We start from the raw sequence: 55,813 nt of genomic DNA on the forward strand, positions 1-55,813 counted from the left end.
CAGTACCGGCTGCAGCACCAGGGCAAGGACCGGCGCATCACCATCGGGCCCGTCGACCTCTGGCCGCTCGCCTGGGCCCGCTCGACCGGGGGTCAGATCCGGTGGCACGTGACCTCGAACCATGGCGTGCCCGACCCCTACTGGATCAAGTCCGAGCGCGACCATCACGTCTGGGCCGAGCGGGTCAAGCGCAAGGGGCCAGCCGCGAAGGCGGCCGATCCGGAGCCGAGGGGTCCCATTGTCATGGCGCGCACGGAGCGGGTGACGACATGGACCTACCGCAGGGCCCGCGAGGAATGGGGCCAGCACCTCAGGGTCGAATGCGCCGCCGGGCACCTCGTCGAGGAGACGGTGACGAACTACCTCGGCATCGTCGGGTCCCCGGCCATGCGTACGCTCGACGACCTGCCGGTGGCGCGCATCAACGCGGCAGACGTCGCCAAGGTCGTGAAGGGCCTGGTGGCGGCCGGGAAGCGAAGCCAGGGTAATGACGTCGTCCGGGTCGGGAAGCGCATGTTCGGCTGGCTGGCCCAACCCGACCAGGAAGTGGAATCAGGGGTTGCACCCGGCGTCCTCGACCGGCTCAAGGCGCCGCGTCTCGGCAACGTAAAGGCGCGGCAGACCTTTCCGGATCTCGACCGTCTCGGCATCGTCGTGGCCACCTGCCGGAGCGGCGTGATGAAGCCGGTCGTCGGGACCGCCATCGAGCTCCTGGCTTGGACGTCGCAGCGCCGGCTCGCCATTGTCCGGGCCCGCCGCGAGGAGTTCGAGCCCTGGCCGCTGCATCCTGGCTGGGGCCTATGGCGCTGCGGCCACCGGAAGACCCCGGGCGCCAAGGCGACCGGCATGCCGCACACCATCCCCCTGCCCCCGACGGCGTGGACCCGGATGCAGGCCCACCTCGCCTGGCTGGACGAGCACGAGCCGGAGACGGAGTGGATGTTCCCGAACCGCCGGGCCCGCCGCGCCGGGCAGCCGACGAAGAACGGTCACGTCGGCAAGGACACGATCACCCATGGCGTGCCCGTCATCCCCGGCGCCGACATGACCCCGCACGCCATGCGCCGCTGCTTCTCCTCAGCGCTCGCCGATTCCGGAATCCACCTGGCGTTCATCGGCTACATCCTCGACCACGCCAGCAGGGGCTCGGACTCGACCCAGGACGAGAACCGTATGACCCGGCGCTACACCGAGGCGGACCTCTTGGTGTTCAAGCAGCCTGTGATGGCGCGGTGGGAGGAGCTCCTTAAGCCGGCTGCGGCAGCCGCCGTCCTGCTCCCCCCGAAGGAGCTCAAGGCCGAGCTCGTCCGGCTGCGCGCCCTGCGCAAGGGCGTCGACCTGACGAAGGAGAAGGTCCGGATGAAGGGGATCAACGCGAAGATGTGGGCCGAGGGGAAGACGACGAAGCAGCGCGCCCGGGCAGCGAAGGCGTCCTGACGCGACCGCGCCGGAGCAGGACGGCGACGTCCCTCGGGCGCACCACCGGACGGGATAGCTCATAGTCCTCGGCCAGCGACCGCCACAGGGCGTCCCGTTCCTCGCCGGCGGCTGCGGCCGCGATGTCCTCATAGCTCAGCATTGATTTGACGCCTCCATCTATGAGAACAGATAGGGAACGTACGGTGCGGGTCAACGGCTGGGACAGGATGGACGAACCTCGGACGCTGATCGAATTCCCGTACCGGCGCATCCGCGTCGCATGTCGATGGTGCCCCCACCGGCGCGGGGATTACGACACAGAACGGATGCTGGCCCGGATCGGGCCCCGTGTCAGCCTCGACGTGCTGCTGGCGGCCATCTCGGCGTCATGCCCGCGCCCGAAGCCCTGGGGACGTCGGGGGCCATCGCAGTATCTCCCGTGGTGCCGGGCGTTCTATGACGACCTTCACAACAACAGGCCGCCGGATAAAGGTCTGTGACCATGAAATTCCGCGATAGGGCTCCGTATGCGCAGTATTTCTACGATATCCAAGAAAATGGGCTCGCTTATGTTCAATGATGACAATTTGATGCATTAGTAGTCCATTAACTTTGGAGTTAACCAATCTAGTTTAACTCACTGATATGCGGGGTAATTTCGATCCTTGAAAGTAAACACTCCGATTTATACCTACTGGGCAATTTTTCGAGAAAAATACCGACTTGGGTATAGCCGCTTCCCTATCTGCCCAGGGAATCCGTAACCCTGCCCGAAGGCTCCGCTTGCCCCCGGTTCGGCGAGCTGCGATCCCGTCGATTCCCCACCGCCCCATGAGGCATTCCGTGAAACGAATATCGCGCCCCCAGACCGAGAGACCCATCCCCGGGGCGTGACGCCGTGTGCGCAGCTCCATCACGGAGGCTGCCCCGATGCATACCTTTTTCACCGCCGACACCCATTTTGGACACAAGGGCGTCCTCGCGATGTCCGCGCGCCCCTTCGCCTCCATCGAGGAGCACGACGAGGCTCTGATCGCGGCCTGGAACGCCGTCGTCGGTCCCAAGGACGAGGTCTGGCACCTTGGCGATTTCGCCATGGGGTCCACGCCAGAGCGGTGTGCGCAGATTTTTAAGCGCTTGCGCGGCCGAAAGTGCCTTGTCCGGGGCAATCACGACAAGAAGCGCGTCCTCGATTTGCCGTGGCACGAGCAGCACGACATCCTCAGCCGGAAGATTGAGGGCCAGCGAGTCATCGCCTGCCACTACCCGATGAGAGCCTGGCCTGGCGCCTGGAGGGGGGCCGTCCACTTGTTCGGGCACTGCCACGGCAAGCTGCCGGACACCGCGCAGTCCTGCGACGCCGGCGTCGACCGTTGGTCGTACAGGCCCGTGACGCTGGGCGAGATCCGCGAGAGGCTGGCCGCGACGCTGGAGGTCCCGGAGGAGCTACGCCTCGGGCAAGCGGGCGAGGACGAAGCCGACACTGGGGAGATCTGAAACGATGACGGCCCCGGGGTGATCCGGGGCCGTCATTCGAAGTAGGGGTCGAGCCTTAGGCGGACCGGACGATTCCCATAACCCGATTCATGATCAGGCCCAGGGTGTCCGACGCTTCCTTCATCCCGTTCCAATCCCGAACGGTAGCGCCCGGGCCGGTCAGGAGGCGGCCGCCGGGGGTCATGCACTCCCAGAAAGCGGTGATCTGGGGGCTGACCTTCCCCTGAGTGCGGATTTCGGTCTGGCGCCATCCGTAGATCTCGGCGAACGCCTGGGCCTCGGCGGCGTTCGCCACGCTGAACGCCGTCGCCCGGACGCGACTAGCGTCGAAGTTCTTCCGCCCCTGCAGTTCCGAGTAGCTCCCCTTCACGTAGGAGAGTTCAACGGACCTGACGATTCCCATGTGGGTGTGGGTGGCGAACACCAGGTCGTGAGTGTCGAAGATCTTCGCCATCTCGACACCCTGCTTCTTGAGCGGGTAGGTGAGCAGAAGCTGGCTGTTCCTGTTGGCCTTCTCGGCCATGTCAAACGCGAGCTCTTCCGGACCAGCGTACTTCATGTCGTGTCACCTCCTGCAGGGGAAATCCCTCGCTGGCAGGACAGAAACACATGCGACCATGACTCCGCGAGTCATAGATTGCGCTGAGGTTAACAACACTCAGTGGACTAATTTGCACCCAGCGATGGTTAAAGACAAGCGGCGATGGCTGGCTTGGTTAATTCTGAGTTAATCTGTGTGCTAAGCGATACGACGGAGGCGTTCCATTGCCCCGGGCGTGATCGCCTCGACAGACATGGCCAACATCAGGGCCTGCGCCCGGAGGACCTCTACGAGGGCGAGTTCCTCGCCAGGCGGGGGGCCGGCCTCGGGCAGCGGAACTACAGTGTGAACGGCCCGACATGCGCCGACGACGACGGCCGGCAGGCGGCGGGGGATGAACGGGCTCATCGCTATCTCGGAGGTTAGGCGGTCGGCCTGGTTGATGAGGCAACGCCAGCGTGAGTGCGGGGGTGCCAGTCGGAGAAGAAGGCGGCGAGTAGATCCGCTGCGGCTCTGCGTCCCGGATCGGCCCCGATCAGGGCCCTGACGGCGCTCGGAGAACCGAGGCACACCGTTTCGAATCCGGCCTCGTCGAGCTCGCCCAAGGCGGCCTCGGCCTGCCCGAGGCGGTGCTCGAACTCACGGGGGACCACGTACTCGAAGGACGGGGATTCCCCGGCGTCCTCGGCCACGACCCCGAATGCCCTGTGCACGTGGGGATGCGAAAGGACGGTCACCCGCGTAGCCGGCGCCGCCTTTCCCCGGGCAAGGGCTGCGTTGGCGCTGGAGAGGGGCACGACCATGTGCTTGGCCGCCCACGCCGTCAGGACGATGCGGCCGCCCTGACGCACGGTCCCGTGTCCACGCCATGCCTTCTTGGCGAGGATCAAGAACCGGTGCCTGGAGACGATCAGGCCCGTCCCCCGGTCGACGATGGCGTGCGTCAGCGCCATCAGGCCGCCTCGAGGACCGGCTCGGGCAGGTTGCGCATCAGCGTGTCGACCGCCTCGTGCCCGAGCGTCGCGACCGCCATCCCCAGGAGCCTGTTCGCCTCTATCGTATCGCGCACCGCCAGGGCGCGCGGATCGACTGCATGGTCCCGTCCGGAGACGTCGCGGAGGTATCGATCAGGGTCCGCCTCGATCCGGCGCTCCAGATCGGCACCGCCGGCTGAGACGGCATCCTGGGTGAGATCGACCGCATCGACGAACCGTCGGATCGCGTCCTCGCCGGCGGGCGTCAGGGCAACGACGTTACCCATGGCGGCCTTCGGCACGACCTCGTAGCCCGACTTGTCGAGGGCCCGGACGAACGTGTCGGCGCTGTCCTTGAACGTGCGGCCATGCTCGCCGACCGCATGGAGGATCGCACTGGCAATCGCGGTCGCGCGATTGATGTCTTCGATGTCGCTGACGCTGAGCTGGCGCACGGGGCGCTCTCCTTCATGCTGGGGATGCTTAATTGTGGCGCCCCTGCCGCCGGGCGCGTCGACGTCGACCTTCAGCAGCCTGGCGGCGGAGCCTCGCTGCGCCGGCCGAACGCGCCAGAGACGAATCCGGACCTGCTCGGCCTGACGGGCGTGATCGGGTCGTCGTCACGGTCGAGGGCGGCCACGACGGCGGCGTGGGCCTCCGCCAGCGTCTCCTGCCGGGCAGGTGCGGAGCGGGACGCCAGCAGGGCATCGTCGAGGCGTTTGATTGCCCAGCGCGCGCTTTCGAGCAGGACCGAATCGACGTGCCGGATGGCCTCGGCGATGCCGTCGCCGCTCTGACCCGCGGTCCACTGAGCGTGGAGGCGCGCCTCGGCCAACGCCGCGGCAAGGCGCTTGCGCGTCTGGGAAGCGTCCAGGGCCACGAGCCCGTCCACGAACGAGGGTGCATTGACGGGCATCGGGGATTCCTGCTGCTCGGACCGAAGGCGGTCGAGGTGCTTCTTGTGGAAGGGGGCCGCGGCGGCCCCGATGACGAGGGCGCGGACGCTCCACGCCCGCCCGGTCCCGCCGGAGACGGCGTACGCCCGGGCCGGCGCCTCGGCGTCGATTAGGGGCGCGATCTCGGCAGCCACCGGGCGCGGAAGGTGGCCGAGGCGGCAGGAATTCTTCCACCACACCTCGATGGCGTTCGAGTCGTACGGGTTGGTCGGCTCCCGGACGAGGTGGAGCCGGTCGCCGGCCTCGGGGCGGAGGCGGGCGCCGGTCAGGTCGTCGACGACGTCGTAGGAGTGAAACTGGAGCCCGGCGATCTGACACTCGAACCAGGCCTCCCCCTTTGCGAGGGAGGCCTGCTCGATGGCGATGTCGGTGCCAGCCAGCGTGCTGAGGTTGGGGATGGCGCCGTCGGTCATGGATGCCTCCTCAGGCGGCCAGGGCCTGGGGAGCCGGTTCGACCCCGGCAGCGCCGGGACCGGCGTAGCCGGGGTGCCGGAGCTCGGCCGGGAGCCAGCCGAGCGGCAGGACCGAGGCGACGGCGAACTCAACGAGCTCCTTCTTCTTCTTGTCCTTGACGCGCCTGGCCTCAGCGTCGCCGAGGATCTCCGCGACGATCTGCAGGGTGATGGCCTTGGGGGCCGACTTGAAGAAGGCCTCACCATCGAACTTGAAAATCAGCGCGTCCTGCATCGCCATCGGGTCCGGTAGCCCCATCAGCGCCTGAACGCTCGCACGCTCCGACGGGGCGAGGGGCCGGGTCCCGTGCTCGCGGTGCAGCGTCTGGACGCCCCGGGCGGCGACACCGGCCGCGACCACGAGAAGCTCGTCGACCGTCATCGTGGACAGCCGGGCGACGAGGTCCTGGAACGATTCCTTGTCGTGGAGCGATGAGGCCTGCCCCCCGACGCCGTCGAGCCGAACCTTCATCGGGGCCGACCAATGGCCCGCGCACATCGCCCCGGCCAGCAGCGCTACCAGTCCAGCGGTCGGAGACGATCCGAGCGCCGCCTGCACGGCTTCGGTCGCAGTCCCGCAAAGGGTCTCGACCAAGGAAATCGGCAAGCCCTTCTCCTCGGGCTCGGCCGGCTTTTCGTCCTTCGGCGCGGCCGCGGGGACGTCCTCGGGACGGATGACGTACTCGGTGACGTCGATCTTGCCGTCGCGACCGAGCAGGATCACACTCCCGGAGCGGGCACGATCGGCGGCACCAGGCTGGATGAAGCCCTTGGCCCGAAGCGCATCGGCCTCGGCGTGCGCGGCATGGATCTCCTCGTCGGTCGCCTCGTCGTCGGAATCCAGCCACGCATCGATCTCGTCGAGACGGGCCTGATCCTCGTCCGACAGCGGACGCTCCGCCGGCTCCACCTTGGCCCACGACCAGCGCCAGCTCGTCGGCAAGTCCGACGCCTTGGCCACCCACGCCCAACCCTCGCGGCGCCGGCGCTCGCACTCGGCCTCCAGGCGCTCATCCGCGAGGCGCGCGAGCAGGACCGGGTCGGACACCGCGTTGCTTCCGCCGAACAGGTCCTCGACGACATGGCCGCCGGCGGCCTTGAACGCCTTGGGCCCGACGTAGGCGAGCAGCCCCGAGACATCCTGATCGAGCCCGAGCTCGCGGCGGACGAAATGGGGATAGACGCAGTGTTCCTGGAGGACCTTCGCAAGGACCCTTTCTTGATCGGCGTGAGGCGCCATCGTGAAGACCCGTGCCACATCCTCGCTGATCTTACCGGCGCGCCATGCATCGAGAACCCCGGGGGACACGCCACCAAGGGCGAGCAGCTTCCGGACATGTGCGAGCGGCTGTCCGAACCGGGCGGCGATGTCCTTCTCTTTGGCGCCTGAGCGCCTCAACTCGGCGAACGCCTGCACCCGGTCAGCATCGTGCATCGGGGCCTGCATCACGTTGGCGGCGAGGCCGGCCTCACGGGCGGTGTCCGCGTCGCGCACCGTGACGGGGACCAGATCGTCGGGCTGGAACTTCCCGTCGGCGACAAGGGCCCGCACCGCCGCAAGACGACGATTGCCATCGACGACGTAGGCGAGGTCGCCCTCGCCGGGGACGACGACAAGCGCGTGGAGCAGGCCCAGCGACTGGATCGACGCGGCGAGCGCATCGAGCCCGGCCTCGCGGCCGGAGACGCGGACGTTGACCACGCCCTCGGGCGCACCGGGCTCATGGCCGAAACGGAGATTCTGGATCGAGACTTCTTTCACGGTGCACCTCTGCTGATCTGGTCGGTGTGGGGAGTTCAGTCGAAGACGCGCTGGGCGATCACGAGCGTCAGGCCGTCGGCGTCGTAAAGAGTGACGTCCTCCGGCCCCCTGGGGACGTACATCGGCTCCGCACGCTGCAGCCCGAGTCCCCGGAGGATGGCATTCGCAGGCGGACGACGACCGTGGAGGACGTCACTTACGTACTGCGCGCTGATACCCTGTGACTTTGCCCAGTTAGTCTGCCCACCCGCATCCGCACATGCCGTCCTCAGCTTGAGGATAACTTCGCCAGTGCGTAGGACGTCGTGCTTCATGGCGTGACCGGAAGATGCGGTGGGGGACGAATCAGATGTTAGACCTGACCCGCTGATCCGCAAGGCCCATACCGATGTTGAGTTGCAATTTTTTCTGATGAAGGCGAGGTCTGTCAATTTGACATGTCAATTTGACATCATGGCAATCCGACATGGTATCGAGATGGCATCTTAAAAAATACTTCAGTAGACCCCTTACTTCTTGCTGGGCCGAGTGGGAGAATCCGTCAATCAGCGGATATGACGGAGCGCTCCCGACGATGACCACGTTCAACACCCCCAATTTCGTCACCCTCCACCCCGTCGCCCTCAGGAACGGCCGGCTCGACGTCGGGCAGGCGTTCCCGACCGTGGAGATCACACGGACGGAGGACGAGCGCTCGATCACGTACCGCCGAATCACCTCGGTCGACGCGGTCGATGGCAGCTTCATTTTCATGCGCGACCCCGTCTGCCACGGGGGCTCCCATCACCGCCTCGTAGGCGGCGAGCTCGTGCCTGACGTACGCCGAGGCCCTGGACGAGCTCGATCCGGAGGGCGTCCCGCGACGCAGATACGAGGCGCGCTTGGGCACCCTCCCGCGCAAGCCGAAGCGCATGATCCTGCCCGTAGACAGCGACGACGAGTGGGTGGCGGGCGACACGTATCCGGACGTCCTCTGGGAGGGCGCGTTCGTCACGTGCACCGCCAGGAAGGGCCGCCAAGTCTGGTTCAGGGCGACGACCTACGAGGAAATCGTCGCCCTCGGCGTCAGCCCCTGATCGCGCTGGTCGTTTTCGTCCCCGTCCCGAAAATCGAACTCCACCTCCCGAGAGCAGGATCACCCACCCCTCATGATCAGAGCATCCATCCGTTATTTCGCCCTCGTCATGGCCATGCTGGCCGCCGTCACCGTCAAGGCCGTCTGGGAGGGCGGCAAGTGGGTCCTCCGGAGTGTCCGGGACAGCCTCCGCCCGCCCGTCGGCGCCGGCGCGGACATCGAGGGCGCATTCGACACCATCGCCGCCAAGGCCGAAGCCGCCACCGCCGCCGTCCCGGTCCCCGCAGCGGAATCCCCCGTCGCCGCGAAGCCTGTGCCGGCGCCGATTCCCCTCGACCCGATTTTGGCCCGGGGTCGCATCGCCGAGAAGTTCGCCCACGACATGATGACCATCGACGACGAGCCGTCGACTGAAGGTCTCGACGAGGCAGCGGCCGCCTGGCTGAACAGCCTCAACGCGGCCGAGCTTCTCAAGCTGGACCAGCATGGGGCTCACCGCATCGGCAGCCACATGGCCGGCCTCCGTCTGATCGAGGGCTTGCCGCTCACGCCGACGATGACGGAGTACCGGTCCGCCCTGTGCGCGGCTGCTCAGGTCACCCCCGAGCAGCGGGCCAGCGTGAAGGAACACGAGGAAACCCTGAGGAGGGTCATCGACGAACTCCTTGAGGAGGACCCGATGCGGTACGCCCCGGCGATGTGATTCAGCCCACTCAGTAAACAGGCCCGCCCGGGTGACCGGAGCGGGCCTTTTTCACGCCTGGATGCCCGGGTGCGACATGTTGTCCAAGGCATCCGATTTTCGTTGCGCCTTTCCCAGTGCACACACGGAAGCATGACGTGCGCACACCGAATACCGCGTCAGGCGGCCCGCATGTGGCGGACCAAAAGGCCCTTCGCGCGGAGGGTTTCCGCCTTTGAGGACGCGAGCTCGCGCTGGAGGCGCGCGTTCTCAGCGACGAGGGCGACGTTCTCGGCCTGGGTCGCAAAGAGCACCTGACGCAGGGCTTCGACTGCCCGGGCGGCACGCTGGGATGCTGTGATGTTCCGGTTTGCCTGCACGGCATCGGCGTGGGCCTGAGCGGCGACGCGATCCTGACGGGCCCTGTGAAGGACGCCGGCAAGACCGAGGCCCGCTGCGTCAAAACCCGAGCTGATGTTGTGGGCTGAAATGGACATCGGGGGGTCTCCTCGGGCTCGCTTGCTGGGGTGACGATCTCAGCTCGCGGACTCGACGTCGAGGGGGAGTCAACACCTGTTCCTGGCCCGTACACCAAAACAGGTCGACGATTTCGAGGGCGGTTAGCGACCCGTTACTCCTATTGTAAGAATCGAATTATCCGCTGGATGGCGTCACCGGCTTCGGGCCCCATGTGTGGGCGGATGCACCATGGCGGCGCACGCTCGCGGGCATGCCTTTCACACTCGATTTCGACAGCGCGGAGTTCACGCGGCAGGCCAAGGCCTACGTAGCGAAAACCGTGCGACCTGCCCTCGACGAGGCGGTTCTCTACATCGCGGCGTCAGCCCGGAAACGCCTGTCCGAGGCGACCCCGATATATTTCGACCGCCCCATCGAGTGGACGGTCGACGGCTTCGCTTACAAGAAGGTCGAGGGCGCCACGGCGGCGGAGGCCTTCGTCTACGTCCTGCCAGGACGCGCCCGGTACCTCGGCCTGGAAGTGTATGGCGGCGAGCGCGTCGCGGGCGATTTCGCGACGACGGATCAGGGCCCCCTCGTCCCCGGGCGTGACGCCGTCCTCGACGAGCACGGCAACCTTCCCCGGGGCTATATCTCCGACGCCGTGTCACGCGGCGCCCGGTGGATCGAGGCGAAACCCGGCCGCCCGCCCATCCTGGTGCTGCCCGGGCGCGACCGAGTGGAGGTCCTCGCGGTCATCACCGAGAAGACCACCTACAAGGCGCGATTCCCGTTCCACGACCTCGTCGAGAAGGTCGTCTTCGAGAAAGGCGCGGCCGCCGTGGCCAAGTACCTGAAGTGACGCGGACGGAGCACGCCGCGTCACGCTAGCTCGGGCACAGGGGCAGCAGCGCGTAGTCCGAGACGTTGTCCTGCTGGGCTGTCGGGAACTGGGGCGAGGCCTTGAATGTCTTGATCGGGCCCCGCCACGAGGCCCCGCCGTCGAACGACGCGTAGGCCTGCCCGAACCGAGTCGCGGAACCGTCGACGTAAGTGGGAACGACGATGGCTCCGAGGCCGGGCATCGGGAACGCTCGCGAGAACGCGTTGGCGACGACGGCCGGCGGGGCCAGGACGTAGGCGCCCGTGCCGTCCGCGTGGATGATCTGCGCGCTGGGGTTGCTCGCCACGAGGCCGTCGGGTGTCATCCGCAATTAAGCGTCCAAATCATATTGCGGTTTCTGATCACGACTTTGGCCCATGAGGCGGCATGGCACCAAGCTTCAGGGTCCGTCCGGATAGTAATGCGGCTCGACCGTGCCCTCGGACGGGGATCATGACGGCAGCGGCGTTGAAGAAGGCCTGGAAAATCCGATCCCGGGCGATGTCACCGGCCCACTTCCGCAACGCTTTGGCCCCCGGGCGCTATCAATGTCGCGAACCGCTGTACAGCTTCGCGTAGGTTCTCAGGTGGGAACCCGCCAAACCCGAGCATTAGGCCGGGACGGCCGGGCAGAGCGGCGTACATGGTCGAGATTGGGCGGGCCACAAGCCTCGCCGAAAGCATCCGACGGGCAAGCTCCACGTCATCGGTCCCATCCGGCAGCCACAGGACGATATGCATCCCTTGGTCGCTGGCCTGGACGCGGAAGCCTGCCGGCAACTCTCGCGTAAGTGCATCCATCAGAATGGAGCGTCGTTCGGCGTAGATGCCTCGTATGCGTCGGATGTGCGCTTCGAAGAATCCTTCCCGCATGTAGGCCGCGAGCACGTGCTGTTCGGTGGTGGGCGAGTGCCGGTCGAGGATGGCCCTGGCCCCTGCGAAAGCTTCTGTCAGGGGTTCGGGTGCGATGACATAGCCGAGACGCAGTGAAGGGAACAGGACCTTGCTGAGCGTGCCGAGATAGACAACTCGTGATGGATCGAGTCCCTGCATCGAGGGGAAGGGGTGGCCGGCATAGCGAAGCTCGCTGTCGTAATCGTCCTCGACGATCCAGGCGTCGTGCTGACGGGCCCAGGCGATAAGAGCCATCCGCCGGGCCATGCTGAGAGGCATCCCAAGCGGATACTGGTGCGACGGCGTCACGAAAGCTGCGCGGGCTCCACCGTAGGGCGGACGGACGGGTCCCGACCCAACTTGGTCGTACAGACGGTTCTCCCATCTACTCTGAAGCGGACATGCAACGTCATGCTGTTCTGGCGATGACGGCAAGCCACCGTGTTACCAGCCTTGTAATCCGTTCAAGGAAACCGGCATCCCAAACCGAGTTCGCAAGTCGTCGAGAAGCCAACGACCCGCCCGGCCGAGCGGGCGTGCGCGCATGTGTGCAGCGTACACCGTCAACGTGCCGGTGGAAGCAGAGGGCTCCTCATCAACACGAAGTGTCACGAGGCGACCGTTCTTCAGGAACGGCGCGACGAGATCTTCCGGCATCCGACACCAGCCCAGCCCGGCAAGGAGGAAGTCCAGCCGGCGACCAAGGTCGACGAAGCGCCAAACCCTTGTTCCGATGATGCCGTAGCTCGCCCCGTCCGGCGTGGCCGGATCGGACAGGACCAACTGGATGTGCTCCTCGATGTCCGCCCACGTCGCCGCACGACCGAGCTGCGCCAGGGTGTGTGTCGGTGCGACCACCGGAATAAGTCGCGCCTCGACCAGCGGTAGGGCGACAATGTCTTCCGGTACGCTCGGGAGCAGTAGGCAGAAAGCAAGTGCAGCCTCGCCCCGACGCAGGCGTCGCTCGGCCCCGCGCAATCCCTCCGTCGAGAAGCTGACCGGCAGATGGGGAAAAGCGTCACGGAGCGCGCGCAGGCTCTCGATAAGAGGAGCCGTGGGCACCAGTGGGTCGATTGCGACCGCGAGTTCGGGCTCGATCCCCTCGCGGGCCCCCGCCGCCACCGCTTCGAAGCGGCTGGCGCTTGCCAGTATGAAGCGTGCCTGCACCACGAGCGCTCGGCCGACGTCCGTCAACCGTGGGCGATGGCCGGAGCGGTCAAATAGCGTGACGCCCTGTACGCCCTCCAGCGTCGCCACGGTCTGACTGATCGCCGACTGAGCGCGCTTCAAACGCCGACCGGCAGCCGAGAAGCTTCCGAGCTCGGCGATGGTCACCAGCACACGAAGCTGATCAAGGGTAAGGCTGCCGATCATCCATCACCTGGGCTGATAGAAAGTATCGTCTTTTAATCGCTTCCGAGCGGGACATCCAACGGGCAAATACGTGTCACTCGACCCGTTCAAACGGCACCGATTCCCATCCCAGGCACCCATCGTGGAGACTTACATGCGCCGCCTCCTCATCGTAGAGGCTAGCCCCCGCGGCGACCACTCGATCTCGCGCAATCTCACCAGTCGCTTCGTCGCCCGGTGGCAATCCGCTCACCCGAACGGAGAGATCGTCGAACGCGACCTGATGCAGACGGATCTGCCTTTCGTAACCGCACCCTGGCTCCAGGCCTACTTCACCCCGCCGGAACGCCATTCGGCGGAGATGAAGTCGGTGCTGCGCCTCTCAGATGAGTTGGTCGCTGAGCTGTTGGCGGCTGATCATCTCGTCATCGCGACGCCTGTCTACAACTACAACGTCCCAGCAGTGCTGAAGGCTTGGATCGATCACATCGTCCGCAAGGGCATGACGCTTGGGATGGATGGCAAGGGTCTTGTCACCGGTAGGAAGGCGACCGTCTTGCTCGCCTCCGGCGGAGTCTACGCAGAAGGCTCGCCAATCCGGGACCGGGACATCGCTACCCAGTACCTGCGCCTGATCTTGAACGTGATCGGCATCACTGACGTGACGTTCGTGGCTGCAGGAAACGCCAAGTCCGTCGACATGGGCGAAACTGTGATGGATTCGTTCATCGACCGCTTTCAGGCCGAAATCGACGCTGAAGCGGCTTGAACGGCACGATGCTGCAGCGGCCTAAGAGGGATGAAAAATAGCGCGGCGACCGTCCGTCAGTTCGCCCCGCACGCTTTGGGAAGCTCATGGCCGAAAACGCCGCCTTGCAGTTACACGCTGCGGCAGAGTGTAAGGGTGAACCCCTCCGGATCATGCCGACGAAGGTTGTGAACTCACTCGACCTTTGTGAAGCCCGAACGAACGAGAAGGCCTGTCTTCGTCGAATGGACGGATTGCCGCCGCAGGGATAGCTTCGTCTCATGCTTAGGTCGCTCGACCTCCTCAGACAAACGGCACAGCCTTCGTGCGTCATCGCCGACGGCGACGAACACATCATCCTCTTCGACGGGGGCGTCGGCTACGCCAAGCCTTGGCACTGGCACGATGGCCTCATGCTGTTGCTGCCCTGGGTCGGTATCCTCAAGCTCAAGCACGAGGGTCAGCGTGACGGCGCCTGGCTCACCGACGACCGCTTTGCCGTCGTCCCCGCCTCGCACGCTCACGACACGAGTGCTTTCCGGTCCGACCAGACACACATCGCCGTCTACGTCAGGGATGCGGCGTTACGGCGTATCGAGGCGCAGCTTGGCTCGCTCAATCGTTTCCGAGCCGCGATCCGCACGAGCGCCATGTTCTCGGTCTCCCCGGAGATCCGCACCCTGCATGCCTTATGTCGCGAGGGCAGCGGGGACCCTGTGGGCCGAGACGCTGTTCGCGCCCATCTCTCCGCGGCGCTTCTCATCCGGTGCCTTGGTGCCATCGAGAGAGGCGCGCCCCTCCCGACTGCCTCACGTCACGGACATGGCGCTGCGCTGATCCGTGAGGCAAAAGCCTTCGTTGCCGCACGGCTGGACCAGGACGTCCCGCTCGACCTCCTTGCCGCGAATCTCCGTGTCTCGCGGCGGCACATCACCCGCCTGTTCCAGGCGGAGGTCGGACAATCGGTCGGTGCGTTCCAGCGAGCCAAGCGCCTCGACGCAGCACGTGCCATGCTGACCACGACGGACCTGTCGGTCGACGAGATCGCGAGCCGAGTCGGTTTCGAGAGCGGCTCGGCTCTATCCCGGGCCCTGCGTCGAGAGGGCGGTTTGGCCGCTACGGGCATCCGCACCTCATCCTCCAAGTCGATGGCCCGCTCGGTCGCGACGTAGGGCCCGCACGGCCGCGCACGTGGCACCCGTTCCGGCGAGTATGGGGATCACGGCGCCGAAGAGATCCGGCGCGCTCCGAGCCAGGGATAGGAGTCATGAGCGAAGTCGAAGTCGTCCGCGTCTTTACCTGTGACGGCGCGGGAGGGAATCCGTGCCCCGTCTTCGCGGAGGCCAACGCCCTTGATGCAGACGCGATGCAGGCGGTGGCGCGGCGATACGGCCACGAGAGTGGTTTCGTGCTGTCGCCCGCGGACGATGCGCACGAGTTGGCGTTCCGGTTCTTCGTACCGAATCATGAAATGGAGATGTGCGCGCATGCCACTATCGGCGCACTCTGGGTGCTCGCGCGCCGGGGGCGGCTGACGAATGCACCAGTCCGGATCGCAACGGCGAGCGGAACCGTCACAGGCTTCGTGCAGAAGCGGGATGACGGGTCGTGGCGCGTGGAGATCACCCAGCCTGCCGGGCGAGTGGCACCGCTCACGTCGGATGCGGTGGAGGCGGTCTGCGCCGCCCTAGGCATCGGCCGCGAAGCCCTTGCTGACCTTCCGCTGCACAACGCAGCCACATCACGGGTGAAGACCCTGGTTCCGATGCGCCTCCCGGCGGGTCTCCACGCTCTCGGCCCCGATCCGGCCGCCGTCGAGGCCGTCTGTCGCAGCATCGGTTCGACTGGGCTCTACCCCTACGCGGTCGTGGACGGGCCGGGACGGGTGTTCGAGGCTCGCCAGTTCCCGCGGTCGTCCGGCTACCTGGAAGATGCTGCAACGGGCATCGCCGCGGCAGCCCTGGCGTTCGGCCTCCTGCACGACGGCACCATCGAAGCAGACGACAGCCCAATCCTGATCCACCAGGGTCGAGCGATGGGTCATCTGTCGGAGATCCGGGTCCGGATCGGCTTCGCCGGCGACCGCGCCCTGGGTTGCCTACTCGGCGGAGAGGTCGCATCCGGCGCTGATCTCAGCATAACTCCTGCGGGGGTGTCCGCATGAACGCGGCGATCCTTTCCCGGTTGGCCGCCGCTGGCCTTGCTCTGCCGCGACCGACGGTGCCGGCAGCCAACTACGTGCCGTTCACGCGCGCCGGCGCCCTGCTGTTCGTCGCTGGGCAGACGCCTATTCGGGACAGCGAGCCGCTGTATCGTGGCGTCGTCGGCGAAGACGTCACCGTCGAGGAGGCGCAGGCCGCGGCGCGTGCCTGTGCGCTGAACATCCTCGCCCAGGTTGGCATCGCAGTGGGGGACGAACCCCATCGGGTGCGATGCCTGCGCCTCACCGGCTTCGTTCGCTGTCGCGATGACTTCAGGCACCAGGCGCGGGTGATGGACGGCGCCTCCGACCTCATGGTGCTCGCGCTGGAAGAGGATGGGCGGCACGCGCGAACCTCCGTCGGGACCAACGCTCTACCACGCGGCGTCCCCGTTGAGGTCGAGGGCCTATTCGAGCTGGTGTGACCGCTTTCGTCCCCCAACGGGGACGTCCCGCCTCGTCAAGCGACTATGCTACCGCCCCGCTTACGGACGAAGGAAATCGAAAAATGTATGCCTCGAAACGCGCGGCTGCAGCCGCAACGGTGACGCTTGCCTTGTGTTCAACTTCCGGCGCCCTGGCCGATGAGCTGACGGGCACCCTGAAGAAGGTCAAAGAAACGGGCGTGATCACGCTTGGCTTTCGCGACGCCTCGGTGCCCTTCTCCTACCTAGACGGGGATCAGAAGCCGGTCGGCTACGCACTCGACATCTGCCGTCACATCGTCGACGCCGTGAAGGTGCGGCTCGGGCTCGCGCAGCTTGAGGTTCGTCTGAACGGGGTGACCTCGGCGACCCGCCTCCCGCTGATCGCCAATGGCACCATCGACCTCGAATGCGGCTCGACGACAAACACCTTCGAGCGCCGCAACCAGGTTGCGTTCACCAACACCAACTTCCTGACCGCGACGCGCTACGTGGCGAAGAAGGGCGCCGGCCTGCACACCATCGACGATCTGCGGGGCCGGACCGTGGTCTCGACCTCCGGGACGATCAACCTGCGGCAGATCAACGAAGCCAACGTCGCGCGCAACCTCGGGCTGACGATCCTGCCGGCCGTCGATCACGCCGAAGCGTTCCTGATGGTCCAGAGTGGTCGAGCGGCGGGCTTCGTGATGGACGACGTGCTGCTCGCCTCCCTTGTGGCAGCCGCGCGGGACCCCGGGGCGTACGAGATCTCGACGGAGGCGCTGTCGAAGCCCGAACCCTACGCCGTCATGCTACGCAGGGACGACGCGCCGTTCAAGGCTGTTGCCGATGCTGCGACGGCCAAACTCTACGCCAGCCCCGAGGGCAGGAAACTCTATGACCAGTGGTTTACCCAATCGATTCCACCACGCAGCATCAATCTGAACCTGCCGATGAGCGACGCGCTTTCGAAGGCGTACGCTCGTCCGAGCGACAGTCACGACCCGAACTCGTATTGAGTGCCATCCGTAGCCGGGTTTTGATGGCCAACCGCTATGCGCTCCCGTTGGCCTTTGCCATCCGACCCAGGTGGCTCACACCGAAGCCCTCCGGGTATTTGAGTCCGTAGCCGAGGCTGCGGTCGAAGCCGATATGCGCGGCCCAGATAAGACCTATCTGCAAGGCCTGCGGCGCATGGCCGGAGCCACCCCAGACGAGGCACGCGAGCGGCAGGACGTACCAGTGAGCGAGGTTGTACAACACCGCGCCCGGCTTGCTCCCCGCAACGTAGCCGATCATGCTCAAGTCGGGCACGAAGAAGAGGGCAGCGAATAGCCACCAGCTACCGCCCTGCCAAGCGTAGGCCATAGATGCGGCAACCAGGACGGCGAAGCCTTCGGATCGCACGAGCACCCTCGGCCATCCGCTGACGATCCCGTTCATCGTACGCTCCCCAAAACAATGCACACTCCCGAAGATCCGGCACTCAACAATATGCGTTAAGCTGCCTCCGCGTAGCCGCGCCTGCGATCTCACAAGAGTAGGATCACTCGCATCCCTGAAGGTCCGCTCCTCCTTTGCAGGGGCAAAAAGCGGACCGTCCGAGAAGCACCCGCCCTAGTCGTAGGTCTTTGGCCGCGAGGTCGCCCGGAAGCGGACTTTCCCGGGGCCTGCAACGGGTGGGCAGCGGACGCTGACCCTTTAGCCTGAAGCGGACGTTCCGCCTCCGATCAGATCTTACAGTTGAGGCCGGTCTAAGCCGTCCTCAAAAGCTTCCATCGGCCAGCTGGGTGTTGTGCAACCGCGCTCTGTGTGAATGCTCGATTGGCGCTGAAGCAGGGGGTTCAACCCGCTGCTGAAGATCCACCGCCTTCGCTCCGCAGATCCATCTCCGCAGCTTCCGCGAAGGGCAAGACGGCAACCTGTCGACCCTCCTCGTCCGTGATCTCGAAGGTCCGGCTCAGAGCACATCGAAGGGACGTGCCGGTTCTAAGGGCTTCACCGATGATGTGCTTGGCACTCAGCACCGCATCACGCCACGCAGCATCGAGGCTGGGGTACTCCCCTCCTTCAGGGTCCTCCACGTAGGTCTGCTCCGACCGGATGTGGGAGTAGAACATCGGCATTCGGAGGCTACTTTCGTTACCAGAAATTAAAAACCCTAACTTACAATAAAACGTTCCGTCGCAAGGTACTTAGAACGATATCGTACACTTGTCCTACAGGTGGAGCTGGCTACACACTTACGAGAAATGCGGAGGTGCCTCGCCTCTGAATGGACCGATGAGGCGCTCGTACTCTGCCTCTGGGAAGCCGTAGCTGTCACCGGCGAGTGCAAGCAGCCCATCCCGATCCAGCAATTTGAGGTGCCCGCGCGTTGCTCGGATCAAGCCCAAGCCTTCGACCTCCTGGATGGCAAGGGTGACACCGGAGCGTTGGACGCCTAGCATCAAGGAGAGGAACTCGTGCGTAAGGGCGAGATCGTCGCCTTCCAATCGGTCGTGAGCCATCAACAGCCACCGCGCGAGACGTTCCCTCATCCGATAGGCACCGTTCGCCAGCGCTGAGTGACTGAGGGTCAAAATCTGGAACTGGACGTACCGCAGCAGCACGCCTTGCAGGGTAGAACTTGCCTGCGTGGCCTCGACCAGAACGTCGGTGCGTACCCGGAGCCAGGGTGCGCCGACTTGAACGAGGATGTCATGGGATGCCCGATCTGATCCCAGCACAGCCGCTGTGCTGACCATGCCCTCGAACCCGAAGCACCCAACTTCGATCTTGCGGCCGTCGCTCGTAACCGCAAGGTTCGATGAGAGGCCGCCTTCCGGGAAGTATGTGAACTCCAGCGGCTGGCCCTGATGGATCAAGACCTCGCCCTTGTGAACGTTGACGCGTTCTAGGTGTGGCAGCAACCGGCCAAGATCATCCAACGACAGCGCCTGAAGTAGCCGATTGCAGGTTGTCGTCACACTCATTGCGGCACTCCGAATTACCTGATGTCGAGGCGAAAGCAGCCCTTTCCCGGTCCAGCTTCAGGGCGTGACCGATTATCGGCTGAAGCGAGGAGGCTACAAGAGCTGGTCTGAGATCTACCTCTGCGCTCCTTCAAGATTGGGGAACGTGGGCGCGTGGGTGATCAAGGCGGCCAAAAACCTACTTCCAGGCACCACCGGCCCGCCTCGTCCGCGTGCTAGTTCGAGAGGCGCACGAACACTGCCACGAGGAAGCCATCGGCGAACACGAGCTGCCTCTCGGTGTCCTTGCTGCCGGTCGCGACCTACACGGGCTGGAGTTGAAGGTTCATGCCGCCGTTCGGTTTCCCAGATGCAGGTAGTTCGACCGGAACTCGCCGACCGCCTTGAGCCGAGGCAGATTGAGGATCGTCAGGCGCCGACCCTTCAGCTCAATCAGCCCCTGGCGCCTGAGTTCCTGCAGGGAGCGGTTCACGTGGACGTTCGAGAGCCCGGTTGCGTCTGCCAACTCCCCCTGAGTCACAGATAGGTCGAAGCTGTCGCCCTCGGTCCGGTCGACCGCGCGCAGCCGGACGAGAAGCTCGCAGAACAGATGGGCGAGCCGTTCCACGGCTGAGCGGCAGCCGACGTTCACCAACCACTCGCGCAGGGTTGCCTCGTCCACAAGCGTACTCATGCGTAGCGCCCGCGCGACCTGCGGATGATGCTGGGTCAAATGGGCGATGATTTCAGGGGAGACATGCACCACCCGGCAGGCCGACACCGTACTGATGGTGTGGTCCATGGTGTCGAGGAGGGCCACGTCGTGGTCGCCGAGATCCCCCGGCAGCAGGTAGGCCAGGATCTGACGGGCACCGGTCTGGCGCACCTTGTGCCGGCAGGCCATGCCGTCGAGGATCAGGAACACGCCCTCGGGCCGGTCGCCCTCGCGGATCAGGTCGATGCGCGGCCCGATCAGGCGGGGATTGGCGCTGATCTGGGCCAGGATTGCACGATCCGCCTCCGAGAGCACCCCGAAGCCTTCAAGCTTGCGGATGAGCGGGTTGCGTCGGGCTTCGGACGGTTCCAGCAAGCGGTAGCCCGCCTGCTGCGGAGCGTCGGTGAGATGGATACCCACCAGGGCATCGTCCTCGGAGAGCAGTGCGAAACGTTGCTGAGCGAAGGGGGGCATGCATGGCTCCTCGAAGAAAGGCTGTCTGCCACCTCAAGGACGCAGGGCTGTATGCCGCAAGCTATAAACATGTATTCGATTGCGCGTAAGGTAATGGAACCCTCCGGAGCGGTATCGAACGCCTGAATGTCCGCTACCGAACTTTTGAACGTTCGACACCGAACATAAGTACAAAATGGTTGTTTGGCTTATAATAACTTGCAAACATGGGTTATTGAACCTACAAGATATGCATTGCCTGCTGGTATGAACTGAGCGCAGGCGACTGAGAGACCGTGTGCGCTCTTGCTCCAGCATGGGGACAAGAGCCCGTGGCTCACATTGAACAATCGAGCGTACGCAATCGCCTGCTCAAGGCCATGCTGTCCGAGGATTTCGCCCGGCTTCAGCCTCACCTGGAGCCGATCGACCTGCAGTCCGGCCAGACCCTGATCAAGCCCAATGGCCACATTGAGCACCTCCACTTCATGGAAAGCGGCATCGCCTCGATCACGGCTGAGAGTGCGAACGGCCGGGTCGAGATCGGGATGATCGGCCGCGAAGGTGTGGTGGGCGCCACGCCCGTGCTCCTCGGCTCGGATCGGGTGCCGTACGACCACTTCATCCAGCTGCCCGGCGTTGCCCTGCGCATCCGTGCGGGGACCGTGAGCGGCGCGATGGAGGAGAGCCCAGCGCTGCGCAAGCTGCTCCTGCGCTACATTCTCACCGAGATGATCCAGGTCCGGCAGACGGCTCTGGCCAATGCGACCCAGGAGATCGAGGCGCGCCTCGCCCGCTGGCTGCTGATGTGCCACGACCGGGTCGACGGAGACGAGCTCCTGCTCAAGCACGAGTTCCTCTCGATGATGCTGGGGGTGCGGCGCTCCGGGGTGACCCTGGCGATGCAGCAGCTCGAGGGCGCTGGCCGCATCCGGGCCAAGCGCGGGCGCGTGACCGTGATCAACCGCGAACTCCTGGAGGACATGGCGGACGGCAGCTACGGGACCCCGGAGGCCGAGTACGTGCGGCTGATCGAAGGAGCCTGAGGATGCCTCGCTACTTCTTCAATCTTCGCTACGGCCCCGGCGCCGACAAGCTGGCGGTCGATCCCGAAGGGGATGAACTCGCCGATGATGAGGCCGCGCATCAGTACGCATTGCGGGAAGCGCGTGGCCTGATCGCTGGGCCGCCTTCCCTCGTCGTGCGGGATTGGTTTGTGTGCTCGTTCGAGATCGAGGACGAGAATGGCCGATGCGTCCGCATGGTGCCGTTCAGCGAACTCGTGACTGAAGAGGATAACGAGGCGCAAGCGGGCTGAACGCAAGGTCTGCATCAGCCAGAAGGCGCCCGAACGCGGGCGGGTCGGAAAACACCCTTTACGGTCGTAGATTTTCATCTACCAAGCTGCCGGGAAGCGAACCTCTCTAAGGCCTGAGAAGGGTGGGGAGCGGACCCTGACCCTTCGCCCTGAAGCAGGCGTACCGTCTCCGACCCAACGCGGATGTTTGCGCCGATAGGTTGCAACGACTTGAGATAATGGAAATTAGAACATCAACCGTGGGCTCAAAACTGCTGCGGTGGCCTTGGGTTACCGACGAGGATAAAGCGGCTCGAACCGCTCAATGAACCGCATGCCGTCCCAAAGATCGACGGCATACCCATCAGCAAGGGCTCGCGCCTTGTCCTTGGCTTCATCGTCTTCCAAAGCAGAAATCGGCGTGTTCAGAACCTCGCCTCCGCAGGCGTTGCGCATCACGGCCCGGTAGCACGGTGTCCCATCCGGCTCGGCAGATGGGGGCCCGCTCACCGGATGAGCCACGTGCCTGTGTAGGTCACAGCGGCCGAGTAGATGGGATGCCCTTCCTCGTTGGTCACCAGCACCGAAAAGGCTTGGTGTTCGCCGTCCTTCGGCACCTCGTGCGCTGCGATCCCGGGCAAGATCTTCTTCGCATAACGAGCCGCCTCCTCAGGGCCCGGAAGGACCGTGCCCTCTTCGTCGCGAAGCGTCTGGCCGTCATGGATATCGAAGAAGTAGCGAGGCACAGGGCTCTCCGCGCAGCAGGCGGGAGCACACAAGGTCTCACAGGCGCGGAAGGCCGAGGGAAGGGCCGCGATGCACTACGTTATAGACGCTATGCCTACCGGGAATTTAACAAATGGGTGTGATTTCTCGTCCCTGCGGAACGGTCGGGTATCTCACATAACAGGGTACGGGGGAGCCTTCGGGTTTAGGTGAAGGTAGTTCGGATCGAAGCCCGCATAGGCCTTGATGGCTGCCACGTCGGGTAGGGTGACATACCTCTCCTTGAGCACGACCAACCCTAGACCCCGCAACGCCTGAAGCACGCGGTTGACGTGCACGTTCGAGAGCCCGGTTGCGTCGCCGAGATCAAGCTGCGTTAGGGGGAACGCGTAGCTGTTCTCTGTCGCAAGCCCGACCGCTTGAAGGCGGATGAGGAACTCGCAGAACAGGTGCGCGACCTGCTCGTCAGCGGAGCGACGACCCATGCACACCAACCACTCCCGCAGGATCGCCTCATCAACCAGGCCAGCCCACTGCAAGGCGCGGTTCAGGACCGGGTAATTCCCCGTGAGGTCGTTCATCACCGAACGTGGGATACGCACCACGTCGCAGGAGCTGATCGTTCCGATGCAGTGGTCCATCGCGCCGAGGATCGACACGTTCAGGTCGCAGAAGTCCCCGGGAATGAGAAAGGCGACGATTGATCGCCCGCCGTTCGGAAGGGCCTTGTAGCGGCAGGCAAAACCTTTCTGGATCAGGTGAACGTGATCCGGCACGTCTCCCTCCGAAATGAGGTTGGTGCGAGGATTAGTTACGCGAAGGTGGGCACTCGCATCCCTAAGGGCTCTTTCGTCGGGCTCGGAGAGCGAGAAACGGCGTCCAAGCTTCTGGATGAGCGGATTGAGCATGTGCCCCCCTGGGCCATGCCCTCTGGTCGGTGTGACGTCCTAAGCAACGACAATCCAGAAAGTTGCGCTGAACGTTGGAATATAATCTGTGAGGTTATCGCAATCTGATCGGTTCAACGACGAAAATTATGATGAGAAGAGCTTTCGCTAAAAGCTTCCACCCGGTACGCCGTAGAAACAAGCATAGAAGCTAACTTTAACGATCCTACTCGCTATGCAAAAGCTTAGCTGTTTCTGAGAGCGATATGTGGGATTTCGGACGATTTCGTTAGGTCGATTGTGCGCAATCCATCATCGGTTTATAGGCTGCACGATGATCTCTGCCGTGTCGGAAGGAAGCGGCAATTGCACCGGAGCCATTCATGACACAGGTTACATCGTCTGCGGTAAGCTCCTCCAGCCCCTTCATCCGTAAGCTGGAAGCGTTCGCCGTGCTGTCGGACGAAGACCGCCTGATGCTAGAGCGGATCAGCACCGAACCTTATGTCGTCGACCCGCAGACCGACCTCGTACGGGAAGGCGACAAGCCTGATGGCGTTTACCTCATCATGGAGGGCATGGCCTGTCGCCATAAGCGGCTGGTGAGCGGCGCGCGCCAAATCATGGCCTACCTCGTGCCGGGCGACCTGTGCGACCTCGACGTGGCTCTGCTGGACCAGATGGATCACACCATCACGACGCTGTCTGACTGCAAGGTCGTTCGCCTCTCCCCGAAGACTGTCGCAGACATCATGGAGGACCACCCGGCCGTTGCACGCGGACTGCGTATCGGCACCCTGGTCGACGAGGCCACCTTGCGCGAGTGGCTGCTCAATGTCGGCCGCCGGACGCCGATCCAGCGGCTCGCCCACCTGTTCTGCGAACTATTCGAGCGCTTGGCAGTCGTCGGCCAGGTCCGACATGACAGCTTCAGCCTGCCGCTCGCGCACACGGATCTGGCCGACACCACGGGCCTGACCAAGGTGCATGTCACGCGCTCTATCCAGGAACTCAGGCGGCAGCGGCTGATTGACCTTACGGATGGTGACCTGAAGATACTGGACCTTCCTCGACTGCGGGAAATAGCCGGCTTCAGGGCGAACTATCTGCACCTCGGAGACGCTGCTGCCGCATGAACCTTCGTCTACAGCCAGTTCAGGTTGCCACGGGCAGCGATGACCAGGAAAGCCGCCTCGTCTTCGCGAGCGGCTTTCTCATCGCAGTGCTGGTCTGCCTCTCGGCCCAGCACGAGGCGGATGCAGGCAAGTGGTACCTGGAGGCCGGGTTCGGCCTTATTCAGGATGTCACCGCACCGCTTTTCGCCGACTTGGATGAAGCCCAAGCCTGGATCAGGGATCAGCTTACCGTTCAGTCTTGACGTCACAGGCTGACCTCGCCGATCACGTGGTTTATGCCACTACCTGCAAACTAGGTCGTCCTACACCAAGCTGACCCTAAGCGGACCTTTCAAGTGCCTGTGAAGGGTCGAGAGCACGCTCACCGACGATGTTCGCTTCCGTGGATCTCCGCCCCAAAAGCAGATGGGGTGGATGGCTCCCGCTCCAACTGACGGCATCGCGGTGCCAAGATGTGGTTGCTGTCGAAGCAGCAGCGACGCAGATGTAGGAGCCATCCCCATGGAGATCACCACCGTCGGCATCGATCTGGCCAAGAGCATCTTCCAGGTTCACGCCATCGACGCAGCTGGGCAGGTCGTCGTTCGCAAGGCGCTGAGGCGGGCGCAGGTCGTGCCGTTCTTCGCCAAGCTGCCGCGCTGCCTGGTTGGCATGGAGGCGTGCGGAACGTCCCACCACTGGGCCCGGGAACTGATGAGGCTCGGCCACGACGTGCGGCTGATGCCGCCGGCTTACGTGAAGCCATACGTCAAGCGCGGCAAAACCGATGCGAACGATGCCGCCGCCATCTGCGAGGCGGTGACGCGCCCCAGCATGCGGTTCGTGCCGGTGAAGTCGACTGAGCAGCAGGCGGCGCTGGCGCTGCACCGGACGCGCGACCTGCTGGTCAAGCAACGCACCCAGTTGGTGAACATGATCCGCGGCCTGCTCGCCGAGTTCGGGATCGAGATGGCGCGGGGCCTGCGCCATGCGCTCGAACTGGCGGCCAGGCTCTCAGCCGGAGACGCGGCCGAGGTGCCGCCGTTAGCCCATCGTGTGGTAACCGGGCTGGCCGATCAGATCGGCGCCGTGCAGATCCAGCTCACCCGGCTGGAGAAGGAGTTGCTGGCCTGGCATCGGGACAACGACCTGTCGCAGCGCCTAGCGACGATCCCCGGGATCGGCATCGTCTCGGCGACAGCGCTGGCCGCCTCGGTGAGCGAGCCCGAGCGCTTCCGCTCCGGTCGGCAGTTCGCGGCCTCGTTGGGCCTGACACCGCTGCAGAACTGCAGCGGCGGCAAGGAGCGCCTGGGCCGGATCTCGCGCATGGGCGACCGTTATCTGCGACGCCTGCTCGTGGTCGGCATGACCTCTCTGATCCGGCGTGCGAAGGCGACGCCGACGTCGGTCGACCCACGGCTGCCGGCGCTGCTCCAGCGCAAGCCAGTGCGTGTCGTGACCGTGGCAGCGGCCAATCGCACGGCGCGGGTCGCCTGGGCGATCATGACCCGCGGCGGCACCTACCGCGCACCCGCGGCCACGGCCGCCTGACCGGAGGAAGCGGAGCACTTTTCCAGGTTGCGAGGACGATGAGAGTTGATGGCGAACCGGTCAGACCGGGAGCCGGGACACCCCGCCGCCAGTCCAGGGCATCATAGCCCGCAAAGCAGAGTGGGACCCAGCTCGCGGATACCATCAGGGCCAGCGGTCAACATGAACGACTGCATCAACAGGCCGGACACAAGACTGCACCCGACCAACGCGTCAGAACCTCAATTCGTCACTTGCAATGCGGGAGCCATCCACACAGGACAGGCAGAAATCCACCCGGTGCAGAAAGGCTGGGTCGGCCCAAGAACGTCTATATCCAAGACAGTCAAATGCCGGTTTGACAACGACATTGGACGCGCTGCGGTTGTAAAGTCTGAATGGCCCCCTCAACGTTGCCGCCGAGGAGGCCGGCTTTCAGATTTCGGTCGCTTCTGCCAGAGCGAGCGCGTCTTCAACGTCCACGCCGAGGTATCGTACCGTGCTCTCGATTTTTGTATGCCCGAGCAGAATTTGCACAGCGCGTAAGTTGCCGGTTCGCTTGTAGATCAATGACGCCTTTGTTCGACGTAGAGAATGAGTACCGTAGTCCTCACGCCGTAGTCCTATGCCCGTCACCCATTCATCTACCAGACGGGCGTACTGCCGGGTGCTTATGTGCGCCTCATGGTTGATCCGGCTGGGAAAGGCGTAATCGTCAAGCCCGCCACCTCGGCACCCCAACCAAGTCAAAATGCTGGTACGTGCTGGTTCAAGCAGTTCGAACTGTACAGGCCGTCCGGTCTTTCGCTGAACGACGATGACGCGTGGACGGACGTGCCCACCGCTGACAAGCTCACCGATCTTCAATTTGACGATGTCACAACCGCGCAGCTTGCTGTCGATAGCAAGGTCGAACATGGCGCGGTCGCGTACACGTCGCTGCCCGTCAAGCCAGAAACGGATGGCCCAAACCTGCTGTGGTTTGAGAGCGCGTTTGGCACCGAGCTTCTGTCCTGCGTTCCACGGTCGACAGTTTTTGAAGGCTGGGTCGTGCTCTGAATGTCCCATCTCTCATCTCCCAACCGGTCCATGCCGGTAGATAGAAAGGGTGCTTCGAAACTAGCCTGCGCATCATCGGTTCGACGTTCGGTATGTGAGCCACAGAGCTGCCAAGCTTAAATTGCAGCCATGCTGCGTCCGATCCAACCCCGTCATAGCGAGGGATCTGGCCGTTGCCCGACAGCAGAACTTTGCCGCGCAGTTCAAATTACTTCGACGGGACGCATCGTAGATGTCTCGCGCACTCGTACAGAACCCAGGCATGCTAAATTCTCAGGCCATCCCGGGTAGCTACTAGGCCCATCGGATATGGCCTCGTTCCTGGCACGGCGACCTCCACGTCTACGGATATTTTCAAGGCAGCATTCTGCCCCCCTCAAACACTACTCGACGTCGGCGTCGATTGCGGGGAGTGGCGTCCTGTGACGTTGGGGGAAATCATGTTGAGGATGGCGGACGCCCCTTCACCCAACCCCGGTGCGGTGATGCCCGCAAGCCGGCGGCGGTATAATAGGGTCCGGAACCATGACACCGCAACGATTGGCCGGGCCTGTTTCAGGGCGGCGCCGTATCCTCGGCCTGCTCGGCTTCCACCAGGGAGAACACCACGGTCTCAAGCGCTACCGACTTCGAAAACGCGTTTCGCGACACGCGCCGTCCGATCGCTTGGCACATGAGGTGGATCTCGGGGCCCCTACCCGCCTCCGACGGGTAGAGGCGGCCCGTCCAACTCTTGATCCCATGCGGCACCACCGAGGCCGTCACGAACCCGATGAGGTCTCCCTCCGCCGTGCCGACCAGGATGCGGCCACGATGCGGCATCGGCATCTCGGTGGGGCCGGCTTCATACGTGCCGGACACCGCCTCCCCGAATTGCCAGAGTCGGATTTCGGCACCGGTCGCGCTGCGCCACGTCCCCTCAAACATTGAAACGTCCACACCTGCTCGCTCGGCCGGCTCCGGTCGGCGGCGCGCGATATCTATGCATGGCTATATCGCCATAGCCAACGCCTCCGACGATCGCGAAAAGTCCCGTCCCGATACGAGACCTCCCTCAGTCATGGGCTCGGGCGAGGTCACAGAACACAAAGTCGATGGGCTCGGCCACATCGTGCATCAGCCTGGGTACCGCCTCAGCATCGTCCAGGTCCACCACCGGAACGCTGGCACGCTCTGAGGGGACGTCACTGGCCACGCCGACGATCAGCGAATCGCCTCGATAGAGGGCTGCCCGTTCGCATTGCGAAAGACCTGGATTTTCGGGATGGCCCTGCGCTTGAAGCCTCCGACCCCGACGAGGTTGCAAGGGCTCACCAGCCGGAGCAACTCAGCGAGGGTCGCCTCCGGCTCGTTGTCCAGCTCGTGGGCTTGGGCCCAGCGACGACCCGAGGAGACCAACACACCGCTCGCGCCGGCCCTGGGGTGCTTGTAGGAGTCCTTCCCCGGACGGTCGGTGTCGAAGTCGTGGTGGGCGGCTTAAGGTTCGCCACCTTCAGGCTACGTCCGACAAGAAAAGGGATGTCCCGCACCCGTAAGGTCCTCTTCCCGGCACCGCTCCATCCGGCAAGCCCTATCACCCGCATCCCGAATATCGCCTGCTACCCTGCTCCCGAACGCCGACACCGTGGCGCTCCAACTTCGTTGGCAAGCCGGAGCCATGCTTCCAAGGCTCGCCCCCCGCGTCACGCCGGCAGTTTCAAACGATTGCAAATAAGATATACCACCTGAACTATATCGCGTATCGACGGTCAGCCTTAGGCTAAACGCCAGGCCACCGACAGAACGGGCACGCCATGCACCGCCTCACCGCTCCTTCGCGAGCCCGACCATGACCGGACATCCCACCTTCGCTGCGACCGGCCGGGCGGATGCGGTCACGCAAGCCTACGTCGATCAGGCGAAGCCGCCGCTCACGCAGGAGCTCGTCGAGCGGGTCCGCAAAGCGTTGGCTGAGACGCTCGATCCCCCGGACGGGACCGGGTCGGAAGGAGACCTGCCTGGTCGTCTCAACGCCGCCCTGGACGCCTTCGAGGCGGAACTCCGGTCCATCGTCGGGCCGCGGGTCGCGTCGTTGGATACGGCCACCGGTGCCGTGACGATGGAACACCGCTCTGAAGCCGGCCAGCCGCTCCGGGCATTCGGCGGCCAATAGACCGAGCCCTGCCCGCACCCATCACCCGCACGAACACACGGAACCGGATCGCCCATGAGTGAGGCCGCAGGGACAGTCAGGAATTTCTCCCACCCCGGCAAGGGCCGCAACAAGGCCCGCCCGGTGCCGAAGGGCCGCCAGGTCGAGCCGCGCGCCAAGGTCGAGATCGAGGAACTTCTCGGAACGCGCCCCCGCCAACGCGATCTGCTGATCGAGCATCTCCACTTGATCCAGGACACCTACGGGCAGATCGGGGCGGACCACCTTGCGGCGCTGGCCGACGAGATGGGCCTCGCCTTCGCCGAGGTGTTCGAGACGGCGACGTTCTACGCCCACTTCGACGTGGTGAAGGAGGGCGACGCCGACATCCCGCGCCTGACCGTCCGCGTCTGCGACAGCATCACCTGCGCGATGTTCGGGGCCGACGAATTGCTTACGACGCTCCAGTGCGAGCTGGCATCGGACCAGGTCCGCGTCGTGCGCGCCCCGTGTGTCGGGTTGTGCGACCACGCGCCCGCCGTCGAGGTCGGGCACAATTTCCTGCGCAAGGCCGATCTGGCATCCGTGCGGGCCGCGGTGGAAGCCGGCGACACCCATGCCCACCTGCCCGACTACATCGATTACGACGCTTACCGGGCGACTGGTGGATACGCGACGCTCGACCGTCTTCGCAGCGGTGAACTCTCCGTCGACGACGTCTTCCAGGTGCTCGACGATGGCGGCTTGCGCGGCCTCGGCGGCGCCGGCTTCCCGACCGGACGCAAGTGGAGGTCGGTACGCGGCGAGCCTGGCCCGCGGCTGATGGCGGTCAACGGCGACGAAGGCGAGCCCGGCACGTTCAAGGACCAGCTTTACCTCAACACCGATCCGCACCGCTTCCTCGAAGGCATGCTGATCGGCGCCCATGTGGTCGAGGCGCCGGACGTCTACATCTACCTACGCGACGAGTACCCGATCTCGCGCGAGATCCTGACCCGTGAAATCGCACGGATTCCTGCCGGAGGACCAAGCATCCATCTCCGCCGCGGGGCCGGGGCCTACATCTGCGGCGAGGAATCCTCGCTGATCGAGTCGCTCGAAGGCAAGCGCGGGCTCCCGCGGCACAAGCCGCCGTTCCCGTTCCAAGTTGGCCTGTTCAATCGCCCGACCCTCATCAACAACATCGAGACGCTTTTTTGGGTTCGCGACCTTATCGGGCGCGGCGCCGGCTGGTGGAAGGGTCACGGCCGCAACGACCGCGTTGGCCTGCGCTCCTATTCGGTGTCGGGGCGCGTGAGGCAGCCCGGCGTGAAGCTGGCGCCCGCCGGCCTCACCATCCAGGAACTCATCGATGAGCACTGCGGCGGCATGCTGGAGGGGCACGCCTTCGCGGCATACCTGCCAGGTGGCGCGTCCGGTGGCATCCTGCCAGCGTCGATGAACGACATCCCGCTCGATTTCGGCACCCTCGAAAAATATGGGTGCTTCATCGGTTCGGCGGCCGTCGTGGTGATGTCTGACCGGGACGACGTGCGCGGGGCCGCTCTGAACCTAATGCGGTTCTTTGAAGACGAGAGCTGCGGGCAGTGTACGCCCTGCCGCTCTGGCACCCAGAAGGCCCGCATCCTAATGGAGGACCGTGTCTGGGACACCGAGCTTTTGGGGGAGCTTGCTCAATGCATGCGCGACTCCTCGATCTGTGGGTTGGGCCAGGCGGCCTCGAACCCCCTGAGCAGCGTCATCCGGTTCTTCCCCGACCTCTTCCCGGCCTCCCGGGCGCTGGCTGCCGAATGACTGTCGAGATCACCCTTTCCACGCCTAAGCCCGGAGCGGACGCATGAGCAATGCCCCCGAAACGTACGGCGAAAAGTCCGCAAGCCCCGAGGTCCGAGCCGACGCTGCGCAGGATGCCGGCGGCCAGGCGCAGGGCTCGAAGCCGGAAGCGGGCGGCGCCTACTCGCAGGGGGCGAAGTCCGGGGGGCAGGCCGCCCCCGAGCCGTCCGGGACGTTCGGCTTAAGGGACGGCCCGGTCGCCCCGCCGTCGATCGCGTTCGAGTTCGACGGCCGGCAGGTCGAAGCCCGGCCGGGCGAGACGATCTGGGCGGTGGCCAAGCGTATCGGGACGCACATCCCGCACCTCTGTCACAAGCCCGATCCCGGCTATCGCCCGGACGGCAACTGCCGTGCCTGCATGGTCGAGATCGAGGGCGAGCGCGTGCTAGCTGCCTCGTGCAAGCGGACCCCTGCCATCGGCATGAAGGTGAAGTCGGCATCCGAGCGGGCCACCAAGGCGCGAGCGATGGTGCTCGAACTGCTGGTCGCCGACCAGCCCGAGCGCGAGACCTCACATGACCCAACCTCACACTTCTGGGTTCAGGCCGACTTTCTAGACGTTACCGAAAGCCGCTTCCCGGCGGCCGAGCGATGGACCGGGGACTTCAGCCACCCGGCGATGAGCGTCAACCTCGACGCCTGCATCCAGTGCAATCTCTGCGTCCGGGCCTGCCGCGAGGTCCAGGTCAACGACGTCATCGGCATGGCCTACCGCTCCGCCGAGGCCAAAATTGTGTTCGACTTCGACGACCCGATGGGCGGCTCGACCTGCGTCGCCTGTGGCGAATGCGTTCAGGCCTGCCCGACCGGGGCGCTGATGCCGTCCGCTTACCTCGACGCCGAGCACAAGACCCGCACGGTCTATCCCGACCGCGAGGTGACGTCGCTGTGCCCGTATTGCGGCGTCGGCTGCCAGGTCTCCTACAAGGTCAAGAACGAGCGGATCGTCTACGCTGAAGGCGTGGACGGGCCTGCGAACCACAACCGGCTCTGCGTGAAGGGTCGCTTCGGATTCGATTACATCCACCACCCCCATCGCCTGACGGCGCCGTTGATCCGGCTCGACAACGTCCCGAAGGACGCCAACGACCAGGTCGATCCCGCCAACCCGTGGACCCACTTCCGCGAGGCGACCTGGGAAGAGGCCCTCGACCGCGCCGCAGGCGGCCTGACGACCGTCCGCGACACCCACGGGCGCAGGTCCCTCGCCGGCTTCGGCTCGGCCAAGGGCTCGAACGAGGAGGCTTACCTCTTCCAGAAGCTCGTCCGGCTCGGCTTCGGCTCCAATAACGTCGACCACTGCACGCGCCTGTGCCACGCGTCCTCGGTCGCCGCACTGATGGAAGGCCTGAATTCCGGCGCCGTCACGGCGCCGTTCTCGGCGGCGCTCGACGCCGAGGTCATCATCGTGATCGGTGCCAACCCGACCGTGAACCATCCGGTCGCGGCGACCTTCCTCAAGAATGCCGTGAAGCAGCACGGTGCCAAGCTGATCGTCATGGACCCTCGGCGGCAGGTCCTGTCTCGGCATGCCTTCAAGCACCTCGCCTTCAAGCCGGGCTCGGACGTCGCGATGCTGAACGCGATGCTCAACGTCATTGTCACGGAGCGGCTCTACGACGAGCAGTACATCGCCGGCTACACCGAGAACTTCGAGGCGCTGAAAGAGAAGATTGTCGACTTCACGCCGGAGAGGATGGCCCCGGTCTGCGGTATCGACGCTGAGACCCTGCGCGAGGTCGCCCGGCTCTACGCCCGGGCCAAGTCCTCGATCATCTTCTGGGGCATGGGCGTCAGCCAGCACGTTCACGGCACCGACAACGCGCGGTGCCTCATCGCGCTCGCCCTCATCACCGGTCAGATCGGGCGCCCGGGTACGGGGCTGCACCCGCTTCGGGGCCAGAATAACGTCCAGGGCGCGTCCGATGCAGGCCTGATCCCGATGGTCTATCCTGACTACCAGTCGGTTGAGAAGGAGGCGGTGCGCAAGCTCTTCGAGGAGTTCTGGGGCCAGTCCCTCGACCCGAAGAACGGGCTGACGGTCGTCGAGATCATGCGCGCAATCCACGCCGGCGAGATCAAGGGCATGTTCGTCGAAGGCGAGAATCCGGCGATGTCGGACCCGGATCTCAACCACGCCCGACACGCGCTGGCGATGCTGGACCACCTCGTCGTGCAGGACCTGTTCTTGACCGAGACCGCGTTCCACGCCGACGTAGTGCTGCCAGCCTCGGCTTTTGCCGAGAAGGCTGGTACGTTCACCAACACCGACCGTCGGGTGCAGATCGCCCAGCCGGTGGTGTCGCCGCCGGGCGATGCCCGCCAGGATTGGTGGATCATCCAGGAACTCGCCAACCGGATGGGGCTGGTCTGGAACTACCGCGGGCCGGCCGACATCTTCGCCGAGATGGCCCGAGTGATGCCCTCGTTCAACAACATCACCTGGGAGCGCCTGGAACGAGAGGGGGCGGTGACCTACCCGGTCGACGCGCCCGACAAGCCGGGCAACGAGATCATCTTCTACGCCGGCTTCCCGACCGAGAGCGGCCGGGCCAAGATCGTGCCGGCGGCCATCGTCCCGCCTGACGAGGTGCCGGACGCTGAATTCCCGATGGTACTGTCAACCGGCCGGGTGCTGGAGCACTGGCACACTGGCTCGATGACGCGGCGCGCCGGCGTCCTCGATGCGCTCGAACCGGAGGCGGTGGCCTTCCTGGCGCCAAAGGAGCTCTACCGCCTCGGCCTCGAACCGGGTGACACGATGAAACTGGAGACCCGTCGGGGGGCCGTCCACTTAAAGGTGCGATCCGACCGCGACGTGCCGGCTGGCATGATCTTCATGCCGTTCTGCTACGCCGAGGCCGCCGCCAACCTGTTGACCAACCCGGCGCTTGATCCGATGGGCAAGATCCCGGAGTTCAAGTTCTGTGCCGCCCGGGCCTCCGCGGTCAATGTGACTCATATGGCGGCCGAATAGCCGCCGGCAGTCCTATATGGCGGTCGGCTTCATGAGCGTGGCGAGCTGGTCGAACTCGCCCGCGACGGCCTCGTACTCCAGCCGCTCCATGCGGAGGTAACCGTCGAGGAACTCCAATTCCCAGACGTTGCCGTCCGTTCAGTGGGCGGTCTGCGGCGCATCCTCGGCTTGTAGGCCGGCGAGGGGGGCATCAATCGTGCAAACGACACCGCCAGCCGGGTAGGACAGGTCGACATCGCCTCCGAAGTTGCCGGCCAGGCCCCGCCCGATCAAACGCGAGCCGAACCCGGTGCGCGTCGGCGGCACTACGGCGGGACCACCCGCTTCCGACCAACGCAAGGCGCAATGGAGCTCGCCGTCTACGTCGCGAAGCTGCCAGGTGATCGACACCTGTCCGTTCGCCGTCGAGAGCGCCCCGTACTTGGCCGCGTTGGTCGCGAGCTCGTGCAGCATGAGCGACAACGACATCGCCGCCTTGGCCCCGACGGTGAAGGTCGGGCCGTCCAACACGAAACGGCTCGGGTTGTCCTCGTGGGTCTGCAGGGCGCTTCCGATCAGGGTCTTGATGGGTGCCGCACCCATCTCGCCCCCGAGGAGCAGGTCGTGAGACTTGCTAAGCGCGATCAGGCGACCGGCCAAGACTTCCTTGGCGGTGTCCAGGTCGGTGGCCGTGCGCATGGTCTGGGTGGCGATGGACTGGACCATCGCCAGCATGTTCTTCATGCGATGGCTGAGTTCGAGGTTCAGAGTCTTCTGCCGTTCCTCCGCCTCGATCCTCGCCAAGGCCGCGCGCGTCCTGTCCGCGATGTTGTTGGCGAAGCTGATCTCCTCCGGTTTCCAGGCGTATGGGACATCTTTCAGGGCGTAGAGCAGGGCGACGAACCGCCCGTGTTCCATCAAGGGCAGGTTGAGCAGCGAACGCACGTGGATGGCCGCGAGGGCGTCTTCATCCGAGGCGGTCCGAGGGTCCCCGCCCACGTCGTCGATGATCACGGCGTGTCCGCCCTTCAGGGCGTCAATGTACGAGCCGTAGTCCCGGAAGCCGTGCAGGCCGCCGATGCTCGGCAGTCCCGGCGCCGTCCATCCCCGTTCCACGAGGATGGTCTCGCGGTCATGGTCCACCGCGCCGTAGCCGGCATGGGACAGGTACAAGGTCCGACCAAGGATCTCGGCCGCGACCCTTGCGATCTCGGACGGATCGCTAGTGTTGCGCAGCCGGTCGCCGAGTTCGACCAGGGCCGTACGCCTGGCATCGGCGCGCTTGCGGTCGGAGACGTCGATGAACATGGCTGCGAACCGAAGTTCGGTCTCGCGGTACGCCCGGACCTCGAACACGCGTCCGAGTTCGGGCACCTCGATGTCGAAGACCTCCGGCGTGCCGGTCTCAACGACTCGGGCGTAGACCTGGATCACCCAATCCGGGACGCTGGGGATGACCTCGCGCACGGTTCGGCCCACGGTCTCGATTGGCAGGCCGGACTGCGAGGCGAAGGCCGGGTTGATCTCCACGAACCGGCAATCGATTGCCCTACCTTCCGCATCGCGGATGATCTCGCCGCTGAAGAAGCCCTCCTGCATCCCCTCGAACAGCCCGCGCCAGCGCTTCTCGCTGTCCGCGATCAGTTGCTCGGAGGCCCGCTGCCGGGTGATGTCCCGCGAGACCACCAGCAGCCGCTCGGGCCGGCCGTCGGCTCCCCGGATCGGCGTGACCTGCACGTCCCACCACTTCGGGGTTCCCTTCAGCGTGTCGGCTGGGGCCTGGAAGTGGCCGGTGCCGCCGGCCAGCGCTTCCCAGAACGCCGACTTGGCATCGGCCCTGGCCTGCCCGTGCCAGAACCCGGTCCAGTCGCAGCCCCTGACCTGATTGAAATCCTCGGCCTCCATCACTGCGAGGCCGCCCTCGTTCATGAAGGTCAGCTTGGCATCGGGATCGAGTACCTTGATGCAGTCGGCCGAGGAAGCCAGCACGCCTCGCATGAACGCGGCGTCGGCCTGCTCCTTGGCGGCGGCGTCACGCTGTACCGTTCGGTCGCGTAGGATCTTGAGGAAGCCCTCGTGCCGCCCATCCTCGTCGCGCAGCGGCATCATCTCGCCGTTGGCCCAGAACAGGCTACCGTCCTTGCGCAGGTGCCAGCGCTCGTCGGTGCCGCGCCCATGCAGCAGGGCCGAGGCCATCTCCTGCTCGGGGATGCCGGCCGCGACGTCCTCCTCGGTGAAGAAGACATGGGCGGGCTTGCCGCACATGTCGGCCTGGTCCCAGCCGAGGATGAGTTCGGCACCCGGGGACCAGCTCGTCACCATCCCCTTCAGGTCCATCGAGACGATGGCGTAGTCGACCGCGCTCTCCAGGATGGCTTTGTTGCGCCGGTCGCTCTCCTTGCGCAGCCTCAGCGACCGCCTCAGTTCGAGGGTGGTGACGACCTGGTGCGCCAACGTCCGCAACACGAACGCCTGCGCCGGCGTGAGCTTGTTGGGTTTGGTGTCCAAGACGCACAGCGCACCGAGGGCCACACCATCCGGGGTCTTGAGCGGGGCGCCGGCGTAGAACCGGACTTGAGGCCCCTCGGTCACCAGGGGATTGGCCGCCGTTCGTTCGTCCCGGGTCAGGTCCTCGATCTGGAAGACGTCGTCCTGTTGCACGGCATAGGCGCAGATCGACTGCGACAGCGGCGTTTCGCTCTGCCCGAAACCCGTCTCGGCCTTGAACCATTGCCGGTCGCCGTCGAGGAGCGAGATCAGGGACACCGGCATGCCGCAGGCATCGGACGCCACCTTCACGATGTCGTCGAACTCCGACTCCGCAGGCGTGTCGAGAATGGCGTAGCTGGCCATCTCGGCCTGCCTATGCTTCTCGATCCGCTCGTCCCGACCGAACATCAGCCCGCCCATCGTTTCCTTAGTGCCACTCCGGATACGAGGCCGGCTCAAGAGGGGTTTGCCCGCATTCGCCAGAGCCTTCAATGGCATGCCATCTCCCGGCCCGACCGGATCCCCATGGCATGCGGCCGGACCACACCATGCTTCCGGTGGAAAGGCCTTCGGGCACTCAGGCCGTGCCGAACGGTCGCGTGCCGGCAGCCTCGCTGAACGATGTGAAGCGGTCCGGCTCGTCGAGGGGAACGTCGAGGCTGCAGCGTAGTCCCTGCGATGCAAACTCCAGCCGGACCATGCCGCCAAGCTCGCGGCTGACCCCGCCCGTGATCAGGCGTGTGCCGAAGCCGCGCTTGCCCGGCTCTCGCACCGGCGGACCTCCGCTCTCGCACCACTCCATGATGAGGCGCCTGGCGCCGCTCTCGCCGGTGACTACGTCCCAGGAAACATCGACGCGCCCCGCCTCGCTGGACAGTGCGCCGTACTTGGCCGCGTTGGTGGTCAACTCGTGAACGGTCATGCCGAGCGCCAGGACGTAGCGCGGCGGCAGGTCGAGGTCGGCCCCCTCAAGGGCGAAGCGGTGCGCCTGGTCGCCCCGGAAGGGGGCGAGCTCGTTCTCCAGCACCGTCCGCAGCGACGCGCCGCCCCAGTCGTCGCGCGACAGCAGGTCGTGGGTCTTGGACAGGGAAAGGATGCGCCCTTCTAGCCGCTCGCCCTTGTCGTCGTCGCGGCGGGTCTGCCGGGCGAGGGATTGCACGGTGGTCAGGGTGTTGCGAACGCGGTGGTTCAGCTCGTGCAGCATCATCGTCTGGCGTTCCTGTAGGACGTGGCTGCGGGCGACCTCGTCGCGCAACTCGCCCTCGTGCCGCTGCAGCGAGGCGGCCATGGCATCGAACGCCTCTCCGAGCTGCCCGAACTCGCCGCTTCCGGAGATCCCAGTGCGCGCCCCCAACTCGCCGGCACGCCAGGCGCTGGCCGCCGCGAGCAGGCGTCGCACGGGTCGGCGGATGAAGGCACGTCCGGCCAGGAGGGCGGCCATGATAGCCATGGCGGCCCCGAGGCCGATCAGCACGATCCCGCGCCGGGTCGCGGCGTCGATGTCCGCGAAGACGGTGGCAGGCGAGAGGCCCACCGCCACGGTGATGGAATCGAGGGCGTCGGACGAGGCTCCGGCCACCGCCGTGATGCGGGTGTCACCAAGCAAGCCGGTAAGGTCGGCCACGCCCCCACGGTGTTCCTTCAGGGCCGTCCAGAAGGTCGGAGGCAGCGGCTTGCCCGCCCATAGCTCGTGGTCCGGCAGACGGGCCAGGATCGTGCCATTCCGGTCCGCGACCGTGAGCGCCGCGTCGGGCGGCAGCCCGGCGGTGGCCTGCCGGGCCGCGAGGTAGGACAGGTCGATGCTCGTGATCACCATTCCGTCGGGGCGACCGTCTCCGTCGCTGTCACCGATGGCCTGCGCGAACTGGATGGTCGGGCGGTGGGTGACCCGCCCCGTCACGACCTCCCCGACGGCGAACCCGCCGGTGCGCATCGCATCCTTGAAATACGAACGGTCGGCGACCGAGTAGGACCCCGCCGGAGACCCGATTGTGTTGCATCGGATGCGCCCGTCCGCTTCGACCACGCCGAAGAAGAAGGAGCCTGGTACCTGCCCGACGACCGTGGACAGGTACGCGGTGCAGGCCCGTTCGTCCTTGCCTCGGATCTCCGGCAGGCCTGCCAAGATGCCGAGAACTTGCCTTGCCCCGCGTCCGAACTGCCCGAGGTCGGCCGCGACGCTCCGGGCCGCACGCATCGCCTCGTTACGGACGGCCTCGGCGCGGGCGGCGCGCAGCGCGTACTCGTTGTAGCCCTGGACGGCCAATGCCGGGATGAGGGCCAGGACGACCAGGCCCACGATCCGCTTCGTCAATGACATCGAGAGCTTCGTCCTGAGCCTAGGTACCCCCGTCGCGCGTCTCGGGATCTGCCCATTGAAGTAGGCAGGGCTCCCGGGATGGCCATGGCGATCCTGCCGATCCGTGAAGGACGCGGCATCACGTGCGCTCCGCCGGCTCCTTGCGCCCCTCGATCATCGAGCGGATGCGGGCGGCCATAGCCTCTATTGGGAACGGCTTGGTCAGGACCGCCATGCCGGGTGCGAGTTGCCCGTTCCCGAGGATCGCGTTCTCGGCGTAGCCGGTGATGAACAGGACCTTCAGGTCGGGCCGCGACACCTGGGCGGCATCGGCCATCTGCCGACCGTTCATCCCGCCGGGCAGGCCGACGTCGGTCACCAGCAGGTCGATGCGCACGTTGGACTGCAGCAGCTTGAGCCCCGCCGCGCTGTCGCCCGCCTCGATGGCGGTGTAGCCGAGCTCCTCCAGGATGTCGGTCACGAGCATCCGCACGGTGGGCTCGTCATCGACCACCAGGACGGTTTCGCCCTGCTCCGAGCGGGGCAGCGGGTCGATCCCAGCCGAGCTTTCCTCGTCCTCGACCTCGCCGTAGTGGCGGGGCAGGTAGATGCAAACGGTCGTTCCCTGGCCCACTTCGGAGTAGATCCGCACCTGTCCGCCAGACTGCTGCGCAAACCCGTAGATCATCGACAGCCCGAGCCCCGTGCCCTCGCCGATGGGCTTGGTGGTGAAGAACGGCTCGAACACCCGTGCGATCACCTCCGGCGACATGCCGGTGCCGGTGTCGGTGACGGAGAGCGACAGGTACTGCCCCGCCGGGATGTCGTGCTTCCTGGCGGCCTGCTCGTCGAGCCACTTGTTGGCGGTCTCGACCGTGATGCGCCCGCCGTCCGGCATGGCGTCTCGGGCGTTGATGCACAGGTTCAGCAGCGCGTTCTCAAGCTGCGACGGGTCCACCAAGGTCGGCCAGAGGCCGGACGCCCCCACCACCTCGACGGGAATGCCGGGGCCGACAGTGCGCTGGACCATCTCCTGCATGCCGGCGACGAGCTTGTTCACGTCGGTCGGCTTGGGGTCGAGGGTCTGGCGACGCGAGAAGGCGAGCAGGCGGTGGGTCAGGGCCGCGGCGCGCTTCGAGGCGCCCTGGGCGGCGGCCATGTAGCGTTCGATGTCGGTGAAGCGCCCCTGCTGCATGCGGTTCTGCATCATCTCCAGGGAGCCGCAGATGCCGGCGAGAAGGTTGTTGAAGTCGTGCGCCAGGCCGCCGGTCAACTGGCCGACCGCCTCCATCTTCTGGGATTGCCGCAGCCTCTCCTCGGTCTCGACCAGGACGGCCGACCGCTCGGCGACCCGCTGTTCGAGCGTATCGTTCAGGCTCCGCAATGCGGCGAGGGCGCGGTCGCGCTCCGCCTCGACCGTGCGGCGCGTCTCGACGTCGAGGAGGACGCCCGGGAAGCTCTGGGGCGTGCCGTCCGGTGCGTGCTCGACGCGCCCGTTCGCCTCCAGCCAGTAGTATTTTCCGTCTGTGCGCCGGACCCGGTACTGGTGGGCGTAGGCGCCGCCCCGGGCGATGACCTCGTCGATGGCCTCGGCGAGGCCCGCCTGGTCGTCGGGGTGGACGGTTGCCACGATCTGCGCCAGCGGGATGCCGTCCCTGCCGAGCGCCGGGTCGAGACCGAAGGCCTCGGCGAACGCCTCGTCCACCGTGAAGCGGTCCGTCGTGAGGTCCCAGTTCCAGGTTCCGATGATGGCGCCCGCCGCGAGCGCGAGTTGGACCCGCTGGACGTTCTGCCGGGCGAGGGCCTCGCTGGCGCGCAGGCGTTCCTCGGCCGTACGACGCTCGGTGACGTCGTTGAAGATGATCGCGATCTGCCGGTCGACTGCGTCCCCGACCGGGACGGCCCGGACGTCGAACCAGCGTCCGAACGCCTTGGCGTAGCTCTCGAAGTTCTCGGGCTCCCGGGTCCTGGCGACGCGGCCGTAGGTCTCGAACCAGAAGCGCTCCAGGTCGGGGGCGAACTCGGTGACCCACTTGCCGCGCAGGTTGACCCCGGCCTCGCGCTCGAAGGCGGGATTGGCCTCCACGAACAGGTAGTCCACCGGCACGTCGTCGGCATCGAACTTGACCTGCACGATGGCGAAGGCGGCCTGCACGGTGTCGATGATCGTCCGGAAGCGCTCCTCGCCCTTCCGCAGCGCGTCCTCGACCCGTCGCCGCTCGGTCTCGTCCCGGGCGATCTTCAGAAAGCCTAGCTCCCTTCCGTCCGCGTCGCGCAGCACCCGCAACGACCCGTTGAGGAAGACCCTGCCGCCGTCCTTGCGAGCGTGCCAGCGGACGTCCGGCGACTGGCCGTCCAGGCGCGCGCGGGCCATTTCCTTGGCCGGTTGGCCCGCCTGGATATCCTTCGGCGTGAACAGCATGTCGGCGCTCCGCCCCATGATCTCCCCGGCGTCGTAGCCGAAGATCTCTGCGGCGCCGGCCGACCAGCTCGTGACGGCCCGCTCGCCGTCGAGGGTCAGAATGGCATAGTCGGTGGCGGCCTCGACGATGAGGCTCAGGCGCTGCTCGCGCTCGCGCAGTTCCTCGGTCGCCGCATGCATTTCGGTGACGTCGTTGCCCTCGACGAAGATGCCGGTGACGTCACCGGACCCGTCGCGGATCGGCTGGTAGATGAAGTCGATGATCCGGCGCTCGCTCGACCCCCCGGGCGTACGCTCCAGCCAGATCTCGACGCCGCGTCCGATGAACGGCTCCCCGGTCGTGTAGACCCGGTCGAGCAGGTCGAAGAACGGCTGGCCGTCGATGTCCTTGAGGGCCTCCCGAACGGTGAGGCCGATCACGTCGCGGTCGCCGATCAGGCGCCGGTAGGCGTCGTTGGTCAGCTCGAAGCGATGGCTCGGCTCGCGCACCACCGCCATGAAGCTCGGGGCCTGCTCGAACATCTCGCGCAGGCGGTCCCCCTCGGCCCTGAGGGATACGTTGATCCCTCGCAAGCTGCCTTCCAGCGCCTTGCGCTTCGTGGTCTCGGTCAGGATCGAGATGACCCCGCCGATACCGTTCGATGCGGTGTCATCGTCGATGGGGCTGAAGCCATAGGTCCAGTAGGCGTCCTCAAGCCGACCCTGGCGCAGGATTGGCACGTGCTGGTCCTCGTACCAGGTGTGGCCACCGCCATTGCGGACCTTGTCGACCTCGGAGCCGATGACGGGCCAGATCTCGCCCCAACTCTCGGCAGCTGGCCGCCCGAGGGCAGAGGGGTGGCGCTCCGGACCGGCCGAGGGCACGAATCCGTCGTTGTAGAAAAAGGTCGCTTCCGGGCCCCAGAAGATCTGCATGGGGTGGTGGTTGTTCAGCAGCAGCCGAACCGCGGTCCGCAGGCCTGCGGGCCAACCCTCCGGGCTGCCGAGCGAGGTCGTGGTCCAGTCGAAGGCACGCATCCGCGTCGCCATCTCGCCGGGGCCGGCCAGGAAGGACATCATCGGCCCGTTCCCCGGGCTTCGGGCAGGATGGCATCCGGCCGTGCCTTCGGCGGCGTGCCGGGTTCCGTCGCCTCGACGGCAACGATCTTACCGTCCCTCGCGTAGGTCGCCCCGAGAACGGTCCGAAAGTGCTTTCGCACGCGAGCGTGGCAGTCGCAGGCAGCCGCTTCGGTGCGTCCCCTGTCGAGCATGTGGATGCGGCCATGCCCGAGATGGATCAGGCCCTGGCGTTGGAGCTCGGCGAGTACCGCGGCGATGTGCGAGCGCCCGACCCCCAACATGCTGCCCACGACGACCTGGGTGACCGGCAGGGCATCGGTCCCGAGCCGGTCCTGAAGGCCGAGGAGCCAGCGCAGCACACGCTGCTCAATGGGATGGCCGGCGTTGCAGGCTACCGACTGCAGGACCTGGGCGAGCATGCAGTCGGCGTAGCGCACGAACAGGTCGTTCATCGTCGGCGATGCCTGCTTGGCCTCGCGGAGGCGATCGGCATCCATGCGGAGGGCCGAGCCCTCGACGAGGACGACGCAGCGGGTGAAGGCCGGCAGGTACCCTTGGCTCACCACTCCGCCAATGGCGCCTTCGTGCCCGACCGTCGCGGTCTCGACGGTGCGGTCCCCGCCCAGTCGAACGACGAGGGTCGCCACGGTCTGGTCGAGGGGGAACGTGACGTGCGAGACGTCCTCGTCCACGTCGAACAGCGTGTCCCCGCGAGAATGGTCGCGTCGCACGACATGCGGTTCCAGCAGCGCCGTGTCCGTGGCGCCGAGCGCCGACAGGAGCAGGTTTCCCTCGAAGGGATGTGTTGAATGGCTCGACATGAGGCTCGGTGTTCGAAGCCGGCCCATGCGCGTCCGGAGGACGGCGTATGCCATGCCCATCGGTTGTCCACAATCGGACGATTGCCTTCTTTCGTGAGCGTGATGCTACCCCTGCCTTTGCCCTGCGTTCGACGGCTGGGCACTTGCCTGCTTGAGCCCGAACCGGCCTCGCAGGGACCACGCACTTTGCGGACGGCGTTCCGCTTTATCATCACGGGATTTCGCAGCCACCTTCGAGACGTCCGGCCGGATCTGGTCGGAACACGGGAAGGCACCGCCGCCTTGCCCCGGTGGGGCAAGTCTCATGTGGAAGGGCATCCAGGATGCAGGGCTACGTAACTTCTTTCGGTCTGGGTTTCGTTGCGGGGATGCGCAACATGACGGCCTGCGCTGCCTTGGCTTGGGCCGCCTCCGACGGTCGTACGCGGGGTAACCTCATCCCTGCCGGTCCCGGTGCCCGCATGCTCGCCACAGGGGCGGCAATCGCCGAGATGGCTGGGGACAAGATGCCGTTCGCTCCGGATCGGCGCATCCCGCCGTCCTTCGCGTTACGGATCGCCGTCGGCGCGTTCGGTGGGTGGGCGTTGGCCGGGCAGCGTTCGTCCCCCGAGGTCGGGGCCTTGGCCGGCGTTGCCGGTGCTGTCGCTGGGACGCTCCTCGGACGCGCCGCTCGGGGCCCCGACTCCCGCACGACGCCCGGCCGCGCCAAGGGCCTCGCCGAAGATGCCGCCGCCGTCGGCCTCGCCGTCCTGGTGATCTCCTCAGCCGAACGCCAACACCGGACGACCGATGCGATCTTCCCAACCCGCGGCACCTAGGACCACCGTGCCTTGCGTGGTGGCGCATGCCCCTCATCATGGAGGGCGAACGCTACCGTGTCAGGTCGCCGGGGGGAGACGCTTCGCACGGTTTGAGATGAGCGAGGCGACCCATGGCTGAGGGTCGCCTCTCTTTACTCTAGGTTGATTGCGCACATAACTTCGGTGTCAAAAAGCGGATCTTTGGGTCGGCTATCATCAAGCGGGCGTATCAGAACTGCCGTAGTGCAGGACGACCATGATGTTGGTGATATTAATCGCCGGGTTCGCGCCATGTGTAGTAGCGCCCCTGTATCGGTCGCTAGTTCCTGCAGCGTCGTAGTATTCTCGGCTTTGACGATGAGAGCGGCTGAGCGGAGGGGTAGGCCTCTGTCGATAGGACCTATGTCTGCTTGAAGAAATTAGCCACCGAAAGCAGCCAGACCGCTACCCACCCAACCCGGTCATAGAGCGGACGGTTGGGACCCGACCCTACGTTACCGTTGATCGGCACAATTGCGCATCTGAAAAGTGGTCGTTCATCGATGGATATTGTTACGGTCGGGGTGTCCGTAGGTTCCGTGTCCTGGCTTGATCGAGTGCTTCGTAGCGACGCTCGACCATCGGGTGAGGCAGCCGGTGTTCAGTGATATGAACCGTGCGAAGCCGAGGTTCTGAAAGGGGCTGCGAGGAAACTTGCACCCCATGTCACATCGGACAGCACTGCGTCGTCACTCACGTGAACCAATCATGTGGGGAGAGCTCGATGACCAAAGCCATTCCGGTACTCGCCGGTATCCTCGGCGCGGGACTGGCCGGAAACGGCATCTTCATGCTCACCGCGCCCGAGGCATGGTATTTCGCGGTGCCAGGCGTGACGACGACAGGCCCATTCAATCAGCACTTCCTACGCGATATCGGCCTGATTTTCGTGCTGATCGGGTCGGGGTTCGCGTACGGCGCGTTCCGACCCGGACCGCGCTCGCTGCTCTGGAGCATGGGTGCGATCTGGCTCTCGGGCCATGCGCTCTTCCATTTTTGGGAGGTTGTGGTGGGCATTTGCGCGCCGGAGGTTCTACCCCGCGACTTCCCCGCGGTAACACTTCCTGCGCTTGTTGCTGTCGCCCTCAGCGTCTGGTCGTTCCGCCATGCCGACCATCGATGATCCGACCCGCGTGTTCGAGGAGGAGCGGGCGCGGCTCGTCCGCCTCGCCTACCGCATGCTCGGGTCCCTCGGCGAAGCCGAGGATGTCGTACAGGACGCCTGGCTGCGCTGGCGGCACGTCGACCATCCTGGGGTCGCCTCGCCCGGCGCCTTCCTGTCACGGACGGTGACGCGGCTTTGCCTTGACGTCATGAAGTCCGCTCGGGTCCGTCGTGAGACCTATCTTGGAACCTGGCTGCCCGAGCCCGTTGCCCTGGTTGCGGACGAAGCCCCCGGCGATGACCTCACGTTCACGCTGATGCTCGCCCTGGAGAGGCTCTCGCCACTGGAGCGGGCCGCGTTCCTCCTGCACGACGTCTTTGCGGTCCCGCTTGATGAGATTGCCGAGACGCTTCGGCGAGAGCCCCCGGCGGTCCGTCAACTCGCGGCGAGAGCCAGGAAGCACGTGCAAGCCGCACGTCCCCGCTTCCCCGTCGAGAGGGAAGAGGGCGCGCGCATCGCCAAGGCCTTCTTCGAGGCATCTACGACGGGCGACGTCGCAGCGCTGCGCAGCATGCTCGCCGATGCCGTCGTGGTGCACTCCGACGGAGGCGGAAAGGTGCTCGCTTTCCCGCGGCCGATCATCGGAATCGACAAGGTCACGCGCATGTTCGAGGGGGTCGTGCGCAAGTCGTGGATCCAGCATGCCCGGAAGCTGCGGGACCTCTGGATCGATGGCCTGCCCGGCTACCTCAGCATGGAGCCGGGCGGGATGCTTCAGACCGTCGCCCTGGATATCCAGGGCGGTATGATCGTCGGCATCTACTTTATCCGCAACCCGGACAAGCTCCAGCGAATGGCGCTGTCGTTCGGAGGGGCGGCGGGAGCGCCGACCCCTCACTGAGCCTCAACGGCGGGCGATTGCCAGCTCCCTTCGGCAGGCCGTCGAGAACGCGCAGAGCGGATCGAGGTCGCTGGCGTGGCGGATGTCGGCGAAGGCGGCGAGATCCTTGTTCGGGGCGAAGTAGGTCTCGCCGATGCACTGCATGACTCGCTCGGCTTGCTAGAGCGTCTCCGGCTCTCCGAAGAGCCGAATCTTATTCACGATGGCATAGAGGTTCACCAGCTTGGCCGGGTCGTCGAGTTCGTGCCGGAAGGCATCGCCGAACAAGGTCGACGCCTCCCTGATGAACTCGCCATAGAGCGCTTCCCGCCGCGCCCGGTCCTGCACCAGGAGGGTCGCGCGCTCCTGGCTGTGTTGCGTCAGCCAAGTGGTCGCGAAAGAGGCCATCGCGCCGATGGCCGAACCAGCCAGCGCAGACAGCGCCGGAAAATAGGCTGCATCCATCGGCGGGGGGCCTCAGGCCGTGCGCTTCGGCTGTGCCGCCAGCCAGTCGCCGTAGCGCCGCTGCGAGAGCCACGCGTCACCGGCGGGCGTCAGCCAGGGGCCGCCGAGGACCACCCCGAAATACGGTGCGGTGTCGTCCGCGCGGACGTCGTGCGTCTCGCCGAGGCCCTGAAAATGACGCTTCACCAACTCGACCATCGGCAGCCGCTCGGGCCCGGCGATCTCGACCATGCCGTTTCGCGGTGGCGCCAGCGCGGCCTCGGCGACCTTCGCGGCCACGTCGGCCGACGCGATGGGCTGGATCGACGCGGAGGTCACGCGCGCGACGCCATCGACGAGCGCGGCTCCCGCGATGGCGGCGACGAACTCGAAGAACTGGGTGGCGCGGACGAGCGTCCAGGGCACACCCGCCGAGGCGATCAACTCCTCCTGAGCAAGCTTGGCGCGGAAGTAGCCGCTTTCGAGCAGGAGCTCGGTGCCGACGACCGAGAGCGCGACGTGGTGGGAGACGCCGGCATCCTTCTCGGCGGCGGCGAGGTTCCGTCCGGCGCGGACGAAGAAGTCCATTGCCGCCTCGTCGGCGAACGATGGCGAGTTGGCGACGTCGACCACCACAGTGGCGCCCTTCAACGCTTCCGCGAGGCCTTCGCCCGTGACGGCGTTGACGCCGGTGTTCGGCGAGGCCGCGAGAACCTCGTGGCTGGCGGCTTTCAGGGTGGTGACAACCTGAGAGCCTATCAGCCCCGTGCCGCCGATGACGACGATCTTCATGTGACGCTCCACTTCAAGTCCGGTCCCAGCGGGACGGTCAGAGTGATGACGAGGAGCGCCCCTGTAATGTGACATAGACAGTGAGAATCGATGCTTTCGACTTCGACCCCGGCGAGGGCATGATATTCCGGGATGCTCGGTCTGGGGGCGGCTCTGAGAGAAGAGCCGTTCCGGGACGAACCTGCCGGAACAGCGCGCGACCTCACGGAAGCGCATCCTCGGAATAAATTTCGGGGATGAACAAGTTTCGATGGGTCATCCGTGTACCAGTCCCAGTCGAATGGAGGACCCGGCCGGGACGAACCCCATGCAGTCAGTAGTCCCAGAAAACGGGAACCCATCGAAAAGCGTCGCCATCAACCGCGACCCGGCCGACCGACGGGAACGGCAGGTGCGTCGCGATCAACTGCTCGCCGGTCGCCGCCAATTCTCTCAGGAGTCGAACGCGAACACGCTCTGCCTCCTCGGGATCGTGTTCGAAGCCGTTGTGCCAGTCGGGATGCTCAAACCCGACCGAGAACACGGCGTCACCAGCGAAGGTCAGCCGGTCGCTGCCGGATGCCAAGCGTACCACGCTGTGTCCCGGGGTGTGGCCGCCGGTACGATGGACGACCACCCCTGGCGCGACCTCGTTCTCCTCTTCGAAGAGATAAATTTGACTGCGGTACTCTCGCGTGAACCGCTGGGCTGCTGCTCGAAGTGCCTCAGGGAAACCCTCTGGCATGTTAACATGGGTAAAATCGGGCGCTTCCCAGAACTTGACCTCAGCAGCCGCCACGTGGATCCGCAGGTCCGAGCGCAGTCGCTCTTTCACTCCATCGACGAGGAGCCCCCCGACATGGTCCATGTGCATGTGGGTTAGAACCACGTCCGTCACGGACCCTAGGTCAATGCCTACGGCGTCCAATCGCCTGACCAGTTGCCCAGCCCGCGGCAGGTTCAGGTTTGGATCAAATCCCAGCCCGGCGTCTATGAGAATAGTCTGGCCTGCGCTGCGAACCACGACCACGTTCAACGACCAGTCGAACGCGTCCTGCGGCAGGAACATGTCGTTCAGCCAGACAGCCCTTACCGCCGGTTCGACGTTGTGTCCCAGCATCTTGGTCGGGAGCGGCAGCACCCCATCGCTGACGACCAGTACGTCAATGTCGCCGATCCGTAACGCGTAGCGCGAGGACACCAACTCCTCGCCCCCCGCACGCGCAGAGCCAGCACATCCCCGATCCGGCTCCCAAGTGTCGGCATGTGCTGCACCAGTCATCGTCATCCCTTTCGTGGGACGCGCGTGCGTCTGTTCCGGCAATCGCGAAACGCGCGTCATGCCACTAGGACGAAACTGGGTCAGCAGATGTGACATGAGCGCTGAGAATTTGGATTTAGGGGCGATGTACGCTTCTATGCATCGCCACCCACAAGCGAGCTGGCAGAAAGTCACCCGTCACGGTCGTAGACCTGACAGGTGGGTCCCAACCCTGAGCGGTCATTCGAACATCCTGCCGAACCGCTTGGAAACGGACATTGCCGCTGTTCCCATCGTGCGGGTGGCCGGATTGCCAGCGCGGTCGTGATCCAGGCACGAAGCGCCTCGCTACCGTGCAGCTAGCCTTCACCGGTCTGACCGATCAGCACCGCATGGGAGGACCTCGTTCACGATCAGCGTGTCCAGCGGGCCAACATCCTCATTCCAAAATGTCAGCCAACGCTGAATGATCCCACTGTCGCGGCCCTGTCAGCCGCCCTTGGCGAACGCGTGGACGGTGGCCGGAACGCCCACCTCGAAGGGTGTTGGTTCAAAGCCGAAGCGGCGGGTGAACTTACTACCGTCGACGACATAGGGGCGGTCCCAGGTAAATCCGACGTCGGCCACTTCCCAGGCGAATCGGTAGAAGAGGCCCAGCGGCCGTAGCAGCGCATAGGGGACTGCCCAGATCCTAAGCCGCTTGTTCAGGGCCGACGCGCCCAGCGTCAGGAGAGCTCGCGGAGTCCGCGTCGGCGCGCACGGCATATTCCACGCCTGACCAAAATCCTCGTCACTGGTATCTAGGAGCAGCACCGCCGCACGAGCGATGTCGGGCACATAGGCAAAATCGTGCGGCGTGTTGGCCGGAACCAAGAGCTGTGCTGGCTTGCCCTTCGCCAGTTCGCCGAACGCGTTCGCACCGAGATGGGAGACGGCGACGCCGGGTCCATAGAAGTCGGAGCAGCGCAGGGCCGCGACATGCACGCGCTCACGCGCCGCCTGCCAGATCCGTGTGACCTCGGCCAGAATGACCGGCTTCTCGGCCGTGGTTGCCAGCGGCATGTCCTCGGTGCGCGACACCGTCTGCGGCCCGAGCTGGTAGAGATTGTCGATGAACACCAGCCGCGCGCCTGCCCTCGCACAGCCCTCGACCAAGTTGTGCATCGTCTGGGGCCAGACCCGCCGCCATAGCCGCGCGTCGTAGGCGAAGCCGACTGCAAGCACCGCCTGTGCCGAGCCAGCCAACGCGCGGCGCACGTCTCCGGCGTCCAGCACGTCGCAGACCAAGTGCTCGACGTTCGGCGGCAGGGCAGAGGGCCGCGTGCGCGTGGCAATCCGCACGCGATCGCCACGCGCCGTCAGTTGCTCGACGATCGGCCGTCCCACCGCGCCATATCCAAACACCGTGATCTGCTGCATCATTGTCCTGTCCCTTGCTTCTGAGGGGGGAGAATGGACGCCCATTTCACAACCGAAAATTGCCGAATTCCGTAGCTCTGCTATACGGAAAGGAATGAGTACCGATCCTGACTGGGCCCTGTACCGCACCCTCCTCTCCGTTCTCGACGAAGGGTCTTTGTCTGCCGCTGCGCGGGCACTGGGCCTCACCCAGCCCACGGTCGCACGGCATGTCGATGCCCTTGAGGCCGCGCTGGGCGCCGATCTGTTCGTGCGATCGCAGCGCGGGCTGGAACCGACCGATCTCGCCTTGTCGGTGCGCCCACACGCAAGAATCATGGCCACCACCGCGGCTGCCTTGTTGCGCACAGCAAGCGGCGGGGATGGCGCGGTCAGCGGAATCGTCCGGATTACGGCTAGCGACGTCGTCGGCGTCGAGCACCTGCCCCCAGTTCTGACCCAGCTGCGACGTGCTCATCCAGGGCTGGTGATTGAACTGTCACTGTCGGATCGGGTCAGCGATCTGCTCGCACGGGAGGCGGACATAGCTATCCGCATGACCGAGCCGACCCAGAGCGCGCTGCTGGCGCGCCGCCTGCCATCGGTCGAACTCGGCTTACACGCGCATCGCGATTATTTGGCGGACCGCGGCATGCCCGACACCGCAGACGATCTCAGTGGGCATGACCTGATCGGCTACGACACCCGGACGCCGGCGCTTCGGACCATGGCGGCGCGCCTGCCGTGGCTCGACTGGCGCGGTTTTGCGCTGCGTACGGACAGCAATCTCGCCCAACTCGCCGCTATTCGAGCAGGATTTGGCATCGGCATGTGCCAAGTCGTGGTCGCCCGCCGCGAACCAGTGCTGACCCGCGTTCTGCCAGACATCACCTTGCCGCTTCCGCTTTGGATCGTGATGCACGAGGACCTCAAGACGAACACGCGCTACCGGGTGGTATTTAACGCCTTGGCACACGGCCTTGGCACCTCAACCGATCCAATCAACACAAATGGCACCGTTACTTGAGCGTCCGGTTCGGCGACACCGGCATTCAGAACTGGACAGACCACTTCCCACCCAACTCAGCCCTAGAGCGGACCGTCCAGTCCCGACCCAAGGTAGTCGTACAAGTTGCTGCAAGAGCTGCCCGGAAGCGGACATAAGGCTGAGTCTTGATCGGCGTCGAAAATTGAGCCCTTCCGGACCTTTCACCATGTCTCTTTGAGGGTCCGCTTCAAGGCAGGAAGGAGACACCGTTCAGGCGGCCATATCGTCAGCATGTCGTGGCCCATTATGCGGCTAAAACCGAGCAGCTCTGGCAGGTACGCCGACCACCTTCTGGGAACGCAAGACGGCCCGACGCTGCCGGGAAGCGGAACGTCGGGCCGTCCGACTTGCTCGAAGACGCCAGCGACGTCAGGGAGCGGTGCCCATCGCTAGGCTGGGATGGCGGCAGCGAGCGAGGCGTCGGGTGGTGCCTTGGGACGTGGCATCGCCATCACCGGACACGGCGGCGGATCGTCGTCATCGTCATGCCATCCCGGACGGACATACCGGTGTAGGTCCGCAAGACGGCGTAGACGGCGCGGCCTGGCCTGCCTCGGCTGGGCGGCGACCTTAAGCGGAGCGGGCCTGCGGTCGAGTTCGCCTAGCGCAGCGAGGACGGCATCGACCGGTACTGGTTCGGCCCTGCTGCCGATGAGGCAGCGCAGGCTCGGAGCATTCTCCACGGCGTATGCATCCGACGCCCAGGACGCCAGGATCGCTCGCTTGTCGCCTTGGGACAGCGCCGGGTGGGCCAACACCTCCCTTGGGTGACGAAATACGTCGCCGGGAGCGATGAATGCCTGCCACGCCTCGAAGGAAGCCGGGGGTGCGCCAACTGGGTTCGTGGCGCTCGTACGGGAAAGGTGGGTCTCCATCATCGACATCGATCATCCTTCCTGAAGATGGGTTGGATGGGCGGCGCCTCCCTCACGGGTGCATAAGGGAGGCGTTCGACGGTAAGTCGGCTTCAGGCCGCTTGACGCTCGGCCTCGATCCGAGGCCGAGCATTGTCCTGCCCAACGGCAGCCTGCGTGCCGCCAATGGGAATGCGCCTCGGCTTCAAGGTCTCCGGCACCTCGCGCTTGAGGTCGACGGTTAGCAGGCCGTTCTCAAGCGTCGCGCCGACGACCTTCACGTGGTCGGCTAGGTTAAAGGTCTGGCGGAACGCGCGGGCCGCAATCCCGCGATGCAGTATCTGGCGCCCGCCCTCCGAGGACTTCCTCTGGCCAGTGACCAGAAGGGTGGTGTCGTGCTGGGTCAGATCGATCTCGTCGGGCGCGAAGCCGGCGACGGCCATCGTGATCCGGTACGCATCGTCCGCCACCCTCTCGATGTCGTAGGGCGGCCACGCCGAGGAAGCCTCGGTCTGCGTGGCCTGATCCAGCAGCGAGAACAGGCGGTCGAAGCCGACGGTGGAACGGTAGAGTGGGGCGAAATCGAGGGTCCTCATGACCACATCCTCCTACGAGCAACGTGATGACAAGGGTCGCCGGATGCCTGTCCCGGCGCCCGTTCAGCGAGCCAGTCGATGGCCTCGCGCGCACTGAACGCGTACGTCGCATTCAGGTTCCGCAAAAATTAGCATCCCCGGGATAGGCGCCTTCCCATGGGTGGTGGCAGCGCCCTGGGGGCGTGCGCCCCACCTGAAGCCTCGTTACGCATCGCCCTTTTTCCTTGGGCTTGGTTTCGGCCAAGGAGAATGACCGAGGGTGCGTTGGCAGGCGACCGATGACGTCCCATCTGCGCAATCCACGAGGAGCGTTCACCCGATGATAGCCACGGCAGTCCATCCTTACCCCTGACCGAGGAGCGCCGCGCCGACAGCCTGGCCTCAGCCGATTTCGGAGGCCATCGTGGCTAACAGTTTCTTCACGGCCGATACCATTTCGGGCCCAAGAGCATGCTCAAGGAGACGATGGGACGTCTCTATCTCTTCGCGTCCCTCAAGGAGCATTACGAGTCCTTGATCCGCGCCTGGAACGCGGTCGTCCGACCTCAGGACATCGTCTGGCACCTGGGGGATTTCGCCTACAAGTGCACCATCGAGTACGCCGAGTCCGTCAGGGCTCGCCTGAACGGGCGCATCCGCCTGATCCGCGGCAATCACGACGAGCTTGCCGAGCGCCTCGAATGGGACGCACCCATTGTCGACGTGCAGAGGGTGTTCGTCCAGGATCCGGGTATGCCGAAGCCCGTTGCGCTATGGGCCAGTCATTATGGTCATCGTGTATGGCCGCTCGCGTGGCACGGCGACCTGCACCTCTATGGTCATTCCCACGGCAGCCTGCCGGGTACCAAGACGAGCCTGGACGTCGGTGTCGATTGCTGGGACTGGGCGCCCGTGCGCTTGGGCGCCATCCGGGAGCGGATGGCGGGGACGCCGAAAACCACCCTCGTCGCCTGAACCCGTATCGGTCGGTCAAGGTTCGCCCTGGCGGAAGTCACTGACCGATACGGACCAAGATTGATGGATGCCTGGGCCATGGACGACGATCCCACTCCCGTTGCCGTCACCGTGGAGGCCTGCGGCCAGGATCACACGCGCTACCGGTGGCACCTGACCGACGCGGACAGCGTGTCCGTCCGGGTCTCGCCGGAAGCCTACGCTACGCCGGAGGATGCGGGATCGGCTGGGGACAAGGCCCTGAAGGCGTTCGGGTCAGCCTTCCAAGCCTGAGCCTTCGGCATCGGAGGGTCCCTTCGCGGAATAGGGAGGCGCCTGGTAAACTGGAGCCTGGAGCAGGGTGCCTACGATACGGACGGAAGAACCAAAAACGCTTTCCGGGAGCTCAATGCTGGGATGTGCGCAGCGGGGCACGGATGGATACCCGCATCCCATCGGGATGGTAGGCGACATCAACCTGTGCTTCCGCCTGAAGCGTCAGAACTTTCCTGAGGATGCGCGAACCGTAGCCCTCGCGCGTCGGGATGGCGACGGGTGGCCCGCCGCGTTCGTTCCAGGTCCAATGCAGAACCGTGCCGCCTGAGCCTTCCACCAGTGCCCACGTCACCTCGATCCGGCCATTCGGGTACCCTAGGGACCCGTGCCGAAGCGCGTTGGTCGTCATCTCGTGCAGCGCCATCCCGAACGGCACCGCAAGCTCGGAGGGAAGGATGACCAGCGGGCCGGATAGCGTGAGGCGACCGCGCTCGTCGTAGGGCCCGAGCTCGGCCCTCAGCAGTCCCTCGAATGACACGGCCTGGTCGACATCCTCGGTGATCAGCGCATGGGTCTTGGCCAGCGAGGCGATGCGGCCGGAGAAGGCACGGGTGAACTCGGCGATGGACGACGAAGAGCGCGCGGTGGCGTTCAGCACGGCTTGGACCGTAGCGAGGGTGTTCTTCACCCGGTGGTGAAGCTCGCGGACCATCAGGCCCTGGCGGTCCTCGGCGGCGCGGCGATGGGTGACATCCCGCTGGGCCGAGATCCAGCGCAAGATGCTGCCGTCCGCCTCGCGCACCGGCGTGATCAGCCACTCGACCATGTAGGTCGAGCCGTCCTTGCGGTAGTTGAGGGCCTCGCCCTGGAAGCCCTCACCGGCGCCGAGAGCCGCACGCATCCGATCGATGACCGCGCGCTCGGTCGCAGGTCCTTGCAGCATCCGGGGCGTGCGACCGACGACCTCGCGCGCCGCGTAACCGGTCATGCGGGTGAAGGCCGGGTTGACGTACTCAATGCGGGGGCCAGGCTCATGGAGGTCCGCCGAGGTGATAAGGATGGCCTCGCCGGAAGCCTCGACCGCTGCGAAGAGGACGCCAAGATCGGGGCGGACCGGCTCGACGTCATCCTGTCCGTCCAAAGCGCATTACCCCCGGGGTGCCAAGAGGCAGTCCGGACACAGTGCCCAGGTCCCACCTCCCTCTTATCGGGTAAACCCATGTTTAGCGGCGGTGGTTTCCCCGATGGCCCAAGTGCCTGTGGGCGAACCCGCGTCAGACCTTCTTGGTGTGCGAATCGCGAAGCATTCGACGTGAAGTCGTTTCCTGTGGGCAAGTGTCGCCGTCCGCACCGGCACTGGAACGACGGTCGAACAACGCCGTTGCCGAGTCCCGCGACGGTCAAAAGATGCTTTCGTGGGCACCTCTTTGCAGCAAGTGCCGAGTAAACATGCAATTCCCCCGAGACGACCGCACCCATCCCAAGGCTGAGGAGTTCCGTTCCTTCATCCGGGACGCGGGCTTTCCCTGCGTGGGTGCCAAGTCGGCGCTGTCCAAGGGACAGATGCGGATCATGGTGGCCCGGGACATCACCTCGGCCTGGGACGACATGCGCATCTACCCGGGCCTTCTGGCCTTCGCGGCGCGCTACCGTCGGCAGCCCGATCTGTTCCAAAGCTTCGCCGTCGTCTTCGAGGGACCAGGCACGCTGGATGAGGAAGGCTTCGAGCGTCACCTCTGGGAGCGGGTCCAGTCCCTCTCCGACAAGGATGCCTGGCTCGGACACCCCTTGGACGAGAGCGTGGCCTCGGAACCGGACAGCCCGCACTTCTCGCTGAGCTTCGCGGGCGAAGCGTTCTTCGTGGTCGGCCTTCACCCCAAGGCCAGCCGGCCGGCTCGGCGCTTCTCCTCGCCGGCCCTGGTGTTCAACCTGCATGCGCAGTTCGAGGAGCTGCGGGAGGCCGGGCGTTACGAGAAGCTGCGCTCCTCCATCCTGCAGCGGGACGAGGTACTGGCCGGCTCGGCCAACCCGATGCTGGCACGGCACGGCGAGGTGTCCGAAGCGCGCCAGTACAGCGGTCGCGCCGTCGACGAGGGCTGGCGCTGCCCCTTCAGACCACGCAACGCGAACGGCGAGGTCCCGAACGTCCGCTAGCGTCCGGAGTACCGTTCGCAGGATCTCGCAACGGATTGGCTCCTCACGCGTACCTCCTCGCCCCCGCCTTGAGCGGAGGATAACGGAGCATGCCGACATGAGACACAAGCCGCTGCACGAGCAGGTCATCGTCATCACCGGCGCGTCGAGCGGCATCGGGCTGGCGACCGCTCGCATGGCCGCCAAGCGCGGCGCCCGTGTCGTG

General features: G+C 65.4%; 54 protein-coding genes and 2 pseudogenes (2 of these 56 cut by a window edge). 26 read left to right on the top strand and 30 right to left on the bottom strand.

The window, feature by feature from the left end; genetic code table 11:
- Both OF380_RS00535 and OF380_RS00540 read left to right on the top strand, forming a co-directional pair.
- Window positions 1-1,437, top strand: partial view of a tyrosine-type recombinase/integrase gene (locus OF380_RS00535; protein WP_264048844.1) — the 3' portion only. The gene continues 141 nt to the left of window position 1, outside the view; the window shows 1,437 of its 1,578 coding nt (coding positions 142-1,578); the start codon falls outside the window, past its left edge; its stop codon occupies window positions 1,435-1,437.
- Between the two features lie 912 nt (window positions 1,438-2,349).
- The gene (locus OF380_RS00540; RefSeq protein ID WP_264051518.1) at window positions 2,350-2,916 is read left to right on the top strand and encodes a metallophosphoesterase family protein; all 567 of its coding nucleotides are present in this window, start codon (window positions 2,350-2,352) and stop codon (window positions 2,914-2,916) included.
- 55 nt (window positions 2,917-2,971) lie between these two features.
- Here OF380_RS00540 and OF380_RS00545 read toward each other — a convergent pair whose 3' ends face one another.
- From OF380_RS00545 to OF380_RS00565, 5 genes are all read right to left on the bottom strand, one after another.
- Complete coding sequence (locus OF380_RS00545) at window positions 2,972-3,475, bottom strand: hypothetical protein (RefSeq protein WP_264048845.1); 504 nt, start codon at window positions 3,473-3,475, stop codon at window positions 2,972-2,974.
- A 404-nt stretch (window positions 3,476-3,879) separates the two neighbouring features.
- Window positions 3,880-4,410: a hypothetical protein gene (locus tag OF380_RS00550; protein ID WP_264048846.1), complete on the bottom strand. Its 531-nt coding sequence runs from the start codon at window positions 4,408-4,410 to the stop codon at window positions 3,880-3,882.
- Entirely contained in the window at window positions 4,410-4,886 is a 477-nt protein-coding gene (locus tag OF380_RS00555; RefSeq protein WP_264048847.1) for a hypothetical protein, read from the bottom strand. The genes OF380_RS00550 and OF380_RS00555 overlap by 1 nt, the downstream gene beginning before the upstream one ends.
- Window positions 4,887-4,957: 71 nt before the next feature.
- Window positions 4,958-5,800, bottom strand: coding sequence for an HIRAN domain-containing protein (locus OF380_RS00560; protein ID WP_264048848.1), 843 nt, complete (start codon window positions 5,798-5,800; stop codon window positions 4,958-4,960).
- Between the two features lie 10 nt (window positions 5,801-5,810).
- Window positions 5,811-7,601 carry a ParB/RepB/Spo0J family partition protein gene (locus tag OF380_RS00565; protein WP_264048849.1) on the bottom strand — a complete coding sequence of 597 codons (1,791 nt, stop codon included), beginning with the start codon at window positions 7,599-7,601 and terminating at the stop codon, window positions 5,811-5,813.
- An 881-nt stretch (window positions 7,602-8,482) separates the two neighbouring features.
- Here OF380_RS00565 and OF380_RS00570 point away from each other — a divergent pair.
- Together OF380_RS00570 and OF380_RS00575 are read left to right on the top strand one after the other, a co-directional pair.
- A complete protein-coding gene (locus OF380_RS00570; protein WP_264048850.1) occupies window positions 8,483-8,677 on the top strand; it encodes a hypothetical protein in 195 nt (64 codons plus the stop codon).
- Window positions 8,678-8,749: 72 nt separating this feature from the next.
- Window positions 8,750-9,379, top strand: a complete 630-nt coding sequence (locus tag OF380_RS00575; RefSeq protein ID WP_264048851.1) for a hypothetical protein — start codon at window positions 8,750-8,752, stop codon at window positions 9,377-9,379.
- A gap of 158 nt (window positions 9,380-9,537) precedes the next feature.
- Here the strand turns inward: OF380_RS00575 and OF380_RS00580 are convergent, their stop codons facing one another.
- The gene (locus tag OF380_RS00580) at window positions 9,538-9,855 is read right to left on the bottom strand and encodes a response regulator receiver protein (protein WP_264048852.1); all 318 of its coding nucleotides are present in this window, start codon (window positions 9,853-9,855) and stop codon (window positions 9,538-9,540) included.
- 233 nt (window positions 9,856-10,088) lie between these two features.
- Here OF380_RS00580 and OF380_RS00585 point away from each other — a divergent pair, with 233 nt between their 5' ends.
- On the top strand, window positions 10,089-10,679 hold the full coding sequence (locus tag OF380_RS00585; protein ID WP_264048853.1) for a hypothetical protein: 591 nt from the start codon (window positions 10,089-10,091) through the stop codon (window positions 10,677-10,679).
- Window positions 10,680-10,704: 25 nt separating this feature from the next.
- On the opposite strand, the gene OF380_RS00590 is transcribed toward OF380_RS00585, so the two are convergent.
- From OF380_RS00590 to OF380_RS00600, 3 genes and pseudogenes are all read right to left on the bottom strand, one after another.
- Window positions 10,705-11,031 (bottom strand): hypothetical protein, encoded by a 327-nt coding sequence (locus OF380_RS00590; RefSeq protein ID WP_264048855.1) that lies wholly within the window; start codon window positions 11,029-11,031, stop codon window positions 10,705-10,707.
- Between the two features lie 173 nt (window positions 11,032-11,204).
- A pseudogene (locus tag OF380_RS00595) lies at window positions 11,205-11,918 on the bottom strand (aminotransferase-like domain-containing protein); the annotation flags it as partial.
- A gap of 120 nt (window positions 11,919-12,038) precedes the next feature.
- Complete coding sequence (locus OF380_RS00600) at window positions 12,039-12,968, bottom strand: LysR family transcriptional regulator (protein WP_264048856.1); 930 nt, start codon at window positions 12,966-12,968, stop codon at window positions 12,039-12,041.
- A gap of 133 nt (window positions 12,969-13,101) precedes the next feature.
- Between OF380_RS00600 and OF380_RS00605 the strand changes: the two genes are divergently transcribed.
- The 5 genes from OF380_RS00605 to OF380_RS00625 all read left to right on the top strand — a co-directional run bounded on the left by OF380_RS00605 (window position 13,102) and on the right by OF380_RS00625 (window position 17,321).
- Window positions 13,102-13,716: an FMN-dependent NADH-azoreductase gene (locus OF380_RS00605; RefSeq protein WP_264048857.1), complete on the top strand. Its 615-nt coding sequence runs from the start codon at window positions 13,102-13,104 to the stop codon at window positions 13,714-13,716.
- 260 nt (window positions 13,717-13,976) lie between these two features.
- On the top strand, window positions 13,977-14,867 hold the full coding sequence (locus tag OF380_RS00610) for an AraC family transcriptional regulator (RefSeq protein WP_264048858.1): 891 nt from the start codon (window positions 13,977-13,979) through the stop codon (window positions 14,865-14,867).
- Window positions 14,868-14,962: 95 nt separating this feature from the next.
- Window positions 14,963-15,859, top strand: a complete 897-nt coding sequence (locus tag OF380_RS00615; protein WP_264048859.1) for a PhzF family phenazine biosynthesis protein — start codon at window positions 14,963-14,965, stop codon at window positions 15,857-15,859.
- Complete coding sequence (locus tag OF380_RS00620; protein ID WP_264048860.1) at window positions 15,856-16,320, top strand: RidA family protein; 465 nt, start codon at window positions 15,856-15,858, stop codon at window positions 16,318-16,320. The genes OF380_RS00615 and OF380_RS00620 overlap by 4 nt, the downstream gene beginning before the upstream one ends.
- A gap of 83 nt (window positions 16,321-16,403) precedes the next feature.
- Window positions 16,404-17,321 (top strand): amino acid ABC transporter substrate-binding protein, encoded by a 918-nt coding sequence (locus OF380_RS00625; protein ID WP_264048861.1) that lies wholly within the window; start codon window positions 16,404-16,406, stop codon window positions 17,319-17,321.
- Between the two features lie 34 nt (window positions 17,322-17,355).
- On the opposite strand, the gene OF380_RS00630 is transcribed toward OF380_RS00625, so the two are convergent.
- The 4 genes from OF380_RS00630 to OF380_RS00645 form a co-directional block, all read right to left on the bottom strand.
- Window positions 17,356-17,745 (bottom strand): DUF4260 domain-containing protein, encoded by a 390-nt coding sequence (locus OF380_RS00630; RefSeq protein WP_264048862.1) that lies wholly within the window; start codon window positions 17,743-17,745, stop codon window positions 17,356-17,358.
- A gap of 401 nt (window positions 17,746-18,146) precedes the next feature.
- A complete protein-coding gene (locus OF380_RS00635; RefSeq protein WP_264048863.1) occupies window positions 18,147-18,428 on the bottom strand; it encodes a DUF6894 family protein in 282 nt (93 codons plus the stop codon).
- A 117-nt stretch (window positions 18,429-18,545) separates the two neighbouring features.
- On the bottom strand, window positions 18,546-19,277 hold the full coding sequence (locus OF380_RS00640; RefSeq protein ID WP_264048864.1) for a Crp/Fnr family transcriptional regulator: 732 nt from the start codon (window positions 19,275-19,277) through the stop codon (window positions 18,546-18,548).
- A gap of 325 nt (window positions 19,278-19,602) precedes the next feature.
- Window positions 19,603-20,445: a Crp/Fnr family transcriptional regulator gene (locus tag OF380_RS00645; RefSeq protein WP_264048865.1), complete on the bottom strand. Its 843-nt coding sequence runs from the start codon at window positions 20,443-20,445 to the stop codon at window positions 19,603-19,605.
- A gap of 311 nt (window positions 20,446-20,756) precedes the next feature.
- Between OF380_RS00645 and OF380_RS00650 the strand changes: the two genes are divergently transcribed.
- Together OF380_RS00650 and OF380_RS00655 are read left to right on the top strand one after the other, a co-directional pair.
- On the top strand, window positions 20,757-21,470 hold the full coding sequence (locus OF380_RS00650) for a Crp/Fnr family transcriptional regulator (protein ID WP_264048866.1): 714 nt from the start codon (window positions 20,757-20,759) through the stop codon (window positions 21,468-21,470).
- Between the two features lie 2 nt (window positions 21,471-21,472).
- Window positions 21,473-21,742, top strand: a complete 270-nt coding sequence (locus OF380_RS00655) for a DUF6894 family protein (protein WP_264048867.1) — start codon at window positions 21,473-21,475, stop codon at window positions 21,740-21,742.
- A gap of 270 nt (window positions 21,743-22,012) precedes the next feature.
- Here OF380_RS00655 and OF380_RS00660 read toward each other — a convergent pair whose 3' ends face one another.
- The 3 genes from OF380_RS00660 to OF380_RS00670 all read right to left on the bottom strand — a co-directional run bounded on the left by OF380_RS00660 (window position 22,013) and on the right by OF380_RS00670 (window position 23,355).
- Window positions 22,013-22,180, bottom strand: a complete 168-nt coding sequence (locus OF380_RS00660; RefSeq protein ID WP_264048868.1) for a hypothetical protein — start codon at window positions 22,178-22,180, stop codon at window positions 22,013-22,015.
- Window positions 22,181-22,227: 47 nt separating this feature from the next.
- Window positions 22,228-22,467: a DUF6894 family protein gene (locus OF380_RS00665; protein WP_264048869.1), complete on the bottom strand. Its 240-nt coding sequence runs from the start codon at window positions 22,465-22,467 to the stop codon at window positions 22,228-22,230.
- A gap of 153 nt (window positions 22,468-22,620) precedes the next feature.
- Window positions 22,621-23,355, bottom strand: coding sequence for a Crp/Fnr family transcriptional regulator (locus OF380_RS00670; protein WP_264048871.1), 735 nt, complete (start codon window positions 23,353-23,355; stop codon window positions 22,621-22,623).
- A 362-nt stretch (window positions 23,356-23,717) separates the two neighbouring features.
- On the opposite strand from OF380_RS00670, the gene OF380_RS00675 reads away from it, so the two are divergent.
- The 3 genes from OF380_RS00675 (at window position 23,718) to OF380_RS00685 (ending at window position 26,000) form a co-directional block, all read left to right on the top strand.
- Window positions 23,718-24,470 carry a Crp/Fnr family transcriptional regulator gene (locus tag OF380_RS00675; protein ID WP_264048872.1) on the top strand — a complete coding sequence of 251 codons (753 nt, stop codon included), beginning with the start codon at window positions 23,718-23,720 and terminating at the stop codon, window positions 24,468-24,470.
- Window positions 24,467-24,712 (top strand): hypothetical protein, encoded by a 246-nt coding sequence (locus OF380_RS00680; protein WP_264048873.1) that lies wholly within the window; start codon window positions 24,467-24,469, stop codon window positions 24,710-24,712. The genes OF380_RS00675 and OF380_RS00680 overlap by 4 nt, the downstream gene beginning before the upstream one ends.
- A gap of 259 nt (window positions 24,713-24,971) precedes the next feature.
- Window positions 24,972-26,000, top strand: coding sequence for an IS110 family RNA-guided transposase (locus OF380_RS00685; RefSeq protein ID WP_264047946.1), 1,029 nt, complete (start codon window positions 24,972-24,974; stop codon window positions 25,998-26,000).
- A 414-nt stretch (window positions 26,001-26,414) separates the two neighbouring features.
- Here OF380_RS00685 and OF380_RS00690 read toward each other — a convergent pair whose 3' ends face one another.
- From OF380_RS00690 to mobB, 3 genes and pseudogenes are all read right to left on the bottom strand, one after another.
- On the bottom strand, window positions 26,415-27,047 hold the full coding sequence (locus OF380_RS00690; RefSeq protein WP_264048874.1) for a tyrosine-type recombinase/integrase: 633 nt from the start codon (window positions 27,045-27,047) through the stop codon (window positions 26,415-26,417).
- A gap of 546 nt (window positions 27,048-27,593) precedes the next feature.
- Entirely contained in the window at window positions 27,594-27,965 is a 372-nt protein-coding gene (locus OF380_RS00695; protein WP_264048876.1) for a hypothetical protein, read from the bottom strand.
- Window positions 27,966-28,092: 127 nt separating this feature from the next.
- Window positions 28,093-28,621 (bottom strand): annotated as a pseudogene (gene mobB, locus OF380_RS00700) (molybdopterin-guanine dinucleotide biosynthesis protein B).
- A gap of 245 nt (window positions 28,622-28,866) precedes the next feature.
- Here mobB and OF380_RS00705 point away from each other — a divergent pair.
- Genes OF380_RS00705 through fdhF form a run of 3 tightly spaced genes read left to right on the top strand, consistent with a single transcriptional unit; the run spans window position 28,867 to window position 33,979 of the window.
- Complete coding sequence (locus tag OF380_RS00705) at window positions 28,867-29,190, top strand: hypothetical protein (RefSeq protein WP_264048877.1); 324 nt, start codon at window positions 28,867-28,869, stop codon at window positions 29,188-29,190.
- A gap of 54 nt (window positions 29,191-29,244) precedes the next feature.
- Window positions 29,245-30,963 carry an NAD(P)H-dependent oxidoreductase subunit E gene (locus OF380_RS00710; protein WP_264048878.1) on the top strand — a complete coding sequence of 573 codons (1,719 nt, stop codon included), beginning with the start codon at window positions 29,245-29,247 and terminating at the stop codon, window positions 30,961-30,963.
- Between the two features lie 43 nt (window positions 30,964-31,006).
- Window positions 31,007-33,979: a formate dehydrogenase subunit alpha gene (gene fdhF, locus OF380_RS00715; RefSeq protein ID WP_264048879.1), complete on the top strand. Its 2,973-nt coding sequence runs from the start codon at window positions 31,007-31,009 to the stop codon at window positions 33,977-33,979.
- A gap of 138 nt (window positions 33,980-34,117) precedes the next feature.
- On the opposite strand, the gene OF380_RS00720 is transcribed toward fdhF, so the two are convergent.
- The 4 genes from OF380_RS00720 to OF380_RS00735 all read right to left on the bottom strand — a co-directional run bounded on the left by OF380_RS00720 (window position 34,118) and on the right by OF380_RS00735 (window position 43,049).
- Entirely contained in the window at window positions 34,118-36,856 is a 2,739-nt protein-coding gene (locus OF380_RS00720; RefSeq protein WP_264048880.1) for a PAS domain-containing protein, read from the bottom strand.
- Window positions 36,857-37,025: 169 nt separating this feature from the next.
- Window positions 37,026-38,768, bottom strand: coding sequence for a sensor histidine kinase (locus OF380_RS00725; protein ID WP_264048881.1), 1,743 nt, complete (start codon window positions 38,766-38,768; stop codon window positions 37,026-37,028).
- Window positions 38,769-38,886: 118 nt separating this feature from the next.
- Window positions 38,887-42,228 carry a PAS domain-containing hybrid sensor histidine kinase/response regulator gene (locus OF380_RS00730; protein WP_264048882.1) on the bottom strand — a complete coding sequence of 1,114 codons (3,342 nt, stop codon included), beginning with the start codon at window positions 42,226-42,228 and terminating at the stop codon, window positions 38,887-38,889.
- Window positions 42,225-43,049 carry a Crp/Fnr family transcriptional regulator gene (locus OF380_RS00735; RefSeq protein ID WP_264048883.1) on the bottom strand — a complete coding sequence of 275 codons (825 nt, stop codon included), beginning with the start codon at window positions 43,047-43,049 and terminating at the stop codon, window positions 42,225-42,227. The genes OF380_RS00730 and OF380_RS00735 overlap by 4 nt, the downstream gene beginning before the upstream one ends.
- Before the next feature lie 323 nt (window positions 43,050-43,372).
- On the opposite strand from OF380_RS00735, the gene OF380_RS00740 reads away from it, so the two are divergent.
- The 3 genes from OF380_RS00740 to OF380_RS00750 all read left to right on the top strand — a co-directional run bounded on the left by OF380_RS00740 (window position 43,373) and on the right by OF380_RS00750 (window position 45,894).
- Entirely contained in the window at window positions 43,373-43,867 is a 495-nt protein-coding gene (locus OF380_RS00740) for a hypothetical protein (protein ID WP_264048884.1), read from the top strand.
- A 745-nt stretch (window positions 43,868-44,612) separates the two neighbouring features.
- Window positions 44,613-45,011, top strand: a complete 399-nt coding sequence (locus OF380_RS00745; protein WP_264048885.1) for a hypothetical protein — start codon at window positions 44,613-44,615, stop codon at window positions 45,009-45,011.
- On the top strand, window positions 44,995-45,894 hold the full coding sequence (locus OF380_RS00750) for a sigma-70 family RNA polymerase sigma factor (protein WP_264048886.1): 900 nt from the start codon (window positions 44,995-44,997) through the stop codon (window positions 45,892-45,894). The genes OF380_RS00745 and OF380_RS00750 overlap by 17 nt, the downstream gene beginning before the upstream one ends.
- 3 nt (window positions 45,895-45,897) lie before the next feature.
- Here the strand turns inward: OF380_RS00750 and OF380_RS00755 are convergent, their stop codons facing one another.
- The 5 genes from OF380_RS00755 to OF380_RS00775 form a co-directional block, all read right to left on the bottom strand.
- Window positions 45,898-46,038 carry a hypothetical protein gene (locus OF380_RS00755; protein WP_264048887.1) on the bottom strand — a complete coding sequence of 47 codons (141 nt, stop codon included), beginning with the start codon at window positions 46,036-46,038 and terminating at the stop codon, window positions 45,898-45,900.
- 15 nt (window positions 46,039-46,053) lie between these two features.
- Complete coding sequence (locus tag OF380_RS00760) at window positions 46,054-46,338, bottom strand: hypothetical protein (protein ID WP_264048888.1); 285 nt, start codon at window positions 46,336-46,338, stop codon at window positions 46,054-46,056.
- Window positions 46,339-46,350: 12 nt separating this feature from the next.
- Entirely contained in the window at window positions 46,351-47,109 is a 759-nt protein-coding gene (locus OF380_RS00765) for an SDR family oxidoreductase (protein ID WP_264048889.1), read from the bottom strand.
- A gap of 313 nt (window positions 47,110-47,422) precedes the next feature.
- A complete protein-coding gene (locus OF380_RS00770) occupies window positions 47,423-48,370 on the bottom strand; it encodes an MBL fold metallo-hydrolase (protein ID WP_264051519.1) in 948 nt (315 codons plus the stop codon).
- Window positions 48,371-48,838: 468 nt separating this feature from the next.
- Complete coding sequence (locus OF380_RS00775; protein ID WP_264048890.1) at window positions 48,839-49,771, bottom strand: NAD-dependent epimerase/dehydratase family protein; 933 nt, start codon at window positions 49,769-49,771, stop codon at window positions 48,839-48,841.
- A gap of 91 nt (window positions 49,772-49,862) precedes the next feature.
- On the opposite strand from OF380_RS00775, the gene OF380_RS00780 reads away from it, so the two are divergent.
- The gene (locus OF380_RS00780) at window positions 49,863-50,774 is read left to right on the top strand and encodes a LysR family transcriptional regulator (RefSeq protein WP_264048891.1); all 912 of its coding nucleotides are present in this window, start codon (window positions 49,863-49,865) and stop codon (window positions 50,772-50,774) included.
- Window positions 50,775-51,762: 988 nt separating this feature from the next.
- Here the strand turns inward: OF380_RS00780 and OF380_RS00790 are convergent.
- Window positions 51,763-52,245, bottom strand: a complete 483-nt coding sequence (locus tag OF380_RS00790) for an Hsp20 family protein (protein ID WP_264048893.1) — start codon at window positions 52,243-52,245, stop codon at window positions 51,763-51,765.
- A gap of 450 nt (window positions 52,246-52,695) precedes the next feature.
- Between OF380_RS00790 and OF380_RS00795 the strand changes: the two genes are divergently transcribed.
- Window positions 52,696-53,199 carry a metallophosphoesterase gene (locus OF380_RS00795; protein ID WP_264048894.1) on the top strand — a complete coding sequence of 168 codons (504 nt, stop codon included), beginning with the start codon at window positions 52,696-52,698 and terminating at the stop codon, window positions 53,197-53,199.
- 78 nt (window positions 53,200-53,277) lie between these two features.
- Window positions 53,278-53,472 carry a hypothetical protein gene (locus tag OF380_RS00800; RefSeq protein WP_264048895.1) on the top strand — a complete coding sequence of 65 codons (195 nt, stop codon included), beginning with the start codon at window positions 53,278-53,280 and terminating at the stop codon, window positions 53,470-53,472.
- A gap of 112 nt (window positions 53,473-53,584) precedes the next feature.
- Here OF380_RS00800 and OF380_RS00805 read toward each other — a convergent pair whose 3' ends face one another.
- On the bottom strand, window positions 53,585-54,595 hold the full coding sequence (locus OF380_RS00805) for an HWE histidine kinase domain-containing protein (protein ID WP_264048896.1): 1,011 nt from the start codon (window positions 54,593-54,595) through the stop codon (window positions 53,585-53,587).
- 308 nt (window positions 54,596-54,903) lie between these two features.
- On the opposite strand from OF380_RS00805, the gene gntA reads away from it, so the two are divergent.
- Both gntA and OF380_RS00815 read left to right on the top strand, forming a co-directional pair.
- Entirely contained in the window at window positions 54,904-55,608 is a 705-nt protein-coding gene (gntA, locus tag OF380_RS00810) for a guanitoxin biosynthesis heme-dependent pre-guanitoxin N-hydroxylase GntA (protein ID WP_264048897.1), read from the top strand.
- A 97-nt stretch (window positions 55,609-55,705) separates the two neighbouring features.
- On the top strand, window positions 55,706-55,813 hold the 5' portion of the coding sequence (locus OF380_RS00815) for an SDR family oxidoreductase (protein WP_264048898.1). It continues 891 nt past the right edge of the window; the window shows 108 of its 999 coding nt (coding positions 1-108); it begins with the start codon at window positions 55,706-55,708; its stop codon lies off the right edge, out of view.

It is taken from the genome of Methylobacterium sp. FF17 (assembly GCF_025813715.1).
GTDB classification, from domain to species: domain Bacteria; phylum Pseudomonadota; class Alphaproteobacteria; order Rhizobiales; family Beijerinckiaceae; genus Methylobacterium; species Methylobacterium flocculans.

Coding starts and splice junctions, on each gene's coding strand:
- OF380_RS00585 (WP_264048853.1), top strand. CDS start 10,089: ATGCCTTTCACACTCGATTTCGACAGCGCGGAGTTCACGCGGCAGGCC.
- OF380_RS00705 (WP_264048877.1), top strand. CDS start 28,867: ATGACCGGACATCCCACCTTCGCTGCGACCGGCCGGGCGGATGCGGTC.
- OF380_RS00580 (WP_264048852.1), bottom strand. CDS start 9,855: ATGTCCATTTCAGCCCACAACATCAGCTCGGGTTTTGACGCAGCGGGC.
- OF380_RS00725 (WP_264048881.1), bottom strand. CDS start 38,768: ATGTCATTGACGAAGCGGATCGTGGGCCTGGTCGTCCTGGCCCTCATC.
- fdhF (WP_264048879.1), top strand. CDS start 31,007: ATGAGCAATGCCCCCGAAACGTACGGCGAAAAGTCCGCAAGCCCCGAG.
- OF380_RS00635 (WP_264048863.1), bottom strand. CDS start 18,428: ATGCCGATGTTCTACTCCCACATCCGGTCGGAGCAGACCTACGTGGAG.
- OF380_RS00770 (WP_264051519.1), bottom strand. CDS start 48,370: ATGACTGGTGCAGCACATGCCGACACTTGGGAGCCGGATCGGGGATGT.
- OF380_RS00755 (WP_264048887.1), bottom strand. CDS start 46,038: ATGCAGTGCATCGGCGAGACCTACTTCGCCCCGAACAAGGATCTCGCC.
- OF380_RS00720 (WP_264048880.1), bottom strand. CDS start 36,856: ATGTTCGGTCGGGACGAGCGGATCGAGAAGCATAGGCAGGCCGAGATG.
- OF380_RS00600 (WP_264048856.1), bottom strand. CDS start 12,968: ATGATCGGCAGCCTTACCCTTGATCAGCTTCGTGTGCTGGTGACCATC.
- OF380_RS00610 (WP_264048858.1), top strand. CDS start 13,977: ATGCTTAGGTCGCTCGACCTCCTCAGACAAACGGCACAGCCTTCGTGC.
- OF380_RS00670 (WP_264048871.1), bottom strand. CDS start 23,355: ATGCTCAATCCGCTCATCCAGAAGCTTGGACGCCGTTTCTCGCTCTCC.
- OF380_RS00735 (WP_264048883.1), bottom strand. CDS start 43,049: ATGTCGAGCCATTCAACACATCCCTTCGAGGGAAACCTGCTCCTGTCG.
- OF380_RS00765 (WP_264048889.1), bottom strand. CDS start 47,109: ATGAAGATCGTCGTCATCGGCGGCACGGGGCTGATAGGCTCTCAGGTT.
- OF380_RS00695 (WP_264048876.1), bottom strand. CDS start 27,965: ATGTTTGAGGGGACGTGGCGCAGCGCGACCGGTGCCGAAATCCGACTC.
- OF380_RS00685 (WP_264047946.1), top strand. CDS start 24,972: ATGGAGATCACCACCGTCGGCATCGATCTGGCCAAGAGCATCTTCCAG.
- OF380_RS00540 (WP_264051518.1), top strand. CDS start 2,350: ATGCATACCTTTTTCACCGCCGACACCCATTTTGGACACAAGGGCGTC.
- OF380_RS00645 (WP_264048865.1), bottom strand. CDS start 20,445: ATGCCCCCCTTCGCTCAGCAACGTTTCGCACTGCTCTCCGAGGACGAT.
- OF380_RS00790 (WP_264048893.1), bottom strand. CDS start 52,245: ATGAGGACCCTCGATTTCGCCCCACTCTACCGTTCCACCGTCGGCTTC.
- OF380_RS00795 (WP_264048894.1), top strand. CDS start 52,696: ATGCTCAAGGAGACGATGGGACGTCTCTATCTCTTCGCGTCCCTCAAG.
- OF380_RS00615 (WP_264048859.1), top strand. CDS start 14,963: ATGAGCGAAGTCGAAGTCGTCCGCGTCTTTACCTGTGACGGCGCGGGA.
- gntA (WP_264048897.1), top strand. CDS start 54,904: ATGCAATTCCCCCGAGACGACCGCACCCATCCCAAGGCTGAGGAGTTC.
- OF380_RS00575 (WP_264048851.1), top strand. CDS start 8,750: ATGATCAGAGCATCCATCCGTTATTTCGCCCTCGTCATGGCCATGCTG.
- OF380_RS00745 (WP_264048885.1), top strand. CDS start 44,613: ATGACCAAAGCCATTCCGGTACTCGCCGGTATCCTCGGCGCGGGACTG.
- OF380_RS00740 (WP_264048884.1), top strand. CDS start 43,373: ATGCAGGGCTACGTAACTTCTTTCGGTCTGGGTTTCGTTGCGGGGATG.
- OF380_RS00655 (WP_264048867.1), top strand. CDS start 21,473: ATGCCTCGCTACTTCTTCAATCTTCGCTACGGCCCCGGCGCCGACAAG.
- OF380_RS00730 (WP_264048882.1), bottom strand. CDS start 42,228: ATGATGTCCTTCCTGGCCGGCCCCGGCGAGATGGCGACGCGGATGCGT.
- OF380_RS00690 (WP_264048874.1), bottom strand. CDS start 27,047: ATGGGACATTCAGAGCACGACCCAGCCTTCAAAAACTGTCGACCGTGG.
- OF380_RS00640 (WP_264048864.1), bottom strand. CDS start 19,277: ATGAGTGTGACGACAACCTGCAATCGGCTACTTCAGGCGCTGTCGTTG.
- OF380_RS00550 (WP_264048846.1), bottom strand. CDS start 4,410: ATGGCGCTGACGCACGCCATCGTCGACCGGGGGACGGGCCTGATCGTC.
- OF380_RS00760 (WP_264048888.1), bottom strand. CDS start 46,338: ATGGATGCAGCCTATTTTCCGGCGCTGTCTGCGCTGGCTGGTTCGGCC.
- OF380_RS00620 (WP_264048860.1), top strand. CDS start 15,856: ATGAACGCGGCGATCCTTTCCCGGTTGGCCGCCGCTGGCCTTGCTCTG.
- OF380_RS00680 (WP_264048873.1), top strand. CDS start 24,467: ATGAACCTTCGTCTACAGCCAGTTCAGGTTGCCACGGGCAGCGATGAC.
- OF380_RS00630 (WP_264048862.1), bottom strand. CDS start 17,745: ATGAACGGGATCGTCAGCGGATGGCCGAGGGTGCTCGTGCGATCCGAA.
- OF380_RS00605 (WP_264048857.1), top strand. CDS start 13,102: ATGCGCCGCCTCCTCATCGTAGAGGCTAGCCCCCGCGGCGACCACTCG.
- OF380_RS00775 (WP_264048890.1), bottom strand. CDS start 49,771: ATGATGCAGCAGATCACGGTGTTTGGATATGGCGCGGTGGGACGGCCG.
- OF380_RS00545 (WP_264048845.1), bottom strand. CDS start 3,475: ATGAAGTACGCTGGTCCGGAAGAGCTCGCGTTTGACATGGCCGAGAAG.
- OF380_RS00710 (WP_264048878.1), top strand. CDS start 29,245: ATGAGTGAGGCCGCAGGGACAGTCAGGAATTTCTCCCACCCCGGCAAG.
- OF380_RS00675 (WP_264048872.1), top strand. CDS start 23,718: ATGACACAGGTTACATCGTCTGCGGTAAGCTCCTCCAGCCCCTTCATC.
- OF380_RS00625 (WP_264048861.1), top strand. CDS start 16,404: ATGTATGCCTCGAAACGCGCGGCTGCAGCCGCAACGGTGACGCTTGCC.
- OF380_RS00560 (WP_264048848.1), bottom strand. CDS start 5,800: ATGACCGACGGCGCCATCCCCAACCTCAGCACGCTGGCTGGCACCGAC.
- OF380_RS00800 (WP_264048895.1), top strand. CDS start 53,278: ATGGACGACGATCCCACTCCCGTTGCCGTCACCGTGGAGGCCTGCGGC.
- OF380_RS00780 (WP_264048891.1), top strand. CDS start 49,863: ATGAGTACCGATCCTGACTGGGCCCTGTACCGCACCCTCCTCTCCGTT.
- OF380_RS00750 (WP_264048886.1), top strand. CDS start 44,995: ATGCCGACCATCGATGATCCGACCCGCGTGTTCGAGGAGGAGCGGGCG.